At 66.1% G+C, this 54,482-nt stretch carries 63 protein-coding genes (2 of these 63 cut by a window edge); 30 read left to right on the top strand and 33 right to left on the bottom strand.

Translation table 11 applies throughout. The annotated features are described in order from the left end of the window. From EZH22_RS30765 to EZH22_RS32300, 15 genes are all read right to left on the bottom strand, one after another. A protein-coding gene (locus EZH22_RS30765) for a hypothetical protein (RefSeq protein WP_203196978.1) crosses the window boundary here: on the bottom strand, nt 1-405 show its 5' portion. Its footprint begins 348 nt before the window's first position; only the first 405 of its 753 coding nucleotides appear in the window; the start codon lies at nt 403-405; its stop codon lies off the left edge, out of view. Between the two features lie 9 nt (nt 406-414). Continuing rightward, nucleotides 415-696, bottom strand: a complete 282-nt coding sequence (locus EZH22_RS30760) for a hypothetical protein (protein WP_203196977.1) — start codon at nt 694-696, stop codon at nt 415-417. A gap of 10 nt (nt 697-706) precedes the next feature. Continuing rightward, a complete protein-coding gene (locus EZH22_RS30755; protein ID WP_203196976.1) occupies nt 707-1,396 on the bottom strand; it encodes a hypothetical protein in 690 nt (229 codons plus the stop codon). Beyond that, the gene (locus EZH22_RS30750) at nt 1,393-1,647 is read right to left on the bottom strand and encodes a hypothetical protein (protein WP_203196975.1); all 255 of its coding nucleotides are present in this window, start codon (nt 1,645-1,647) and stop codon (nt 1,393-1,395) included. Before EZH22_RS30750 ends, EZH22_RS30755 begins: the two co-directional genes overlap by 4 nt. 3 nt (nt 1,648-1,650) lie before the next feature. Beyond that, complete coding sequence (locus tag EZH22_RS30745) at nt 1,651-2,856, bottom strand: LexA family transcriptional regulator (protein ID WP_203196974.1); 1,206 nt, start codon at nt 2,854-2,856, stop codon at nt 1,651-1,653. Between the two features lie 383 nt (nt 2,857-3,239). Next, a complete protein-coding gene (locus EZH22_RS30740) occupies nt 3,240-4,664 on the bottom strand; it encodes a hypothetical protein (protein WP_203196973.1) in 1,425 nt (474 codons plus the stop codon). Next, nucleotides 4,583-9,877 (bottom strand): strawberry notch-like NTP hydrolase domain-containing protein, encoded by a 5,295-nt coding sequence (locus EZH22_RS30735; protein WP_203196972.1) that lies wholly within the window; start codon nt 9,875-9,877, stop codon nt 4,583-4,585. The genes EZH22_RS30740 and EZH22_RS30735 overlap by 82 nt, the downstream gene beginning before the upstream one ends. An 82-nt stretch (nt 9,878-9,959) precedes the next feature. Further along, on the bottom strand, nt 9,960-10,496 hold the full coding sequence (locus EZH22_RS30730; RefSeq protein ID WP_203196971.1) for a hypothetical protein: 537 nt from the start codon (nt 10,494-10,496) through the stop codon (nt 9,960-9,962). Continuing rightward, nucleotides 10,493-10,771 carry a hypothetical protein gene (locus EZH22_RS30725; RefSeq protein ID WP_203196970.1) on the bottom strand — a complete coding sequence of 93 codons (279 nt, stop codon included), beginning with the start codon at nt 10,769-10,771 and terminating at the stop codon, nt 10,493-10,495. The genes EZH22_RS30730 and EZH22_RS30725 overlap by 4 nt, the downstream gene beginning before the upstream one ends. Then, nucleotides 10,764-11,567 (bottom strand): methyltransferase, encoded by an 804-nt coding sequence (locus EZH22_RS30720; protein WP_203196969.1) that lies wholly within the window; start codon nt 11,565-11,567, stop codon nt 10,764-10,766. Before EZH22_RS30720 ends, EZH22_RS30725 begins: the two co-directional genes overlap by 8 nt. Then, nucleotides 11,564-13,408, bottom strand: a complete 1,845-nt coding sequence (locus EZH22_RS30710) for an ATPase, T2SS/T4P/T4SS family (protein ID WP_231711632.1) — start codon at nt 13,406-13,408, stop codon at nt 11,564-11,566. Before EZH22_RS30710 ends, EZH22_RS30720 begins: the two co-directional genes overlap by 4 nt. A gap of 3 nt (nt 13,409-13,411) precedes the next feature. Then, complete coding sequence (locus tag EZH22_RS30705) at nt 13,412-14,599, bottom strand: type IV secretory system conjugative DNA transfer family protein (RefSeq protein WP_203196967.1); 1,188 nt, start codon at nt 14,597-14,599, stop codon at nt 13,412-13,414. 198 nt (nt 14,600-14,797) lie between these two features. Beyond that, a complete protein-coding gene (locus EZH22_RS30700; RefSeq protein WP_203196966.1) occupies nt 14,798-15,133 on the bottom strand; it encodes a hypothetical protein in 336 nt (111 codons plus the stop codon). Nucleotides 15,134-15,343: 210 nt separating this feature from the next. Continuing rightward, a complete protein-coding gene (locus EZH22_RS30695; RefSeq protein WP_203196965.1) occupies nt 15,344-16,609 on the bottom strand; it encodes a hypothetical protein in 1,266 nt (421 codons plus the stop codon). Nucleotides 16,610-16,646: 37 nt separating this feature from the next. After that, nucleotides 16,647-17,069 carry a hypothetical protein gene (locus EZH22_RS32300; protein WP_231711631.1) on the bottom strand — a complete coding sequence of 141 codons (423 nt, stop codon included), beginning with the start codon at nt 17,067-17,069 and terminating at the stop codon, nt 16,647-16,649. 47 nt (nt 17,070-17,116) lie between these two features. Here EZH22_RS32300 and EZH22_RS30685 point away from each other — a divergent pair, with 47 nt between their 5' ends. Beyond that, nucleotides 17,117-17,362 (top strand): hypothetical protein, encoded by a 246-nt coding sequence (locus tag EZH22_RS30685; protein ID WP_203196964.1) that lies wholly within the window; start codon nt 17,117-17,119, stop codon nt 17,360-17,362. On the opposite strand, the gene EZH22_RS30680 is transcribed toward EZH22_RS30685, so the two are convergent. Together EZH22_RS30680 and EZH22_RS30675 are read right to left on the bottom strand one after the other, a co-directional pair. Then, entirely contained in the window at nt 17,359-18,057 is a 699-nt protein-coding gene (locus EZH22_RS30680) for a hypothetical protein (protein ID WP_203196963.1), read from the bottom strand. The two genes, EZH22_RS30685 and EZH22_RS30680, sit on opposite strands and share 4 nt — an antisense overlap. Further along, nucleotides 18,044-18,604 carry an ASCH domain-containing protein gene (locus EZH22_RS30675; RefSeq protein ID WP_203196962.1) on the bottom strand — a complete coding sequence of 187 codons (561 nt, stop codon included), beginning with the start codon at nt 18,602-18,604 and terminating at the stop codon, nt 18,044-18,046. The genes EZH22_RS30680 and EZH22_RS30675 overlap by 14 nt, the downstream gene beginning before the upstream one ends. Before the next feature lie 506 nt (nt 18,605-19,110). Between EZH22_RS30675 and EZH22_RS30670 the strand changes: the two genes are divergently transcribed. The 10 genes from EZH22_RS30670 to EZH22_RS30625 all read left to right on the top strand — a co-directional run bounded on the left by EZH22_RS30670 (nt 19,111) and on the right by EZH22_RS30625 (nt 26,826). Continuing rightward, complete coding sequence (locus EZH22_RS30670) at nt 19,111-20,178, top strand: hypothetical protein (RefSeq protein ID WP_210352044.1); 1,068 nt, start codon at nt 19,111-19,113, stop codon at nt 20,176-20,178. A gap of 176 nt (nt 20,179-20,354) precedes the next feature. Continuing rightward, nucleotides 20,355-21,638: a ParM/StbA family protein gene (parM, locus tag EZH22_RS30665; RefSeq protein ID WP_203196960.1), complete on the top strand. Its 1,284-nt coding sequence runs from the start codon at nt 20,355-20,357 to the stop codon at nt 21,636-21,638. Nucleotides 21,639-21,764: 126 nt separating this feature from the next. Then, entirely contained in the window at nt 21,765-22,073 is a 309-nt protein-coding gene (locus EZH22_RS30660; protein WP_203196959.1) for a hypothetical protein, read from the top strand. A gap of 32 nt (nt 22,074-22,105) precedes the next feature. After that, nucleotides 22,106-22,489, top strand: coding sequence for a hypothetical protein (locus tag EZH22_RS30655; protein WP_203196958.1), 384 nt, complete (start codon nt 22,106-22,108; stop codon nt 22,487-22,489). Then, the gene (locus tag EZH22_RS30650) at nt 22,489-22,866 is read left to right on the top strand and encodes a hypothetical protein (RefSeq protein ID WP_203196957.1); all 378 of its coding nucleotides are present in this window, start codon (nt 22,489-22,491) and stop codon (nt 22,864-22,866) included. Before EZH22_RS30655 ends, EZH22_RS30650 begins: the two co-directional genes overlap by 1 nt. A gap of 147 nt (nt 22,867-23,013) precedes the next feature. Then, nucleotides 23,014-23,268: a hypothetical protein gene (locus EZH22_RS30645; RefSeq protein WP_203196956.1), complete on the top strand. Its 255-nt coding sequence runs from the start codon at nt 23,014-23,016 to the stop codon at nt 23,266-23,268. Between the two features lies 1 nt (nt 23,269). Next, on the top strand, nt 23,270-24,691 hold the full coding sequence (locus EZH22_RS30640) for a UvrD-helicase domain-containing protein (protein WP_203196955.1): 1,422 nt from the start codon (nt 23,270-23,272) through the stop codon (nt 24,689-24,691). Beyond that, complete coding sequence (locus tag EZH22_RS30635; protein ID WP_203196954.1) at nt 24,684-25,307, top strand: DUF1643 domain-containing protein; 624 nt, start codon at nt 24,684-24,686, stop codon at nt 25,305-25,307. Before EZH22_RS30640 ends, EZH22_RS30635 begins: the two co-directional genes overlap by 8 nt. A gap of 129 nt (nt 25,308-25,436) precedes the next feature. Then, entirely contained in the window at nt 25,437-26,144 is a 708-nt protein-coding gene (locus EZH22_RS30630; protein ID WP_203196953.1) for an outer membrane protein, read from the top strand. Between the two features lie 121 nt (nt 26,145-26,265). Continuing rightward, nucleotides 26,266-26,826, top strand: coding sequence for a hypothetical protein (locus EZH22_RS30625; protein WP_203196952.1), 561 nt, complete (start codon nt 26,266-26,268; stop codon nt 26,824-26,826). A gap of 94 nt (nt 26,827-26,920) precedes the next feature. Here the strand turns inward: EZH22_RS30625 and EZH22_RS30620 are convergent, their stop codons facing one another. From EZH22_RS30620 to EZH22_RS30555, 14 genes are all read right to left on the bottom strand, one after another. After that, nucleotides 26,921-27,217: a hypothetical protein gene (locus EZH22_RS30620; protein WP_203196951.1), complete on the bottom strand. Its 297-nt coding sequence runs from the start codon at nt 27,215-27,217 to the stop codon at nt 26,921-26,923. After that, nucleotides 27,198-28,031 carry an MT-A70 family methyltransferase gene (locus EZH22_RS30615; protein WP_203196950.1) on the bottom strand — a complete coding sequence of 278 codons (834 nt, stop codon included), beginning with the start codon at nt 28,029-28,031 and terminating at the stop codon, nt 27,198-27,200. Before EZH22_RS30615 ends, EZH22_RS30620 begins: the two co-directional genes overlap by 20 nt. Beyond that, entirely contained in the window at nt 28,028-28,420 is a 393-nt protein-coding gene (locus EZH22_RS30610) for a type II toxin-antitoxin system VapC family toxin (protein ID WP_203196949.1), read from the bottom strand. The genes EZH22_RS30615 and EZH22_RS30610 overlap by 4 nt, the downstream gene beginning before the upstream one ends. Beyond that, nucleotides 28,417-28,620 carry a type II toxin-antitoxin system VapB family antitoxin gene (locus EZH22_RS30605; RefSeq protein ID WP_203196948.1) on the bottom strand — a complete coding sequence of 68 codons (204 nt, stop codon included), beginning with the start codon at nt 28,618-28,620 and terminating at the stop codon, nt 28,417-28,419. The genes EZH22_RS30610 and EZH22_RS30605 overlap by 4 nt, the downstream gene beginning before the upstream one ends. Continuing rightward, the gene (locus EZH22_RS30600) at nt 28,620-29,222 is read right to left on the bottom strand and encodes a hypothetical protein (RefSeq protein WP_203196947.1); all 603 of its coding nucleotides are present in this window, start codon (nt 29,220-29,222) and stop codon (nt 28,620-28,622) included. The genes EZH22_RS30605 and EZH22_RS30600 overlap by 1 nt, the downstream gene beginning before the upstream one ends. A 19-nt stretch (nt 29,223-29,241) precedes the next feature. Then, on the bottom strand, nt 29,242-29,676 hold the full coding sequence (locus EZH22_RS30595; protein WP_203196946.1) for a DUF4326 domain-containing protein: 435 nt from the start codon (nt 29,674-29,676) through the stop codon (nt 29,242-29,244). Next, nucleotides 29,673-30,533 (bottom strand): DUF5131 family protein, encoded by an 861-nt coding sequence (locus EZH22_RS30590; protein WP_203196945.1) that lies wholly within the window; start codon nt 30,531-30,533, stop codon nt 29,673-29,675. Before EZH22_RS30590 ends, EZH22_RS30595 begins: the two co-directional genes overlap by 4 nt. A 10-nt stretch (nt 30,534-30,543) precedes the next feature. After that, a complete protein-coding gene (locus EZH22_RS30585) occupies nt 30,544-30,870 on the bottom strand; it encodes a hypothetical protein (RefSeq protein WP_203196944.1) in 327 nt (108 codons plus the stop codon). Beyond that, nucleotides 30,867-32,984 (bottom strand): DNA cytosine methyltransferase, encoded by a 2,118-nt coding sequence (locus tag EZH22_RS30580; protein WP_203196943.1) that lies wholly within the window; start codon nt 32,982-32,984, stop codon nt 30,867-30,869. Before EZH22_RS30580 ends, EZH22_RS30585 begins: the two co-directional genes overlap by 4 nt. Beyond that, a complete protein-coding gene (locus EZH22_RS30575; RefSeq protein ID WP_203196942.1) occupies nt 32,981-34,042 on the bottom strand; it encodes a helix-turn-helix domain-containing protein in 1,062 nt (353 codons plus the stop codon). Before EZH22_RS30575 ends, EZH22_RS30580 begins: the two co-directional genes overlap by 4 nt. A gap of 29 nt (nt 34,043-34,071) precedes the next feature. Continuing rightward, complete coding sequence (locus EZH22_RS30570) at nt 34,072-34,674, bottom strand: hypothetical protein (protein ID WP_203196941.1); 603 nt, start codon at nt 34,672-34,674, stop codon at nt 34,072-34,074. Then, the gene (locus tag EZH22_RS30565; RefSeq protein ID WP_203196940.1) at nt 34,671-35,111 is read right to left on the bottom strand and encodes a hypothetical protein; all 441 of its coding nucleotides are present in this window, start codon (nt 35,109-35,111) and stop codon (nt 34,671-34,673) included. The genes EZH22_RS30570 and EZH22_RS30565 overlap by 4 nt, the downstream gene beginning before the upstream one ends. 65 nt (nt 35,112-35,176) lie before the next feature. Further along, complete coding sequence (gene topA / locus EZH22_RS30560; protein WP_203196939.1) at nt 35,177-36,946, bottom strand: type I DNA topoisomerase; 1,770 nt, start codon at nt 36,944-36,946, stop codon at nt 35,177-35,179. 790 nt (nt 36,947-37,736) lie between these two features. Further along, nucleotides 37,737-38,450: a ParA family protein gene (locus EZH22_RS30555; protein WP_203196938.1), complete on the bottom strand. Its 714-nt coding sequence runs from the start codon at nt 38,448-38,450 to the stop codon at nt 37,737-37,739. A gap of 416 nt (nt 38,451-38,866) precedes the next feature. On the opposite strand from EZH22_RS30555, the gene EZH22_RS30550 reads away from it, so the two are divergent. The 4 genes from EZH22_RS30550 to EZH22_RS30535 all read left to right on the top strand — a co-directional run bounded on the left by EZH22_RS30550 (nt 38,867) and on the right by EZH22_RS30535 (nt 41,092). Beyond that, on the top strand, nt 38,867-39,823 hold the full coding sequence (locus EZH22_RS30550) for a M23 family metallopeptidase (protein WP_203197082.1): 957 nt from the start codon (nt 38,867-38,869) through the stop codon (nt 39,821-39,823). An 85-nt stretch (nt 39,824-39,908) separates the two neighbouring features. Further along, nucleotides 39,909-40,139, top strand: a complete 231-nt coding sequence (locus EZH22_RS30545) for a DUF5320 domain-containing protein (protein WP_203197081.1) — start codon at nt 39,909-39,911, stop codon at nt 40,137-40,139. A 24-nt stretch (nt 40,140-40,163) separates the two neighbouring features. Continuing rightward, the gene (locus EZH22_RS30540) at nt 40,164-40,610 is read left to right on the top strand and encodes a MucR family transcriptional regulator (RefSeq protein ID WP_203197080.1); all 447 of its coding nucleotides are present in this window, start codon (nt 40,164-40,166) and stop codon (nt 40,608-40,610) included. An 11-nt stretch (nt 40,611-40,621) separates the two neighbouring features. Beyond that, nucleotides 40,622-41,092 (top strand): hypothetical protein, encoded by a 471-nt coding sequence (locus tag EZH22_RS30535; protein ID WP_203197079.1) that lies wholly within the window; start codon nt 40,622-40,624, stop codon nt 41,090-41,092. Nucleotides 41,093-41,200: 108 nt separating this feature from the next. On the opposite strand, the gene EZH22_RS30530 is transcribed toward EZH22_RS30535, so the two are convergent. Both EZH22_RS30530 and EZH22_RS30525 read right to left on the bottom strand, forming a co-directional pair. Next, nucleotides 41,201-41,806 carry a MucR family transcriptional regulator gene (locus EZH22_RS30530; protein WP_203197078.1) on the bottom strand — a complete coding sequence of 202 codons (606 nt, stop codon included), beginning with the start codon at nt 41,804-41,806 and terminating at the stop codon, nt 41,201-41,203. A gap of 7 nt (nt 41,807-41,813) precedes the next feature. Beyond that, nucleotides 41,814-42,347 carry a hypothetical protein gene (locus EZH22_RS30525; RefSeq protein WP_203197077.1) on the bottom strand — a complete coding sequence of 178 codons (534 nt, stop codon included), beginning with the start codon at nt 42,345-42,347 and terminating at the stop codon, nt 41,814-41,816. A gap of 133 nt (nt 42,348-42,480) precedes the next feature. Here EZH22_RS30525 and EZH22_RS30520 point away from each other — a divergent pair, with 133 nt between their 5' ends. The 15 genes from EZH22_RS30520 to EZH22_RS30455 all read left to right on the top strand — a co-directional run. After that, nucleotides 42,481-43,392, top strand: a complete 912-nt coding sequence (locus EZH22_RS30520) for a thioredoxin domain-containing protein (RefSeq protein ID WP_203197076.1) — start codon at nt 42,481-42,483, stop codon at nt 43,390-43,392. A gap of 5 nt (nt 43,393-43,397) precedes the next feature. Next, the gene (locus EZH22_RS30515; RefSeq protein ID WP_203197075.1) at nt 43,398-43,658 is read left to right on the top strand and encodes a hypothetical protein; all 261 of its coding nucleotides are present in this window, start codon (nt 43,398-43,400) and stop codon (nt 43,656-43,658) included. Beyond that, nucleotides 43,655-44,362 carry a DotI/IcmL family type IV secretion protein gene (locus EZH22_RS30510; RefSeq protein WP_203197074.1) on the top strand — a complete coding sequence of 236 codons (708 nt, stop codon included), beginning with the start codon at nt 43,655-43,657 and terminating at the stop codon, nt 44,360-44,362. The genes EZH22_RS30515 and EZH22_RS30510 overlap by 4 nt, the downstream gene beginning before the upstream one ends. A 133-nt stretch (nt 44,363-44,495) precedes the next feature. Next, complete coding sequence (locus EZH22_RS30505) at nt 44,496-45,434, top strand: DotH/IcmK family type IV secretion protein (RefSeq protein ID WP_203197073.1); 939 nt, start codon at nt 44,496-44,498, stop codon at nt 45,432-45,434. A gap of 10 nt (nt 45,435-45,444) precedes the next feature. Continuing rightward, nucleotides 45,445-46,695, top strand: a complete 1,251-nt coding sequence (locus tag EZH22_RS30500; protein ID WP_203197072.1) for a DotG/IcmE/VirB10 family protein — start codon at nt 45,445-45,447, stop codon at nt 46,693-46,695. 11 nt (nt 46,696-46,706) lie between these two features. Next, nucleotides 46,707-46,970: a hypothetical protein gene (locus tag EZH22_RS30495; RefSeq protein ID WP_203197071.1), complete on the top strand. Its 264-nt coding sequence runs from the start codon at nt 46,707-46,709 to the stop codon at nt 46,968-46,970. After that, a complete protein-coding gene (locus tag EZH22_RS30490; RefSeq protein ID WP_203197070.1) occupies nt 46,967-47,251 on the top strand; it encodes a hypothetical protein in 285 nt (94 codons plus the stop codon). The genes EZH22_RS30495 and EZH22_RS30490 overlap by 4 nt, the downstream gene beginning before the upstream one ends. After that, complete coding sequence (locus tag EZH22_RS30485; protein ID WP_231711637.1) at nt 47,251-49,812, top strand: hypothetical protein; 2,562 nt, start codon at nt 47,251-47,253, stop codon at nt 49,810-49,812. Before EZH22_RS30490 ends, EZH22_RS30485 begins: the two co-directional genes overlap by 1 nt. Then, entirely contained in the window at nt 49,809-50,297 is a 489-nt protein-coding gene (locus tag EZH22_RS32295) for a hypothetical protein (RefSeq protein WP_231711636.1), read from the top strand. The genes EZH22_RS30485 and EZH22_RS32295 overlap by 4 nt, the downstream gene beginning before the upstream one ends. 13 nt (nt 50,298-50,310) lie before the next feature. Further along, entirely contained in the window at nt 50,311-50,790 is a 480-nt protein-coding gene (locus EZH22_RS30480) for a hypothetical protein (RefSeq protein WP_203197069.1), read from the top strand. Between the two features lie 71 nt (nt 50,791-50,861). Continuing rightward, nucleotides 50,862-51,737, top strand: coding sequence for a hypothetical protein (locus EZH22_RS30475; protein WP_203197068.1), 876 nt, complete (start codon nt 50,862-50,864; stop codon nt 51,735-51,737). A gap of 6 nt (nt 51,738-51,743) precedes the next feature. Next, nucleotides 51,744-53,168, top strand: coding sequence for a secretion/conjugation apparatus DotM-related subunit (locus EZH22_RS30470; protein WP_203197067.1), 1,425 nt, complete (start codon nt 51,744-51,746; stop codon nt 53,166-53,168). Continuing rightward, the gene (locus tag EZH22_RS30465; protein ID WP_203197066.1) at nt 53,165-53,491 is read left to right on the top strand and encodes a hypothetical protein; all 327 of its coding nucleotides are present in this window, start codon (nt 53,165-53,167) and stop codon (nt 53,489-53,491) included. The genes EZH22_RS30470 and EZH22_RS30465 overlap by 4 nt, the downstream gene beginning before the upstream one ends. Next, the gene (locus EZH22_RS30460) at nt 53,488-54,093 is read left to right on the top strand and encodes a hypothetical protein (protein WP_203197065.1); all 606 of its coding nucleotides are present in this window, start codon (nt 53,488-53,490) and stop codon (nt 54,091-54,093) included. The genes EZH22_RS30465 and EZH22_RS30460 overlap by 4 nt, the downstream gene beginning before the upstream one ends. A 33-nt stretch (nt 54,094-54,126) precedes the next feature. Next, nucleotides 54,127-54,482: the 5' end (the start) of a hypothetical protein gene (locus EZH22_RS30455; RefSeq protein ID WP_203197064.1), read on the top strand. Its footprint extends 697 nt past the window's final position; only the first 356 of its 1,053 coding nucleotides appear in the window; its start codon is at nt 54,127-54,129; the stop codon falls past the right edge of the window.

Genomic DNA, 54,482 nt, shown 5'->3' with positions numbered 1-54,482 from the left:
CGACGCATCACCGCCCGAGGTGAGCCACGTCTGATCGGCGGCCGCGACGGCCTGGGCGACCTTGGCGCTGGACTTCTCGGCAATGGCGTTGGACTGCATGCCGAACTTGGAGGCGCAGACCCCGTAGCCCTGGGCCGTGCTCGCGCCATAGGCAGTCTTGGCCTGGACGGCGCGGGCGTTCACGCCATGCTGCCCCAGGACGGCGGCAAGGGCCTGCCGGCTCTGGCTCTCCATCGTCCGGTTGGTGTCCGGCGTGGCGTCCACCTGTTTCGTCGAGACCTTGACCGCTGAAACCAGCAGCTCGGTGGAGAGCTGCCAGGCGGTGAGGCCAGCCTGCGCCGAGGCCGGAGCGGCCTGCAGGAGCACGATGAACGCCGCAAAACAGAACCGAGACTGGAAGCGCATGCGTTCACCTCACAATGAAGGGCTGTCACCATCACTGATCGCAGGGGACCGGCCGCCGGAGACGAACCGGCGAATGGCGGCGTGTTCGCGCGGATTGTTGCGCCGGAGGAAGGCCAGGGCCTCTGCGTGGTAGTCGCTTCCGTCCTCCGCCTGCTGCACCACATGCAGCCAGGCGTCGCCATCCGTCTCGAAGGGCCCGTCGAGGCGCTGCATCTGCCAATGACCGTCTTCCGACCCCGGGCATTCCGCGATCACCCAGCCTTCGCCCGAGGCCTGCGTGTTATCGAACATGGCCCCTCCCCTACTTGCCGAACAGGAGAGCGCCGAAGTCGGACAAGATCTCCTGCACCGTGGTGGCGGCCGAGCCCGAAGACGTGGTCGTGGTCGTGTCTGTGGACGAGGATGATGTGGTGGTAGGCGAGGTCGTGGTCGTGGAAGACGCTGTGGTGGTGGTCGAGCTGGTGGACGAGGAACCGAAGATGCTGCCGTAGTTCGTGGTGCTCGAGCTGGTGAGGTTATACTGGCCCGCGCCGCACGTGCTTGAGACCTTGATCGTCCCGCCGTTGCCGAGGATGGACCTCAGCGACGCGGAAAGGTTGCTCGAAAAGCAGGTCGAAGACGAGTTGAGCTGCGATATCAGGCTGTTCAGCTGCTGGTTGAGCACCTGGCAGACCTGCTGTTTCGCCGCGTTGAGCACGCTCGAGATGATGCTGTCCACGCCGCCGGTCAGAAGACCCGCCGTGTCCGGAATGAACCGCGAGAGGTCGAAGGACTGCAGAAGGTTGCTCGAGATGCAGCTGTTGGCGCCCGAGAAGAAATCCCCGGGGTTGACCTTCGCCGCGTCGATCATCTGGACCTGCCGCTGCACTGCCGCATCCGCGGCCTGTGTCACGAGGCAGTTCTCGTCGCTGGTGGTATCGGCCCTCGCCGCCGGCGCAAACAGCACCGCGACCATGAGCACAAGGCTGGCAATACCGGAGATGATCTTCACAGCAGGGCCTCCGTCTGACCGTCACGAACCGCCTTCAGGACATCGCCCGTTGCGGCGAGCACGCGCGGATCGAACAGGCCGACAATGTCGAGGGCGCGCCGCGCGGCGGCCTCATCACTCTCGGCTCCGGCCCGCACCACGCGCCGGAGCGGCATGACGAGATGGTCGTAAACCGCGGAGGTCTCGACCTCCCGCGCGCCAACGCCCGATGTGTCCTCGTCCTGCGGTCCGTAGCCGGTGCTGCCATCCATCGCTCACGCGCTCCTCACACCACCGACCCTGATCTGACGCCGGCCTGCGAGCGCGCCGCCGCAAATCACCACGTCAGGGAGATCAGTCTCGATGAGTGATGATAAACCACGATCTGCGATGGATTTCCATACTGAGAGATCGTTTCGACGGGGAAACGCGAGGACCAGCCGCTCCCGCGACCCGTCGTAGCGCAGCTCGGCGTGCCCTGACGGGCCATCCGAGATAGCCGCGCGCTGGAGGTCGTCTAGATCGGGGGCAGAGCTGACAACGTCCACGAAGCGGCGCACGAGCTCGGCCGCGCGATCGCGGGCCTGCGCGTCAAGATCGAGCTGCTGCTTGGCCTCCTCGCCCTCGATCTTGCTCATCGCGGCTTTGAGGGCCTTGCGAATGCAGAACACCGAATAGTGCGGCTGGGCCCGCGTGCTGCGGATCATGGAGATCAGCAGCCCCTTCGGCTGGTTGCCCTGCAGCAGCGCATAGATGGCATGGGCCAGCAGGGCGCGGCCGAACCGTTCGATGCCGTGCCGCACAAGCGCACGGGATATGCCGGGACCGCTCTCGCTGGCGGGGAAAGCCCGCAGCATGGCAACCTCAAGATCGCCCATGGTCCATTCTGCGGACGGGTCGAGGCCCAGCAGCAGGGCTCGGATTTCCGCGGCCCGCGGCAGGAACGCCTGCACGTCGGGACGGGAGATCTCCGCGATCAGATCGCCGATCGCGGCATCCGAAATTTCGTCGTCGGAGCCCTTAGAGTCTAAGTATTTCAAATTATTTATATAATTAGGACTCTTACTAGAGGCGTCTGACCCTCCGGAAAGCTGGCGGGTGGATGCCGAAATATCGGCGGGGACAGGCTCTTCTACGAGCGCGATTTCGCCCCCCAGAACCGACGCCGGGCGCGCTTCAAAGCCGACGAGCTGCGCACAAGGGGTGATGTCGATCGTTGTGCGGGCGCCGTCGTCGCGCACCACGAGGCCCGCCGCGCGCAGAGCGCTGATCGAGGCTCGCACCGTGGAATGGCTGCGGCCGAGCAGGCGGCCGAGCTCGTCCACCGTCACATCCACGATGATCCGCTGGGCCGCCTCCATGAGGCGTGCAGCACCGGCCACCTGGAACAGCGTGAGCCGGTCCAGGCCGGTAACGCCGGGCCACGCAGCGATGCGCGCGAACAGCTCGCCGCGCTCGCTGTAGGTCAAAAAACGGGACATTGGCTCCTCCGGTGTGGAGGAGACGCAAGGAGGGGAAGGCTGTCCTAGACGCCCAGATCGGGCGCCGAAACCCACTTGCAAGCAGGCAAAAGCCGGGTATTATCTGAGAGCATTAGTTCTCAGATCGCTAGCCGTGGTGGGTCGGCGCTTCTGGATTGAAAGGCTCGGGGCGGCAACCCCGGGCCTTTCCTCGTTTTAGATCACCCGTCGCTCATCGCATCTCCGGTATGAAAAATGGCTGGTCCGCCCGAGGGCAATCCGCCCCTGCAGAGCGCGCGAATCAGCGCTCCGCACGCGGAATGATTGGGCAGCATGAGCAGATTCGCGGCGGGCGGCAAATGCCACGCCACAAGTATCGGAATTTGCTGAATAATTCGCCATTTCTACACCCCCGCCATGGCTGGGCTATGGGTATTGGGTGCAGGCGAATCGGAGATGCCGTTCTCCAGCTGGAGGGCCACGTCCTTCTTCACTTCCGAGGCGACCGCCTGGGCCTCCTCGAACAGGGCGCGCATGGGCCCGTGGAGGGTGAAGCCTTTCTCGTGCTTTTCGGCGTGCGCGACGAGCTGTTCCCAGCTGGCATCATCGTCAAGATGACCGGCGATCACGCCGGCCGGAACCTTCATGGTGCCCAACTTGACCCGCCAGTTGATGTCAGTGCCGGAGACGGGCAGATCGCCCTTGCCGTGGGTCAACACCAAAATGTCCCCCGTGTTGGAGGGCAGGAGAACCGCCCCCTGGCGGTCGGCTGCGACGCCCTTGGAGAGGCGCGACAGGCGCTTCTGGTCAAACCCGCCGACCTCAATGCCGCCGTGGGAGGCTTCCGTGAGCCGGACCACGGGTTCGCCGGGGCCATCGAAGGGGTTTGGTCCGACCGAGATGGCTGCCGGCACCTTGGCGGCGCGCGTGATGCCCTCCGCCAGCCGCTTCGCCCACGTCTCGAATGCTGGGCCGGCGGCTAGCCTCTGGAGGGCGGCGGTCAAGCGGGAGCGTTCGCGGTCGGGCTCCTCATAGAAGGCGATCCGGCCCAGAGCCTGGATCATCTCCCGGCGCGGCTCCGCCGCGCTCGCGGCGTAGCGCGCCTGAGCCGCGCGGAACGTCTGCGAATAGGCGGCCCCGTAACGCTCTTCCTGCTTCGCCGCCTGCTCGCCCTGCCGGCCGGCGTTCGCCATGGCCTCGGCGTAGTCCACCGTCGCATTGAACAGGTCCATGACGCCACGGAGCACGACCCGATCGTTCGGGGCCGCCACCGTGCGCTCTGAAATGGCCTGATCCAGCTGCTTCATCAGCTTAGGCAGCTTGTTGTTTTTCAGGAGCACGGCGTGGCGCAGCTCGCCATCCTCCGCGGTGTAGATGATCTTCTCGCCGAGGCGCTGCTGCACCGACATGGAGACGGCCGCGAAAATATTGCCCTCGAGCGTGTAGCGCTTGCGGGTGACTTCGCCGGGCAGGGTCCGATCGAAGAAGGTCTTTGCCGTGGACCGCGTGATCTCGTGCAGCTTCGTCGGGTCCTTGAGGACCATGTCCATGAGGTTGCCGAGCTGGCGGCCATGCTCCTCGTCCATGCCTTCGCGCAACGCGGCCAGCACCTCGAGGCCATTCTGGATCGCCCGCGGCGGAAGCTTGTTCTCCACCGGCTCCCCATCCTCGGCCGCCTGCTTTGCCCGCTTGGCGGCCTCTTCGGCGGCGAACCGCTCGCCGCCGAATATGGCGGCAAGGGAGATCGTCAGGGTCGATTGCTCTCCAGGTACGGCGAAATCGACTTCCCACTGCCCAAGGGCGAGCGGGTTTTCCTCCGCGAACCGCACGGTCCGGATGACGGCGGGAACGAGCGCCGCATCCGCCTCGTGGGTCTCCCCCAGCTCGAATAGAACGCGGTGTCCCGGACCGCAGACAACACGTCCGGATTGAGCCCGACCAGCGAGCCGGGCTCGAGGTTGGGGACGATGCGGGCGAGGAAATGCGCCCGATCGACCGCGTCGAAGATCCCCTTCTCCATGTTGTTGGGGCGGGGGGTGCTTTCACGGCGTCGCAGCACGTCGTGCGCCACGGCACTCGGGATGATCTCGAGGCCCAGGGAGCCCATGCCCGCGTCGCGGTTGAGCACCCTGTCGAAAAGGCCGGCACGGAAATCCACGCCGTTCTGGACGAGATCGTCCAGCTCGGAAAACCGCTCGGCGAGGCCGATGTAATGGCCGTCGTCGGTCCACCTCTCCCGCGTCGCAGCCACGGCTTCCTCGACGCGGTCCCAGCGGACCGGGCGCACCTTCTCCGTGTAGGAGATTTCATTGAGCGTGAGAGGCTTGCGGAACGTCTGCTCGGCCGACATATCGCCGGCGATGAGCATCCGGTTTTCCTTCACCCGCGCGCCCCACTCGTAACGGGACAGGCGAAGGGGGTTCTCGCCGTTGGCCTCGAGATCGGCGACGAGCAGACGGAAGGAGCTTTCCACCTCCGCGAGGATCTGCGTCTGCTGGGCAGACGGCAGGATGATGAGCCGCCCCATGAACTTGCGGGCGATGCCCTCGGGTTCCGTCTCACGAATATCGATGCCGAACCGCTCGGCGAGCGCCGGAGCGTTGGATAGAAACGCGTGAACCACCTTGTCGCCGATGGCGTTGAGCAGGTCCGGGGCGTTGTCGATGTTGGTGGCGTTCTCGCGGGTGGCCCGCGACGCCGAGCTGAGGGACCGGTTCTTGCGATTGTACATCGCCGCCAGCCGGTCGGATGCGGCGAAACCCGGCATCGGGATCGTATAGCGGCCGGGCTGGACCTGGCCGGTCCGATGGATGCGGCCGTCGATCTGCCGCTCATGGGTGATGTCACCCTGCAGCTGCAGCTTAATCATGTTGCGCTGGCGCAGGTCAGGTCCGTTGCGCGGGCTCGCCTGCATCGAGATGCCGGACGATGCCGAGCGGTTCATCACCAGCACGTCCACATCACCGTTGTTGAACGCGCGCACGATCTCCTGCATGGGCGGCTTGTCGCGGGGCGAAACCTCGTACCCGCCGTCCGCTGTGGCGCTCACCTCGTAGCGCCGCCGCGTGAGCTCGCCCACGGACAGCTCGTAGCGGGCAAGCCGCTCTCGGATGAGGTCGATACCGCTTGTGGTGAGGTCCCCCAGCCCCGCGTCGCGCACGCGTTCCCGGAAATCCTCGAACCAGGGCTCGAGCTCCCTGACGCGGATCTTCTGCACCTCGCCGAAGCCGTTGCGCGAAGAGATCCAGAGCATGCTGCCGGCGGTGCGGGCCAGCAGGTCCCCGAGGTCGGGGAGCCGAGTGACCTTGCCCTTATCGAGCGCTGCGTTTTCGGGGGCCTCGTCGTCCTCGTCCGTGTCGCCTTCATCGCCGGCGAGCAGATACTCGACCATGCTGTCGCCGACGTTCTCCACCACCAGGATGGGCTTCTGGCCGCTGGCGATGGAACCGAGCGTCAGCTCTTCCGCGAACTGCGCCTGGAAGGCGAACATCATGTACTGCGAGATCGTGTGGAAGCGGGTCGCCGGCGACATGGATGTCACCTGGACCTGCGAGGTCTCGGGCTTCTGGCCACCGTTCGCCCGCTCCTCCTCGCTCTTGAGCAGCTTCTCGAGGGCGGACGCCTTGCTCTTCACCTCGCCGCTCTTTTCCATCATCTCGCCGAGGAATTCGCTGACGATGTCCATCTTCTCGCGCAGGTGCTCGTATTTCTCCGGATTGAGATCGACGAGGTTGACGAACTCGCGCACGACGCCGGCCTGGTCCATCTCGCGACTGACCATCGTGCCGGCGCGCGCCATTTCGTAGGCCAGGGCCTCCTGGATGGCGAGCGGCGAGCTCTCCACCAGTTCGAGCAGCTGGTCCGTGGTCATGCCCACGTTCGGCAGGATCGGGGCGTAGAGCTTGATGTTCTTGAGCGACTTGAGCGGCGTTGCCGACGAGTAGATCGGGGTCGCGCCAAGCCGCGACGCCGCTTCCACGATCTCCACCATGCGATGACCGCACTTGGACACGTCGCCGGCGGCGCGGTGCGCCTCGTCGATCAGGAGGATCGGGGGACGGTCGAACTGCTCCATCCACCGGATGACGGCTTCGGCCTTCCAGACGCCGCCGAGATGCGACAGCTGGCTGTAGGTACCGAGCAGCATGTTGCACGTCGCCGGGATCGTCTTCGTTTCCTGCGCCTTGCGCGCCGTCGCGGCGTCATAGCGGAACAGCACCGTGGGGGCGCCGTTCTTGTCGCGGCCCTCATAATCGAGCACCCGCGACTCCTTGCAATTGTTGAAAATGAAGGGGCGGATGTGCTTTGGCAGCTCCGCCGCCTTCAGGCCGGTCACGTCGCAGAGGTCGCGGCCGATCAGATCCTGGAACAGATCCGGGCGCTCGGTGAAGAACACCACCGGACGCTCCTGGATCAGGCCCATGGCGGCATGGCCCGCCAGGAACCGGCCCTTGCCGACACCCATGTTGTCGGAATTCAGGAAACCGGCGCCACGCTCGGATGCGGCGAACGACAGGGCGAACGCATCGATCTGCTCCGGGCTGAACCGCTGCTCCATCTGCGGCAACGTCATGCCGAGGCGATGGGAGACCATCTCATCGATGTCGCCGAAGCGGCGGCGCACGTCGGCCAACGCCGCCATGATCGGGCTCGAGAGCGACCGCTGAATGCGGGTGGAGGCCTCCCCGAGCTTGCTCATCGGCTCGTAGGGCAAAAGGAAGGGATCGTCGTCGATGACGAACTCCGCCACGGGAAGTGGGGCGGGCATGGTCCCAACCGTGCCATCTCCGGCCGCCACGACCGACGTAAAGCCAGCCAAGGGAACCGGCGCTTCCGGTTCGGCGGGGACGGGCTTCTCCGCGGGCTTCTCTTGCGAAGCTGCCGGCGCCGCCCGCCCTGGGCGGGGACCGCGAACCGCCGGCGCTCGCGGCGCGCCAGACCGGCGGGGCGGGGCGGCGCTCTGGCCAGCCTCTTCGTCTTCCGCCTCCTCATCGCCACCGGCCGGCGTATTCCCGGCTTCGGACGCGGGCTGGGGAACCTCGTTCAGACCGCCGGCAGGCTGGGCCGCAGGGTGCGCCACGGGAGGCGCCACCGGTGGGGCGACCGGAGAGGCCCCTGTGGCCGCTGCCGCCGCGCGTGCCGCGGCCGATGTGGCGGCCTTGTCTCGCTCGGCGCTCCACATCTGGAGCGCGGCCTGCAGCGCCTGGTCGCGCGTCCATCCCGTGTTCGACGGCCCCGGACTGGCATGGCGCGCCACAGAGCCGGTGTCGTCGCGCCTGAGCACGGCCCAGCCGCGGCGCGTCTCGTCCAGACGGGCCCGCGAGCCATCCGCCAGGGCGACCACTCGCGAGGCGACGAAGGCACCGAATGCCTCCGCCGCATCGGCCGGTTCCAGGGCATCCGCCCAATTCGGGCCGGAAGAGCCTCCATCGATCCCCATGAGCCGGCGCGGATCGCTGCTCGCCTGCGCGCCGGGGGTGTAGTCGGGGCGCCGCGCCCCCACGAGGGAGCGCATATTGGCGCCGGCAATGTCAGCCCATGCGTCGAGCTCATCCGTCGTGCGCAGGACGGGGATCTCGGCCGGGGAAGCCTCCACGGCTTCTTCGGCCGACAGCGGCACCGCCCGTTGCGGTCCCACGGCATAGAGCTGGACCGGGAAGGTTGTGCCCATCTTCCGGTAGAGATTGCCGTCGAGGACCGCTGCTCCGGCGATGTCATAGACCGACCGCAGCCAGGTATCGAACTCGCGGCGGGAGCCTTCCAGCTTGCCCTCGTTCACGAAGTCGCCGGCGATGACGATGAAGGCCCGGCCGTCTGCCTTGAGGTGCTGCAAGGCCTCGAAGGCGTAGTGATGATCGGGCCGGGACAGGCGCACCTTGCGGCCGTGCAGGTCCGTCGCCATGCGCTGCTTGTAGTCCGTGCCAAAGGGCGGGTTCATAATCAGCATGTCGAACTGCTGACCCTTGCCCACGCCGGCGGCGAACTCCTCGAATGAGGCGCCAATCACCTCGGCGCCGTTCCCCAGCGCGGTGCGGGCGCGAGCCGCGCGGCCGGGATCGATCTCCACGCCGGTGATCTTCGCCCCATGCGCCGCGAGGGCACTCGCCAGGACGCCATTGCCCACCATTGGCTCTAGCGCGGTCTCCCCGGGCATGGGGGAGAGAATGGAGGCTGCGGCGGACGCCACCGTCAGGGGCGTGGAATACTGGTCGAAGCGCAGCGTCTCCAGCCCCCGCCCCTCGCGGATGGGGAGACGGGCGTTAAGCCCGCTGGCCACGAGGCGCGGATTGTTGCCCTGTTCCAGCGACCGCTGCAGGTAGTATGCGCATTGCGCCTCCACGTGCTCATGCCAGTCGTTGAACGTCAGGCCGGGGGTCTCGCGCAGCTCGGCCGCCACCGTGTGCTCGTAAAGCTTTGCGAATGATGCGCGGTAGAACCGAACGTTCTCCTCGTACATCATGCGGGCCGCGCCCCGGGCGCACCCCGACAGCTCATCGGGCGTCGTCGCCCGGAAAAAGAAGTCGCGAATGTCACCCTGCCGGCGTCCCTCCGGCGAGATCTCCCACTCGCGGTAGACCTTGTTGGTCTTCAGGTGCAGGGCGATCCGGCCCAAGGTGGTCTCCACGACCCGCGCCCCATAACGCGACAAGCCGATTGGCGTGGGGTCGAAAAAGGCCTTGTGCATGCCGAGCGTGCGCGAGAATGCGAGCCGCTGCTCGATCAGCGCCTTTTCCGACACCGTGACCTTCTGCAGGCTCTTGGGATCGAGGCCGACCGCCTTCCAGAAGGTGCGGGTGTTGAACTTGTCGTGGGGCGCGTACAGCAGCAGCGTGCCCTTGGCCTTCCGCGTATCAACCCCCAGCCGGCGCAGCTGGGCGATCCCCAGCTTCTCCGCCACCTCTGACACGGCTTCCTCTCGGAAAGCCGAGGCCTCCGGCACGAACACGCACAGCGCGGGCGCGGGCAAATGCGAATAGCGCCCCGCGAGGAAAGTCGCGGCGACGCCGTGTTCCCGGAGGTTCGGGATCAGGACGGAGGCCATATGGGTAGTCCTTCTCGATCGGTTGGCCGGGGACCAAGATGCCGCCGAGACATGATGAGTGTCAATAAGTTGTGTTTTGCCGTCATGGGCCACCATCCGCGGAGGCGATTAACAACGGCTCAACGTCGCTCATTGCGTCATAAACGAAATCGGCATCCGCCAGCGCTCGGAACGTCACCCGCACGGTGGCCTGAATGAAGCGGCACGCCCCTTCGGGATCGATGCTTTGGCCCGGTTCCAGCTCGAACCCGGAGAGCTGGACGCCGTAGACTGAGTTGGGCTCTGCGCCGATCACGGGGCGCAGCGCTACGGCCGACCCGCCGAAAACGCGGCCCACCATGGCTGCGGCTGACGCGGCGATCAGCGGCGAGACGAAGCGCGGTTCGACCCAGAGGGCTGTGATGCCCTCGGTTGTCGCGGCCTCGTTGGAGGCCAGGACCTTGCGCAGGCTCTCCACCCGGCCGGGAGCTGAATTCTGGGGCTTCACCAGCCGCAGCAGCGCCTCCCGCTGCCGCTGGCCGAATTCCGAAGGGCTCTGCGCCAGGTGCCGCGTCGCCGCGGCCTCGATCGCGAGGTCGTGCAGCGTGCGCACCATGCCGGGGGTGACGTGCAGCGTCATCGTGCTCTCCACTGGCAGCCGGCGACGTGAACGATGTAGAGCGCAACGAGCTGCTGGTAGGGACCGCGCCGCTTGCGGGCGCAGTAGAAGAGGTAGGCGGCATAGAGCGCGATCAGCACCAGGCCGATCAGCGTCTTCCCCGCGATGATGGCCCCGAGAAAGCCGAGCGGACCGACGAGCAGCAGCGAGCCGTGCAGCCCGGCGATCGTCGAGATGGGCACGGCGGTCCAGCGCCAGTCGGTCCACAAGGACCAGTCCGCGTTCGGATCAAGCATGGCGGCGCTCCGAGATCTCGCACAGGATGGTGGCGACGCCGGTTCCCACCGATCGGAAGGAGCGCTCCGGCAGCTCGCTCAGGGTGCCGCCGTGGTGCGCCACCAGCTCGCGGAAGGCATCGAGCGCCTGCCACCGCTTGGCCTCGCGGAACAGGACCGACGCGCTCATGACGGCGAGGAGCCGTCCGCCCGGCCTCAGGAGCCCAAGGGCGCGCGTGACATGATCGATATCCGCGCCGCCGGCGAACGGGGGGTTCATCACCACCAGGTCGTAGCCTGGGAACCCGCCCGGCGCTGCAGCGCCGTAGGCGAGCTCAGAGCGCACGTCGCAGGCGAGGAAGTCAGCTTGCCGGACGCTGGCGAACATCTCCGCCTCTGTGAGGGCCGCGACGTTGGCCGGGTCGATCTCGATGCAATCGACCAGGGCGCCGGCGCCAGCGGCGGGCGTGGCCAGGGCACCGCGGCCGGCGCTGGGCTCGAGCATGCGCTCGCCGGCGGTGATTGCCGCACGCTCCACCAGATGCGCGGCGAGGTCGGGCGGGGTGTAGAACTGCCCCAGCGCCTTGCGCTCGCTGAACACCCGGCCGGTGGCCAGGATCTCGTCCAGAACGGCGCCGGCATCGCCCGGGAAGACATGGCCGGATTTCATCCCACCCCATCGGGCGCCCGCCTCGCGCAGAACGCGGTCGGTCTTGAGGTAGAGATCGCGCGCCACCACTCCGGGGATGCGCAGGGCGTGCCCATCGGCAACCGCCGTGCGCAACACCCCCAGCACTTCGGGAGAGACGAGCATCATGCCCCCTTCCGGGCCTCGCCGCGCCAGAAGCGCGGGCGGGCCACATCCACATGCGTGAAGGTCGGGTAGATTCCGATCCCGCCGGCCGCGACCACGGCTGCAGCGGCCGCCACTGCGTTGGGGGCGAAGCCGGGCACCTTGATATCGGCGGCTTGCCCCATGAGGTGCATGGAGTTGCGGGCGGCACCTTCGGTGTTCGCGTTGCTTTCGAGCGTGCGGTACCCACTCTGCAGCACCAGCGGCACGGCCGAGCCGTGGATCTCCGACAAGCCCGCCTGCAGGCGGGACAGGAGCTCGATCAGCTCCGGGCTGATCTCCACTGCGGTGTCGCTGCGATAATCGCGCATGGCCCAGGACAGCGTGACCAGGCCCGCCGGCAGCCAGTCGCCGCCCGGAAGGCGGAAGTCGGCGAAGACCTCTTCGCCGGACAACCGGCGGAGCCAGAGCGCGGTGGGCCAGCCCCGCCGCGCCTCAAGCGCCCGGCGCATGTCGGCGGAAACGCCCTGCCCTTCCGCGAAGGCGAGGCCCGGCAGGGAGGCCAGGAGGGGGCCTACCAGTGCCGTTCTCACAAAGTCACGTCGTGAGAACGGCATGGTCTGGCCCCCCTGCCGGAACTGAGACCACACGGGAGTGGGGCGCCGCCAGGCGCTCCGCTTCCCTGCGGTAGCCATAGCGGTAGAGCGCGCGGATCGCGGTCTGCGCCGAGATATCTCCTTCCTCGAGCTTGCGGGCGACGGTGGCCGACATGGGGCGCCCCCCTCCCCCCGTCCGATGATCTCGCGCATCCGCTCGAATGCACCGCTGGGTCCGGCGCGCTCCACCTCAAGCCGCACGTCCTCGGTGATGAGCTGCCATTCGCGCAGGCAGATCCGGCCCCCGCCGATGCGCGGGACGAGCACCTGGGACACCAGGAGATGGGTCGAGGACACCACGTCGTAGAAGCCCGGGACCTGCTGGTCCGCCGGGAACCGCTGCGGCAGACGCCGAAACACGTGGGCAACGCTCGAAGCATGCGTCGTGGCGTAGACGGTGTGCCCGGTGTTCGCGGCCTCCGCGGCGGCCGTGATCGTCTCGGCGTCGCGGAGCTCCTGGATTTCGATCAGGCTCGGGTTGCGCCGCATCGCGTTGCGGACGCCATCCGCAAAGCTCGGGACATGCAGGGGCACCTCGTGCTGCGCGATCGTGCAGCACGCCGATGGCACATCGGTGAAAAGGAATTCGATCGGGGCCTCATAGGTGATGAGGTTGCCCGTCAGATGGGTGTTGCCGGCGAGGATGTTGCGCTTGAGCGCCGCCGTCGTGGTCGTCTTCCCCGAGCCCGTCTCACCCGCGATGATGACGGCCCCCTGTGACGGGGCCGATTCGGCGACGATCTCTGCCTCGAGCGCAATGTCCTCGGGCATGGGCGGCTCACTGCGGATGTAGCGCAGAACGATCTGCATCCCCACTGAGCCGTCGAAATTCATGGCGGTGATGTTGACCCGGAACCGGTACCGCAACAGATCGCCCTGCTCGTCGCGCTCCTCGGGGTCCGCGTACTGCACGGCTGTGTCGAAGGCCTGGCCGGCCATCAGCCGGGGCATGATGCTGTCGTTCGCCGCCAACGCGACGGCAACGCGCCGAAGATCCTCAATCTGCAGCCAGTGACCGGTCAACGAGAACAGATGCCCGTTGATGAAAGCGAGAACCGGCTGGCCGGTCTGAAAGATGATGTCGCTCGCGCCGAGCTTCGCGCATGCAACAAGTACGCGCCGGATATCCTCCTTCGACGCCACTCCGAAGCGCGCACCCGCAAAGCGCTGCCCCTTCGCGCCGAGATAGGTGCCGATCCACGACGCCATGGCCTAGCGCTCCGGTGGCGTCGCTGCGACCTGGGCGGCCTTCGTCGCCTGAGCCGCAGTGGAGCTCGCGGGAGCCGCATTGGAAGTCGGAACGCCGGCGGGACGCTGCGGCGGTGGTGGGGGCGGCGGTTCGGCCCCGGACTGGCTGCGGGGCGTCGGGCGCGGAGGCACCGTGCGGTCGCCCAGATATGCGCTCTTGGACGCCAGCTTGAACGATGGAGAGACGATCAGCTCAAGCGTCACGTTGCCGACCGCGGCACGATTGCCGTGCTCGGTCACGCTGAGGTCGTTCCCCGTCCGGGACACCTTCGGCAGGGACACCGCCCCGCTGCCGGCGAGGCTGTGATAGAGCCTCATGCCGTCGTAATCGCGGATCAGCCGCGACAGGTTGACGGCGAACAGGGCGCGGGCCTCCTCGATCCCGTCGAGCCGGGCCTGTTCTGCCAGTTGCTCGTAGCTCGCCCGCTCCTCCTCCGTGCGCGGCACGAAGTCCGGTCCCCGAAACGGCGTTGTCGGCACCGTCGAGATGTTCAGATAGTCCCGCCAGTTGGGCACCTTGAGTGCCAGGCGGGCCGGCGCGACGATGCGGTAGGTGCCGAGCGACAGGCGCACGAGCTTGTCATTCTCCAGCTCGCCGACTTCGCGGACCTCGGTGATGACGGGGGGGATCACCATCCCTTCAACCAGGAGCGGGCGAAAATCGAAACGCCCTTCCAGCGCCGGCGCGACCTGATCGACGGAGATATTGAGGCGGCCGACCTCCTCGGAGAACCCGGCCCGCAGGCCGACCCCGCGGGCGCTGCGCGCCAGAAGCTGGCCGCGAATGCCCTGGGCCATGGCACCCGGCGCATTGTAGCCCGCGACCCCGCCGGGCGGATCAACGACGGCCGCCGATGGCGCCGATTGGCCCGGGCCAGTCCCGAACTGAGCCTGCGTCTGGCCAGGAACTTGCCCGGGCGCCGCATAGAGCGCCTGGGCCTGCGGGGACAACTGCTGTTGCTGCTGCCAGCCGGTGTTCGGATAGCCATATGACGGCGTCGGATAGCCGTAGGTGGGCTGCTGATACACCGGCGGGTAAATCGTCTGCGCCGCGGCCGGAACCGGAAGAGCTGCCGAAACCGAGGCGCCCAGAAGAATGAGGCTGGCAGATGACAGCAGCCGAACGCGCAACGGCACGGATTGGAGGACCATCGCGACCGGCTCCCCTGCGATCGATCGAATGAAGGTATTCGTCGATCAGGAACATAACGACTCGATAACCCTCGTCAATCCCGGGCACAAAATGGGCTGCAAAGCAGCTTATCGAAGCACAGCGGCATTTATCACGAAAAAAGCCCTCCTGCGGACGGGCGAGGAGGGCTTCGAGTTGGCTGGATAAGGGGTCGAGGATCAGGCGCAGGCCAACGCCATGCTCACGCGGGAGCACCCGCCAAGTGCCGCGCTGGTGCGCGAAAGAGCGGAATTGGACGAAGCAGCCAGAACCACGGCTGCCTCGGCGAGCATCATCGCCTGTTCAAGGGAACACCCGGTCCCATCGTTAAGCAGGATATGTGCGGCACCATCCGGAAGCTCGGAGACGTGGAAAAGCCAAGTGTTGGCGTCCACTTGCGAGATCTGAATGAAAAACCGGCGCTCGTCCTGGACATCGTCTCGACACCAAAAACGCCCATCAAGGACGGATCTCCAGCGGCCTGGTGATGCAGGTATATAATCGCTCGTATTCATCACGGCCTCTTCCACGAAGGCCGTATTTGACCCCCTCATGCTCCGGCCCTCGCATTCGTTAGAGTAGCGACGGCATATCCGGGACAAACCCTCGATCACCGCCGATAAGACTTAACAAGCTGTGCATTGCTCGTGTCAATCCTTAAGGGATCTGTGAGAAGGGGTGTTGAAGTGCCGCGAGGCCGTCCCCAAAATGGGGGATGACTCCTGTTACTTTCTCTCGATGCGAATAAGCCGGCTTAGGAGATGGACGCTATCGCGAGAAGGGCGCGTGCTCTGGGCGAATGCACGTAGCGTAATAGCCAGCTCAGGATCGATAAAACTGGCAGGCAAACGCAGGACGAATTCTTGGCTGGCCTCCCGGAAACTCACGGGCGGTACGCGTCTACGTCGTCGCTCCAAGTAACTTGCGGCCCCTACGGCGGGGGTGGGCTCCAAGACATGCGAAAATCGCATGCCCGGCGTGTTAACGTATGCTCGGCACGCATATATCGAGAAACCGTTTACAAAGTCACGCTGTAATACTGCCTTGAAAGCTTTGTGTTTTAGGCAACTTGTATACAACGGCGCGTCAGGGCCCACGACGGTGGCCTCCGTGAACAAGGCGCGAACGGTAGTAAAGGTATCTCCTAACTCTTCAATCCACGCGGCGATGGTGTCCGTTTCAACCGATGCGATAGCCTTGGAAGCCTCAAACGGCACGATTTCCCCAGAGGAATTGCGCACAAGGGCGCGTTCACCCGAGGATGGGTATTGATACTGCAAAGCTTCCGATGGGCCCAGAACCGCGTCCGAAGCACTGCTCAGGAATTGGGCTTCCCATCGCGAATATAAACCATTGTCCGGCAGCGGAATTGGCGCGATGCCGTCCTCCGTCGTTGCCCATATCCGTGAACTCCCCCCTGCGGCATAAATGAGCGCTTGCCGGCTGTCCGCCTTCTTTTCAATCCACTTCTGCTGGACGGCGGCCAGGCGAATCCCCTCTATCGCTTCGGCGCTCAAGACGCTGACCGTCCGCGGAACCGGCAACGACTCGTCGTCGAGCGGCTGCACCTGCGTGGCTAGCCGCGAAAATGCAGCGGCTAGCCGCGCGGCGTCGTTGGCATCGGTCGTCATCACCACGAGGTCGTGCGACAGCGCCCTGCCCCCCAGGGCACCAATCGCCGCCACCGCAAGCAACGCGTCTTCGTCGTCGCGGCCGCCACCGGTTGGCAGCACTGAGCCGGTGCGCGGAACGAACGGTCCCGGCGCGACGGGTGGACCCCCCACGCGGACAATCCCCCCACCCACCGCGAAAAGAGCCGGAGCGCGATGCCCGTAGAGCATGGCCTGGGTCTCAACCTCCCCCACCGGGCCGGCCACAAGCCGGGCCGGGAAGTGGACCGCAACCGGCGCGTCGCCGTCATTATCGCCCGGGCGGGCGGCGGACACCCACCTGGTGGTCAGATCGAGGAAGATCGGATCGAAATTGGTCATGGGCCTCACGTTGTGCTTCGGGTCAGGCGGCGCAGCCTCACAGGCCGGCGGCGGCCTCGATCGCGGCGCGCTTGCAACGCAGCCACACCCTCGCGGAAATCAGCTTGTCGGTGTCCGTCCAGCCCGCGCCTGCCGAACGGCGCTTCAACCGCGAGCGAATGAGCTTCAAGCGGCGCGGCACCCGCTGCCAGTGCTCGCCGCAGATCCACTCGGTGCCGGGCCCCAATGGCGGCTCGGTTTTCCGGTCGCCGCGGGTCCGCTCGCAGAACGGAACGCAGCACCTCACCCGAATGGCAACACCAGGACCTGGGATCGTGCCGGTCCGGCAGGTCGAGCACTGCAGGGTGCCGGCCCATTGCGTCCACTCGAGCGCGCCCGAGCAACGCGAACAGCAGCCGCCCCGGAAGACAAGCCGGCCCCGCGCCGGTTCATCAATCTGCGACGAAGACTTCGCGGTCATGCCGGCCTCCCGGAACCGCCGGCGACGGCATCGCGTTGCGAATCTCCATGGAGCCCGACTGGAAAAGGCCACTGGCACGGGTTCTCCGCCTCAAGGGCGGTGAAGAGCTCCGCACGCTCCGCGACGCAGGCGAATTCGCGCAGCGCAGGTGGGGACAGGTCCGGCAATCCGCCGCCATCCAGCACACCGTGGAACTGCTGATGATGCGCGCCGCGGAGACCGGCGACGCCGGCGATATCGCCGAAGCCACGGCGCAGCTTGAGCACACACTGGTGAGCCGCCGCGAGATCTAGACCAGGCAAGGTGCGACCTCCTCAATGGGAGGATCGGCTTCAACGAAAGGGCGTGACCGAAGCTGACGGCACACGGCCCGGGTCACGTCGCGCCCCGCCATTTCCCATGACATTGCGTGGAAAAGGTCGCACCGGGTCCACCGGGACGGAACCCGCATGCCAGCCCGCGCCGCTTCGGTGCGCAGCTCAGAATTCCACAGAAGCTCGAGGAGATCAGGCGAGGCCAATGGCTTCGACCGGTCCTCACGTCCGCGGCCGGGGAGCTTCCAGCCGCCTCGCGTGTCCCCTGGGATCTCCGGATATCGCCATGTCTTCGTTGACCACGGCAGATCGGGTCCCTTCCAGACTGAGTAAGAGCCGGGGAAATAACTGCTCTGCTGCGTCTCAAACCACTTCGCTGCGGCCACCACCGCGACGAAGTGGCCATAAAGGGCGAAAGCCTTGGTCTGCGCCTCGACCCGGTCGAGGGTATCCTTTTCCGACTTGATCTCGAACAGCAGGATGCGTTCGGGTTCCACCGCCGCCACATCGACGCGGCGGCCGCCGCAGACGAGCTCGTGAATGATCCGGGCCTGCGGCAGGTGGGCACGGAGGTACAGGACGAGGGCGTCGCGGATCTCCCACTCGGCCGCGGACCCGCGGCGAACCCGGGCCGGCGTCTCCGCCGTCGCCGCGACGACATCAACCGCTGACATGACCAGCCGGCGGCCCGAGGCCCGCCCCTTCCGACAGAACACGCCCAGGCCGCCGCCACGGCCAGAACCCCTGAGCCCCGCGAGCGGGAACAGGTTCGTCGAAGCGCTCCACGTCAGACAGCGGCCAACCGAACATGCTGTGATCCTGCCGGTCGCTGTCGTTCAGCCTGGCGAGCCCCGGCGCTATCTCGTTTGCAGCGACGCCTTGCCCCAGGACGGCTGTCCCGAGGACGGCCGACAAAGGGAGGAGACCGGGCGCATCGAGCGCGCGCTTGAGAAAGTCGAGCGCGTCCGGCAACAAGCCTGTGGTCCACGCCTCCTTACCGGCAAGCCGATCAACGAGGTCACGCACCTCGGCTGACCGGACCGGCCGCGCCCCGGCGTGGATCGCAATGCGTCGCCCGACCCTCCCCGCGAGAGGACGGCGGGACCGGAACTCATAGGGCTTCACGCGGTAGACGATCAGCGAAGCCCAGGGCTGCCAGACGGTCAGCGCCCCCAGAGTGCCATCGTCTTCGATCGCTTCGAGCGCGGAAGGCGCGTTCATGAGCGTCCCCCCTCAGGCGCTGGTGCGCCCCGGCGTGTTGTCATTCAAGCCCGGCGAACCGGGCTGACGGGCGGGCCAACCACAAAGCGTGGCCCGCGGCGCCGACCCACCAGGCGGCGCCGGGCGGCGAGGAGCGAGCCATGGAGCAAGGCGGGCATAGAGGGCCGACAGAAGTCGGACCGCGAGGATGGATTGTCGGTCCCGCTGCATCACAGGCCCTTCTGCGAAAGCTGGTCCCGAACGAACTGGTCGGACGAGGCCTGGCGTTGCGACGCTGACAGCGTGGCGCACCCTGCCAACAGCAGGGCAGCGGCGACCACGGCGAACCTCCGTAATGACGACATCATGGGCACTCCGGCTTCTGCGACCCACTCGGCCGCAGACCGCATCATGTGCCCGACCTTAGCGACGATCAACGCAAATAAGCGTCGATAAACGACAACGAACGCCTTTCCGCGCTCCCTACCTGTGTTACGCTGATTGCCGGACGGTAACGTAGGTTAGGAATGAATATGGATAACCGGAGCGAAGGGCCGCCCAAGGGCGGCGCCGAGGCGAGCCGGAGGAGCGAAGCGACGGAGCGCGAGTACGAGAGGCGGGCGCGACGCTTCCTCGAGTGGCTGAAAAGCCGCTCGATGCCCGCCGATTGGCAGGGGCTCGTGCTCGCCTACGAGGCCCTGACGCGGGACCTGAAGCCGGCAAGCCGGCGGCAGTACCGCGCTGCGCTGCGGTTTTGGATCGAGCGCTACCTGTCGATGCTGGCTGCAACGCAGTTCAGCGAGCAGGTGGCCGAGATCGACCGCCGATGGCGGGCGGCGCGGAAGGGGGAGAAGGCCGGCGGGGGTGGTGGGCGCAAGGGCGGCGGGCTCTTGAGGCAGATGCCGGAAGAGGTTCGGCGGCAGATCGCGACAACTCTCTATGCGCTCGGAACGACCTACGGCCTCATCGCGGGCGACATCATTCTTGCCGGTCCTGTGCTTGGTTTGCGGCCGAAGGAGTGGGCGGAAACGACCCTCGAAGGGGACGTTCTGCGGGTGAAAAACTCGAAATATATCGAGGGGTTACGGGCCAACGGCCCGGTGCGGGAATTGGTGGTGGATCGGGCGAAGATGGCGCCCGACGAAATCGAGGCGATGAGCCGTCTCGTGCTCTCCATGCAGGGGCGGACCTGGGCCGCGTTGCGACCCAAGCTGCAGCCGGTTCTCAAGGCGGTGATCGGCGATCTCGTGAGCGGGGGGATCATCGCGAAACGCTGGAAACGCCTGCGTTTCTACGACGCCAGGCACCAGTATGCGGCCGAGCTGAAAGCGACGCTGGATGCCACGAAGGGCGAGGTGGCGGCGGCGATGGGGCACGCCAGCGCGATGACGGCGCTGCATCACTACGGGCGGCGCAAACGCGCCGAACGGCCTTCGGCGGTGCGGCCAACGGCCGAATCCGTCGCGGCGGTGAAGGCGAACACCGTGGCGCGGCTGACGGCTCAGATGGTGAAGCGGCGGAGGACCGCGCCCGAAGGGGCGGCCGGGCCTGCCGCTTCCGCAGCCGGGGCATCGGTGAAGGCGGACAAAAGCTAGTGGGTCCAATGAATTGAGCCAGAATGGCGCAATTGTCGCGTCTCATAGACGCTCATCATGGCTCATCAGCCGTTGTAAACCGTTATCAACTGTTGTAAACCGTTATCAACCGTTGATAACGGTTGATAACGCGGCGCGGTGCAGGTCGCTCCGCCGCCGCAAGTGCGAGGACTGCAATGCCGATGACGCAGGCTGAGATCAGGAATCCCGCTCGAAAGCCGGGCGAGGGGAAGGCGACGCCGCCCAAGGCGGCCAGGAAGGAGACTGCGAACGTGGACACCCCTGTCGTTGCTGGCCAGGTCGAGGCAGACCTTGGCGTAGGCCAGGCCCCCGCGGTTGCTGGCGGCGCGGCCTTTTGCATTGCCGTGGATGACGGGCATTCGGAGACCAAGATCGCTTATCTCCGCGATGGTGCGAGCGGTCCGATCGTGACCCGGTCCTTCCCCAGCCGAACTGCGCGGGGCCTCATCGAGGTTGATGCGCACGGCGGTGCGGGTGCGAATGCCTACCGCACCTATGATGAAGACGAGCGTGTCGCCAGCGACGACGGCGATATCATCATGATCGTCCCCCGCGGTCGCAATGCCGAGGAGACGGGCGACAATCGGACCCAGGAATATCCTACCAGTGACCGTAACCGGGCGTTGGTGCACCACGCGCTGCATCTCGTTGCGCCGGCCGGTGCTCAGCTGCGGATCGGGACCACCCTCCCCTACTCCGACTTCCACCAGCCGGTCACGGGTGCGCACAACGTGCGCCTGATCGAGGCGAAGAAGGCGAACATCGCCAAGCCCGTCCGGCTCATCGACCGCCAGTCCCTCAAGAGCCTGCCGCAGCCCTATGCCATCGCGGATCACGGCGTCTATTCCGAGGGCGTGGCCGCGTTCTTCGACTGCATGCTCACCCTCGAGAATGGCGCTCTCAGCCTGAACGAGCCCTTCTGTGAGCGCTTCGGCTATGTCTCGTCGTTCGCGGTCGTCGATGTGGGCGGCAAGACGACCGACATCGTCTATGGCACCTGGTCGGGCAACCCCGAAGACCAGCCGATGATTAACATCGCGCAGTCCGAGAGCCTGAAGGCCGGCGTGCTGGATGCGGCCGATGATCTCGAGAGCAAGATCAAGAACGAGTTCAGCGTGAGATCGGTGGTGGACCGGGAGCAGGCCCTCATCAATCGGAAAGTGCCCATCTACGGCGTGCTCCGGGACATCAGCCATCTCGCGGATGCGGCCCTCAAGCCCCTCGCCACCCGCATTCGCGAGGCGGTGTACCGGCATGCCGAGGACGGCAGCGGCCTCGCCTACGTCATCTTCGTGGGCGGCGGCAGCGTGCTGCTGCAGCAGCACCTCGAGGTGCTGTTCGATCCCAGCCTTGTCTACATGCCTTCGGAACCGCGCTTCTCCAACGCGCGCGGCGTTCTGAAGGTCATGCTCGCAGAGGGAGACGACGCCGGCCACTGATGGCTCGGCGTGCTCATGGCAGCTTCGTTCGCAAGGGCGGAGCACGCGGCAGAGGGGTTAGCCGTGACGAACAATGAAAAAATGCCTGGAACGGCAGGCCGGAGCCCAAGGCGGTCTCCCGGCGAGATGATTAGGCGGGATGGCTTCACCTGGGAGCTCACCCTGCCGAGCCACCAAGAGCTGTACAACCTGCTCTACTCCCAGCCACCCGGGCGCCGTCGCGCCTTCATGCAAGAGCTGATGCTGAAGGGTCTGCAGGGCCACCAGAGTGGATCGGTGGTGGCGCAAGCGCCTGTCGTGGCGCCGGCGCCGGTGTTGCCGCCGATCGCAAGACCTGCCGCCGCTGCACGTGCCCCCATCGTCCCTGCGATGGCCCAGCCGGAGACCACTCCCGGCAAGGTGAAGCTCGGGGCGGTCAAAGGGTTCAAGGCCTGAGACCTGTTCGTATCGGCCGAGGAGAAGTGTCCATGATCCGCGTCCGCACCTCGGTTGACCTCCTACGTCTCACGCGCGGGGTGTTCCTTCCCGCGGGCCTCTTCAGCATCAGCGGCCCCCTCCTCCTAGGTGAGCTGGTGCCGCAGCCCGCCGCCGGGCTGTCCATCGCGCTCGGTCTGCTCCTCGTGCTCCTCGTCTACTGCGAGCATGTGCTGGCCCCCCGGCTCCCTGCGGAGCCCACGGGTCGGGCAGATGGAAACCACGACTTCGTGCCGAAGCGGGTCCGGCACGCCTGGCACGATGCCGAAGCGATCTTCTGGCGGCACATGCCCCCTGACCTCGCCGATCACGCCCTAGCTGAACTCGAAGCGGCGCGCAGAACGATGCGCCGCGCCATCTATGGTGGAGACTTCTGATGCGAATGCCGCGTGTTTCAATCGACCTGCCCGCGGCAGGTCTCAGCCTGATCCTCATCGTCAGCGGCGGCGGCGCCCTGGTGAAGGGCGGCGAGCCTGGCTTCCTGGTGGTTTGGCTCGGCTCGGTGTCGTTCTACCTGCTGTTCGCAGATCAGTCGGCGCGAGGGCATCGCGCGCAGCTCGTGCGCGGATACCTGATGGCGGCCGTTGCGTGCAGCATCGGAATCGCCTCCGCGGCTTCGCTGCTCGCCGGCCCGACCACAGCCAGCGTCATTCTCCACCTTTGCCTGTTCGTCAACGGCGTGGCCACGGGACGCGTCGCCTACGGCCTGTGGCGCGCGTGGCGGCTGGCTGGCGTGGAGGCCGCTCATGACTAAGTGGGATCTCGGCTCAAGGCCGCGCGCTTCGCGTCGGCCTGGCGCGCGCCGGGCTTCTCGATCGACCGGGCTGTTGCTGCCCGGCGCCAGAGGCACCGCCGCCTTCGTCGCAATGCTCCGAGAGCGGGCACCTAAGGGAGAGCACGGATGATCTACGCACGGAATGAATTCAACAACGGCGTGGCGGCGCTTGCGGGGTTTTTAGCCGGCTCGATCGTTGGCGGCAGCCTGATGATGACCGCAATCCTCTTTGCGAGGACAAACGACCTGGTGGGGCCAGAGTCTCCCAGGTGGATGATCGCGCTATTGGTCCCCGCGCTCGCGAGCGCGCTGGTGGGCGGTTGGACGTGGATCTTCTACCACCTCTTCTTGCGCCTGCAGCGGCGCATCGAGCACCGCTGACATGGAGGCCGGAGATCTCCCGCCGCCCGCGGCCAGGCGCTGGACGGGCGAACAGCAACAGGTGATCCTCGCGGAGGGTGCCGTGTCTGTCGTTCACGCCAGGTCCGGAGCCGGGAAGACGACAGTTCTGCGCGGCTATGCGAAGAGGCGCCCCCAGCGGCGCATTCTCTACCTGGTCTTCAACAAGGCAAATCAGCTCGAGGCGGAAGCCTCGTTTCCCTCCAACACCAAGCCCCAGACCAGCCATGCCCTCGCCTTCCGCGTCACCGGAGCGCGCTATCGCAACAAGCTGGGGGACACCAAGCCGGTCGCGGTGAGCCGCGTTTTCGGGACCAGCAACGCCACCGCGTCCGAGGCCATTGGGCTGGTGAGGCGGTTTCTTTCGTCCGGCTGCGCCACCGTCGCCGCAGTGGCGGACCCGCGCAATCCGAAAGACCGGACCGCCCTGCCCTATGCCGAACAGCTCTGGGAGCTGATGCAGGACACCAATCGGCGCGATGTGCCCATGCCGCATGACGGCTACCTGAAGCTCTTCGACCTCGAGGGCCACGTGGTGAAGGGCTATGACATCATCTTGTTCGATGAGGCGCAGGACGCCAACCCGATCACGGTCAATATCTTGAAGCGGCAGCAGCTGCCGCTCGTGGTCGTGGGGGACGAGTATCAGGCGATCTATGGGTTCCGAGGCGCGGTCAATGCACTCGCGCAGTTTGGTGGCGAGCACTTCGCCCTCACCAACACCTTTCGGTTTGGCCCTGAGATCGCCAGGGCGGCGAATTCCGTGCTGGCGATGTTCGGGGAGCGGAACCTGATCGTCGGACGCGGCGGCCCCTCCCAGCTCTATCGCCAGGGCAAGCCCGCGGGCCCCTACACCTTCCTGTCGCGCACGAACGCGGGTGTCATCCAGCACGGAATCGCAACGGGCACCAAGAAGCTGCATTTCGTCGGTGGTGTCGAAACCTACCGGACCGATCGCATTCTCGATGCCTACTTCCTCTATGCCCGTATGCCGGATCAGGTCCAGGACCGCGAATTCCGGGTGTTCTCGCGCTTCGATCAGCTCATCGAGTACGGCGAGGAGATTGACGACATGGAGATCAAGGCCATCGTCCAGCTCGTGACCGAGTTCGGGACGACCACGCCGCAGCGCCTCGAGGATCTGCGCGCGCGATCGGCGGTCCCCGTAGACCAGGCGGAAGTGACGATGACGACGTTCCATCGCTCGAAAGGGCTGGAGTGGGACAACGTCGTCCTGGGGGATGCGTTCGACTGGTCGAAGTTCCTCGAGGAGGACCCGCGCAAGCGCCTGGCGAAGTTCCGAGAGGAGCTACATGGGCTCTATGTGGCCGGTTCTCGCGCGCGCCAGCGCCTATGGATCAATCCGACCCTCGAAGCGATCATGCGGGCCTATCCCGTTGGCTAAGCCACCCATCGGCCTGGAGCCGCCGGCGCAGGCCTCGCTTTTCGGAGATCCCGAGGACGCCCACGATGCCGGCAGCAAGGTGGCGTTTCCGCTCGAGGCCGGCGTTCGCGGCGACGCCCTCTTTACAGGCCCCAATTCCGAATATCGCCTTTGGCTGTCCCGCGTCTGGCGGCTCGACGCTGCCGGCGCCTTCGATGTGCCGTTCGCGCTCTGGATCGGCATGAATCCAAGCACAGCCGGCCCGCGCGTCGATGACCGCACGGTTCGCCGAGAGATCGAGTTCACCCGCAAGATGGGCCTCGAGAGCTATGTGAAGGTCAACGTCTGCGATTACCGGGCGACGCAGCCGAAACGGCTGCTCGCGAGCGACGTGTTGCCGCGCAGTCCTGACAATTTATCAACCATCGTCAGCCTCGCTCAGCGTGCGCGCCGAGTCGTGCTCGCTTTTGGGTTGCTGCCGAAGCAGCTTCGCTTTATGGCTGACGAAACGGTTCTGGCCCTCTCGTCGCGGGGTATTGAACTGTCCTGTGTAGGGTTCACCAAGGATGGCCTCCCTCGTCATCCTCTCTATGTGCCCGGCAGCAGCGAGATTGTCCCCTTTAAGCGGGACGAATAGTGGCAAAGCTGCAACACGGCGCGCGATCAACGTCGATAAGCAACAATAAGCCTTGATTCGTTCCGGAGATCGCCGCAGATTTGCGAAGGGTCAGGGTCAGTCTGGCCGGATCGCAAGGGAATTCCTCTTATGAAGCACCTGTTCGCCGCATCGTTCATCGCCGTGGCCGCCCTGGGCGCGCTTGCCGCCCCCGCCACCGCCGCGGACCTCGCCACCTATCCGATCAAGGCTCCGCTGGCGCCGCCCGCTCCCGTGATGAGCTGGACCGGCTTCTACATCGGCGGTGCGGTGGGTACGACCTTCGGCTCGACGCCCTTCAACGTGGAGCAGTTCGGCTACACCACCAACGTGGGCGAATACGGCTCCAGCTCGTTCTCGGCCGGCCTGTACATGGGCTACAACTGGCAGGTCGCGCAGACCTGGGTGTTCGGCCTCGAAGGCGAGGCCAACTGGCTCAACCAGTCCTTCTCCAACAACAACGGCTCGAACAGCACCTTCCTGAAATCGGACTGGCAGTTCGCGATCTCCGCCCGTGGCGGCTATCTGCTGACCCCGTCTTCGCTACTCTTCGCCAAGGTCGGCTGGGCGTTCACCGACGCCAACATCAACAACATCTACACCCTGCCCGGCGTGACCTACAACGACGGCTATCGCAACGGTGTCCTCGTCGGCCTCGGCCTCGAGACGATGATCGCCAACAACTGGCTGGTCCGCCTGGAAGGCGACTACACCATCAACACGCAGAACGCCTCCATCGGCGTGCCCGCCGCCGGCGCGAAGATCCAGTTCGCTCCCGACTTCCTGACCGCCCGCCTCGGCGTCGGCTACAAGTTCTGAGTTCTCGGCTTTCCCTCTGGCCCTCTGACCTAACCCCCTTGCTTGCCAGAGAAACTGAAAGGGCGGTCCCTCGGGACCGCCCTTTTTCTTGCCTGTCATCTGCTCCACCCGGAGATCCGAAATGACCTATCAGCCTCCCGGACTGTCCCATGATGTGCAGCGCGAACGCGCGCTGATGCTCTGCGGCGCGATCGTGCCGGTGCTTTGCGCTCTCGAGGCGGCCGGCCTGGTGGGCGACAGTCCGTCCGAGCGCATGGACCTTTTCCATGTGGATCGGATCGACAATCTGGTGTCTTTCAGCCGCCTCACCAAGGGGGACGGCACCTTTATCGACTTGCGCAGCGACGCGCCTGCGGTCCTCGCTAGCCTCGAGCTCGCCAGCATCTCGCGGCCGCTCGCCGAGGTGGTCAGCAATCTGCCCGGCCACGCGGCCTCGAGGCCTCGGCGGCCAATCCAGATGTCGCATGAGGAGGCAGCAGAATTCCGGATCACCGTCAGGGCCGACAACAAGGGCGTGGATCAATGGGCCGGCCGGCGGGCCGCTCAAGTGGCACGCCAAGAGGCGGCCGACACTCCACTGTCGCGCTTCGCGGCGGCTCGACGCACCCTCTACGTCCAGAACATCCTCATTCTGCGCCAGGTGCGCGCGTTTCGCGGTGTGGCTGCGCTTCTCGGCCTCTAGATCGGCGGACAACTCGGCCGGCGCTACGGCGCGAGGTCACAAATGAAAAGGCGCCGCGGGGGTCCCACGGCGCCTTCTTTGTTGGTGGGGTCGTTCAGTTGCAGCGGACGAACAGGGCGTTGTTGATCTCGACCGCATTCGGGCCCTTCACGAGAACGCTCACCGATCCGTCCCCGTCGCCATCGGCCTCGGCGGCCGGCTTGCACTTGAGGGGCGGAGCACGAAAGGTTGTTCCCTTCGCGGTCCACTTGGGCGCGGCGCAGACGCGGCGGCCGCCCGAATCGCCCTCGATCCAGCTCTTGTCGGAGATCTCGACCCATGCCACCGGGTTCGAGCACATGGCTTTGCGCTCGGCGTCCGTCTTGGGCTCTTCATTCGATTGGGAGACCACCCACTTGCCCGGCTCCATCGGTGCCGGCGGCGCGCCGGCGCCCTGGGCGGTTGCTGCCGCCCCCACCAGCGCCCATACGGCGGCCGCGATCAACCCTGCCCGCTTTGCCTGTTTCATCATCGTTGTCTCTGACCTTTTTCAACGATTTGAAGGGGTCATCAAATTTGCCGATCTGATCGCCCCATGCGTCATAGCCGCTTATCACCTCTGTTGCGAAGAGCTCGGCGCCAAAATGCTCCGGTCGCATCCGCTCGAGGATCTTGTGCATCTGCGGGGGCTTGCGTGAGTGCTCCCGGCGCAGATAGTCGATGTGGCTTTCGATCAGACTGTAGTCGTCGGTTTCAATCCAGTCCTCGGTTTCGATTAAATTGCGCTGATTTTTCACGTAAATCGTCGGCTTGCCGATGGTGCCTACGAGAAAGGGTTCCGTCGATGACCGGAAGATGTACCCCGTGCCGAAGCACGCCTTGCCGTATTTGGTCCTTTTGACCCATGCCCCCCCTGTCTTGTACTTGAAACCCCAAACATCCATGAGCCGCATCGCCTGGTTCAGGTGCGGCCAGGTGCTCCACATTACCAGGAGGCAGTCGTCGGTCGCGAGGTGGGAGACCGGCAGCTGCATCATTTCGGGCAGCGGCATGGTCCGATAGTGCTTCTCCGGACTCTTCTCGTAACCCTTCGCGGAGCGCATGGTGTACTGCCATGCCGGGTCGGCGAGAATTTTGCCGTACTTCATCGGTGTCAGCGTCGGGAACGGCCACGCTGGTCGCGTAGGTAGGCCGTGGGCGGCCGGGAGCGCTTCGGGGGTTGTCATCGCACGGACGCGCTCCCCTCCGCCGTCAGCAGCCGCGGGGGAAAGCGGAACTGCTGGCACATGGCCATGTCGAGAAGGGCGTTTTCGTCCGGGGGCTCGTTGGAGCCCGGCCGGCGCTGCTGCTCACGAGCGGTGAGCGCATCGAAATATACCTGGTCGGTTGTGGGCAGAACCTTGATGCCGGCGAGCCGCGCGAAGCTCTCCGCGCCGTGCATCGCCATTTTGGCGTCGAGTCCGTGGCGGTCCATCAAGATCGTCGCGGCCTGGTAGATGGCGGCCGAGCTGGTGAACACCTTCTTGGCGGCCTCGATCGCCGTCGTCAGGTCCAGCGCCTCGGGTCCGTCTGCAAGGATCTCCGCAATCGCGGTTCCGGTGACATAGGCGATCATGCGTGGCCTCCGTTGGCCTTGCCGAGGCCGATCTGCTCCTGCAGCGGCTTGATCCGGTCGCGCAGGCTCATCTCGTTGACCTGGCGCTTCAGCTCGTTCTCCACGGCGATCTTGACGGCCTCCGTCAGGCCGACACCGAGCTTGCGCGAAAGGGCGCGAACGGCCCGCTCTGTTGCGTCATTGCGAACGTGGAAAGCCATCAGCAGCGCCCCCTCGGCATGGCATAGAGAATTTCGGAGTACCGCAGCTTCTCGATGAGCGTCGCCGCGCCATAGGCGTGCTGCTCGCACACCTGCACGCGGGCGACCTGGACCCTCTCCTCGATCTCGGTGCGGACACATTGGCAGATGACGAAGCTCGCGGCGGCGCGCAGCGCCCACGGCGAAACCTCGACGGAATCGCCGGCGATCACCCGCCGGAAATGGGCATCGAGACGGCCATCGGCCGGATGCGGCTGCTCGAGCGGACAGGTCCGGTGGGACGGCAGATCGAGCACATAGCTCTGCAGCGCCTGCACCGGGGCGAGGAAGCGCGGACGCTCGGAACGCTCCAGCTCGATCCGCAGGCCCTGCCGGGTGCGTAGCACGCCGAACCACAGCAGGTTCTCCATATGGCGCAGCTCGAGATAGTCGATGGGGGACAGTTCGATGCCGCAGCGGTGCGCCTGGCGCCCCAGCGCGAGAAGGCCGCGGCCGAGGCTGTCGGCCCGCGCGGTGGCGGGCCCCGGCGTGCGCTGGAAGGCGCCGCGCTCGCTGGCATCGTGAAAGGTGGCCGCGAAGTGCTCGAATGTGACGTGCATCATGCCCCCCTGTGGTTTCCGGTTAAGCCGCCGCGCTGGCCACCAGCGCTTCGCATTTCAGGCCATTGGCGAGCTCGCCGAGCACGTCCGCATGGCAAGGCGCACACGCCGTGCAGCTCACGCCGAACGGCTTCCCGCCCTGATGCGCTGCACAGAGGCGGCACCAGCAGCCGAGATTGCGGCCCCGGAGATCCGGGAGCCGTGTCTTGATGTTGAGGAAGTAGCCCTCGCCGGCGCGGCCGCCGCGCGCGATGGCGAGGCAGGCGTGGCGCTGCCACGTGGCCGGCTGCGTCATGCAGATGGCGAAGCGCCGGACGCTTGCAGCGCGCTCTTCGGGCGTGTCGTTGACGATGACGAACGGGTTCCCGAGCCGGGTGGCGCGGTCCACCTTCACCGTGTTCGGAGGCATGCGCCATCCGGCGCGCCGTTGCAGCTGGATGCGGGCAGGGCTGGTCATGCGGCGAGCCTCGCGGCTTCGGGGCGCGCGTCGTAGATACGTCCCTCAAGGAGCCGTCCCGCCTGGCGGCGGCCGACACGGACCATGGCAGGACCCCACTTCCAGGGATGCACTGTCTCACTGCCCTTCACGCCCAGCCGTTTCGCATCCTCGGCCGGGAGCCATTCGCCATTCTGCTTGTGGTGGAAGGCGACGCCCGCCGCAGCCGCCTGGTCGCGCAGCTGGACGGCCCAGCGCGGGTTGAGGGGCGGAGCCTTGTAGGGTCCCTGATCGGTCGGCCCGCCGGTGATGATCCACTGCAGCTGATCGATATGGCGGGACGCGTCGATCTCGCTGAGGAACGGCTCGATCGAGACGAAAAGGAAGGCCGATCCCAGGGCGCCCTGGGCCTCGACGAGCTGGGGCATGCGCTGATCGAAGCGAACCTGGTCCTCGCAGCTCGTGCCCAGCGCCACGTTCGGCGGCAGGCCGCCGGCGGCCTCGGCCATGGGGATGATGTTGCCCGGGCGCTTGGTGAGCGCGAGGTAGAGGAGGTTGGGGGTCGCCCGCATCACGTCGAACACGGCGCGCCGCAGCGGCTCCGGCGCGCGATTGTCGAAGATGTCGCCCAGGGAGAGGGGGAAGACGAACGGACGCTCACCGCGTTTGGCCGCTTTCCGGTCAAGCCGATACGGCAGCCGGAAGGAGCGTTTCGCGGCCTGGCGCCGTTCTCCATGAGGTCCCCATTCGACCCGGCCGAAACGCCGTTCCATGAGGTGTTCCGCATAGCAGCCGTCGCAGCCCGGGGAGACCTTCTGGCAGCCCGTCCAGGGGTTCCAGGTGGCATCCGTCCAGCTGATGGAAGTGATCTCGCCCATAGCCGTCTCCTCAAGCCGCAGCCGCTGCCGGAGCGCTGCCGGCGGCGCGCGCGCGGCCGGCGGCCGAAAGCTTCCAGCACTTCTGGGTGAGATAGTTCGATGCCTCCTCCTCGAGGTCGCCGGCGCGCTGGAGGCGCCGGCACGCCGTGAGCACGCGGGCGGTGGTGATCCCGTGCCACTCGCTGAGGTCGGAGCCAGGCTTACGGAAGCTGCCTTTGGCCAGGATGTTGCGGATGACATAGGTCATGGCATCGGTGCGATCCGACAGGATCTTGATGATGTCGTTGTCCAGGGCGGTGGCGGACCAGCGCCGGCGGGAACGTGAAGCCGTTGTCATGACGCAAGCTCCGGAGTGTCCACGGAAAGGGCGATCGTCAGGGGCTGGACCCAGATCGGGTCGCTCGACAGCAGGAAGGTTTCCCCGCTCCAGGCGAGGAGCAGGGTCCGGCCGAAGACGCCGGCGAGGGTCTGCGCCGCCGCCGGCGGCACGGCATTGCCAATCCGCTCGCGCCAAGCGCTGTCGGACTTGCCGTCCATCTCGAAGCTCTGCCACTCCTCCGGATCGAAGAGGGACTGCAGGGCGGCGAGCTCGAGGGTAGTGAAGGGCCTGTGCCAGGTGCCATCCTGAGCGTGGATGACCGCCACCAGGCGATCATTGGGCTGAGGCAGGGCAGCGGGGCATTCGTCAGCGCCTGCGTCCTGCAGGGGCGTGCGCGGGTCCGCAACGGACCATTTGCCTCGGTCATACTTGGCGTAGCCCGGCACGGCGACGCTGGTGTCAGCCCAGCCCATGACCCCGTAATGGCCCTGGCTGTTGTAGCTGTGCGCGCTCCGGGTCTCGCTCTGCAGGCCGGTGGGCCGGGGGTCGGCCACGGCGAAAGCCCCCTGCCCCGTGGTGCTGGCACCGATGACGCTGCCGGCGGGCTCCTCGTAATGGGTCACGCGATACTTGCCGCCACCGCCGAAGCCGGCGGCGGCGCGCGGATCGGCGACACACCCCGCCCCTGATCCCGGGCCGCGGTTGGTCCCGATCACGGCGGATGCGGGCTCGTCCCAGCCACCCACCGAGAATTTGTTGGTGTGGGTCGCCTCGGTGCCGCCGGTGCGGGGATCGGCGACGGCGAGGACGCCTGCAGGGCCGCCCGGCCCGGCCACCGCCGGCGCGGTGCTGTTCCAGGGCACGATGCGGAACACGTTGTTGAAGCGCGGCGGACCGGGGATGCGCGGGTCGCAGATCGCATAGGGTCCGGTGCCCACCGACACGTCGCCCTTCACGACCGGCGCGGGATCTTCCCACCGGCGCACGCCGAGCTGAACGGACTTCGCATGCCCATTCACGCGCGGGTCGGCGATGCTGAATGCACCGGCGCCGGGCCGGCCGTTGCCGCTGATCGCGACCGAGGGATTGTCCCATTCCTTCACGCCGAGGAAACCCGCCCCTTCCCAGCTGCTGCTGGTGCGCGGGTCCGCCACCGAAAACCGGCCGGTGGTGGCCTCGGCCTGCGCCGTGACCGTGCCGCTGCTGGCGTCCCACGGGAGCACGCCGAGCGTGCCATCGCGCCAGCTCCGATCGGGGAAGATGCCGAAGTCGGCGAGGTGGCCGTTCTCGACGCGAAGCCGATTGAGCGAGCGCCAGTCGGAGCCAGCCTCGACGAAGGCAAGGCGAACCCATGTCTTCCATTGCAGGGCCGGCATGCGGTGCATGGGGCCGGCCCGCTCATCACCGGGCAGGGGCAGAAGATCCAGCACCTCGCCCACACCGCGCAGACGGCGCTTCGAGGGCTGGTAGAGATAGGGCGGGACCTTCTTGCGGTGGCGTGCCGCCAGCAGGTAGCGCTTGCGGGTCTGGGCCAGGCCCCCGAGCTCGCCGCAGTCGTAGACCGTCTCGGCGACGGCGTAGTCGTAGGCCTCGAGCAGGGCAATGATCTGGTCGATCAGGCCGCGCCCGCGCGTCGCGATGCGGGGCACGTTCTCGAACAAGAAGAATTCCGCCGGATCGTCCTTGTAGGCCTCCAGCGCCAGCCAGATGGAGCGCAGCGCCAGCCCGTTGAGGGCCTGGTACTTCGGCGACAGGGACAGGCGCTCCGAAAGGAGGCCGGAGAACCCCTTGCAGGGCGACGACGTGAACCAGATGTGGGGCCGCTCGTAGCCCATGGCGCGATGCACGTCGGCGATCGTGATCTCTTGCCAGCCCGGGGGCGGTTCGTGGCCGTGAAAATCCCGGTACTGCTCGAGGGACATGAGGTCGAGCAGCGTGCCCTTAACGCCGGCGAAGCGCTCGAAATCGCGGATCGCCGCCGGGTCATTGTCGATTCCGCCGATGTTGCGGAATTTCGCCCGCAGGTTTCCCACCCGGGCATCGCCCTTCCGGAAGCCATGGGCACCGAAGCCCGAGCCGCAGGCCATGTAGCCGACGCGGATTTCTCTCACGAGATCCATCTGCATGGTCATGCGTCCTCGCTTGCGTAGCGGGCCATGGCGTCGGCATCGGCCTGACGGCGCACCTTCTGGGCCAGAAGGGCCAGCAGCCTGCGCATCTCCGGCGAGCTGACCTCGAGGCCATCGAGCTTGCGGATTGCGTGCAGGATGGTGGTGTGGTCGCGCAAAAACATGCGACCGATCTCCGGCATGGACCGGGGCGTCATGCGCTTGCAGAGCGCCACGGCGATCTGTCGCGGCTCAACGATGGTCTTGTGCCGACGATGGGATATGAGGACGCTGGTTGTGATGCCGAAATGCTCCGCCACGACGCGCTGGATCAGACGGATCGTGATGCGCGAGTCGACAGCGTGCGGGTCGATGAGGTCGTTGCGCAGGCGCTCCACAGTGGCCGGCGTCAGCTCTTCTCCGCGCGCCGCGGCAAAGGCGAGACCCTTGAGCAGCCCAGCCAGCTTGTGGCCATCAAGGTCGGGGACATTCACCACGGTATCGAGCACCGCGGGCGGAACCTGAAGGCTGGGGGTGTGCAACTGCTGGGCGGTAATCATGTTGGTGGCGAGCGCCAGGGCGAAGTCCCGATCGAACGGGCGGAGCTCCACCACCAGGGCGTGGGTCAGCAACGTGCCCAGCTCGCCTTGCTCGAGCTGCCCCGGCGGCCTCGGTCCGGTCAGGATGAGCGGACCCCGATCGATCAATGCGCATGCAGCGATCTCGTGCCATCGATCCGCATCGTCAATGACCTTGGCCGCGGGGCAGATCGCCGCCGAGGCCTGGGCGATCGTGGTCTTGCCGAGACCGCGCCCGCCCCAGATGTACAAGGGCCCCGGGATCTTGCGCGCCGCCAGCATTTCGATCGCCGCTAGGGCTGCGTCGTTCTGCATGCCCCGCACGATCAGCTCCGGAAGGGGGCGGGCAACCGGGACCGCCGCCCTCGGGCGGACGCGAGGCGTTTGCACCGGGCGGAGGCGCTGATGCACTTCACGGGCACGCGCCCGCAATTCCTGGGCAGTCAGGCCTGCGGATGGATCATCCGGCTGCAGAGCGAGCGGTCGGTTGTGGGATGAGAGCATGGTGGGTTCTCCCGGCTACACGTAAATTTTCAGCGGCTAGACGGCTGGGCGTGCAAAAAGCGCTCGGCCGCCGGAGCAAGACGCTCCATGAGCTTGATGGCGCCAGCGCTGGTGCCCAGGCGTCGCATGGTTCCCTTGAGAGGTCCGAAGCGGTGCAGATCCGCGACGAACGGCCCGCGCGGCAGCAGCGCTGCACCGCCACACGCCATCTGCCCGGTCCGGTAGTGTCGCCGGGTGATGGACCATTCCTCGCCGCTCTCGGCGCTTGCGAGGAAATGCTCGGTGGCGTCGGGCTCCTGGACCAGGTCCTCGGGGGAGCAGTGTCCGATGCCGCATGGATCGGGCACGCTCACGCAGGCCAGCGTGAGCTGGTGCGAGTGCGCGCCGCAGGAGGGGCATCCATAGTCGGTGAAGGAGGCCTCGACGCGGCCGTGAAGCTCGGACGGCAATCCGGGGATCACGAGCCGGCCCTGCTCGACGAGGAGGATGTCTGAGCTCCAGCAGGAGGCGCAGCGGGGCGGCCGAGCCTCCGCCACCTGCTCGGTCCTCATCACCAGGGGCGACGCCTTCAGCAGGCGTTGTCCGAAGGACCGGCGCGCCGGCGCCGGCCACACGGCCTGAACCGCGTTCATTTCGAGCTTCCCTTCCTGCTTTTGAAAACCTTGTCGAGCGCGGTGCTGGCGTCCGACATGAGGACCTTGTCCGGCCAGCCGGCCGGGGCCGGGATCTTCTTGTCGCCGACAAGGGTGCGCAGCAGGTCCATCTGCTTGTCCGAGGCATATCGGGCTTCACCGGTTGATCGGGTGGACGAGGCGGCGGCTCCGCCGGCCGAGCGCCCCCCTCCCCTGCCCTTGCCTGCACTCTTGCCGGCGGCGGCGCCCTTGCGGCCGCCGCTCGAGGAGCCCTTGCGCTCGCCGCCGCCCCCGCCCGAACCCATGATTTGGTCCAGGAGCTTCGAGGCCGTGAGCTTCGTAACGGACGGCCAACCCTCGGGCGCGTCTGCTCGCCCCTCTGTGATCGCCTTCTGGATCACAGCGATCTGCTTCTCGGAGGCCGGCTCGGCGGACATGCGCTGGGCGAAGGCGGCATCCTTGACGCCGTTGTACTTCTCGATGTTGGCGTCGATGAAGGCCTTCAGCAGTGCCGCACTGGCCAGGGCGTCTTCCGAGAGGGGCAGTCCAACGGTCTCGGCGATTTTCCGAGCGAAGGAGGCCTGCTTTTCGGAGGGGGGAACGGTGCGTTGGGGTCGTAACCCATGGCGCCCATTTCCTGGTGCAGGCGTGCGTGCATGCCGGCGATCACGGGCTGGTATTGGGCCTTGCCCTGGGCGATCTGGTCGAGCTGCTCCTCCGCGTCGCGGGTGAAGGCGAGCTCGACGAATGAGAACTTGCCCTTGAGAGCGCTCACCACCATGCGCCCCAGAGGGGTTGGCACGAGGTATTTCTTCTGCTCGGCGACGTACTGCCGCTTGGTGATGATCGTGGCCAGGATCGAGGCGTAGGTGGACGGCCGGCCGATGCCTTCCTTCTCGAGCTCCTTGATGAGCGTTGCCTGGGTGTACCGGGCCGGCGGCTTGGTCGCCTTGGCGAGAACTTCGCCGCTGTCTGCTGTCTTCCTGGTGCCGGGCTGCAGGATGGGCACGGCACCCCCGCTCCCCTCCCCGCCCTTGTCGCCGTCGTCCTCTTCCTCGTCGCCATCCTTCATGGTGAGCACGAGGAAGCCCGGCGCCTTGAGCACGCGTCCGCGCGCCGTGAATCGATACGTGTCGGGTCCGTTCTCCGCATCGAGCACGTTCGTCGTCGCGAAATACTCCGCCGCTGCGAGTTGGCACGCCGCCGCGCGCTGCCAGATAAGGGCGTAGAGGCGCTGCTGGTCGGCATCGTCGCCGGCGGCTTCGTTCTCCCAATGCGTCGGCCGAATAGCCTCGTGGGCCTCCTGCGCGCCCTCGCGCGATCCCCATCTGCGCGGTGAAGCAGGCAGCGGCCAGTCGCGGTCGGCAGCGAGCGCGCGGATCTCGGCGATCGCCTCGTCGGACAGGTTCTGGCTGTCGGTCCGATGATAGGTGATGTGCCCGCCCTCGAAGAGCTTCTGGGCAAGGCCCTGGGTATATTCCGGCTTAAACCCCAGCCTGGCCGAGGCGGCCTGCAGGAGGGTCGATGTGGTGAACGGCGCCGGCGGCTGGCGCTGGACTGGCTTCTTCTCGCTGCTGATGACCTTGAAATCCCGGCAACCTGCCGCCAGGGCGGCTCGGCCCTTGTCGAGAAGATATTCCTCGCCGGCCTTCAGAAAGGGCTTGGTGTCCCATTCGGCGTTCCACGCGCCGCCGTCGAACACGACGCGGGCGCCGAAATGCTTGGTCTCGCGGAACTTCTCGATCTGCTCTTCGCGGTCCACTACCAGGCGAACGGCAGGGCTCTGGACTCGGCCAGCGCTTGCTCCGGTCCCCACGGCCCGGGTGAGGATGGGAGAGACCTCATATCCGACGAGGCGATCAAGAACCCGTCGCGCCTCCTGGGCGCGCACTAGGTCATCGTCGATGGTGCGGGGGGAGCGAACGGCCGCGGTGACGGCCTTCTCCGTGATCTCTGTGAACGTGACCCGCTTGGGCGCCTTGAGCTTCAACGCCTGCTGAATGTGCCAGGAGATGGCCTCGCCTTCGCGGTCCGGGTCGGTAGCAAGGAAGACTTCGGTCGCCCTTTCCGCCAGCTGCCGCAGGCGCTGGACGTGATCCTTGCTCTTCGGGGGGACAATGTAGCTGGGCCGATAATCGGGCGCGCTCACGCCCACCGCGTCCACAGGCAGGTCACGAATATGGCCGAAGCTCGCGGCCACCGTCCAACCGTCCCCGAGGAACTGCTGTATCTTCTTGGTTTTATTCGGACTTTCGACAATGAGCAGTCGCATTGCATCGCTCGCGCATGGGCCCGTGAAGGGCGATAAACGATGATAAACCATGCATAAGTCTGCACAAGCGTGTTGACAAGGCGCGATGAGGCCGCGATTGTTTGATTGCTGAGGTGTTGTGCGGTTTTTGACTCACCTGACCGCCCCTCGAGAATTGGAGTGACCGGACCTCTGAGCGTTTCCCCTTCTTGCGCAACCACTGGCGGAGCTTCGGCTCCGCCATTTTTTTGGCGCTGGGGTTGCGAGACCGCTACGGAGCATTGCCCCGGTGAAGGCCGGAGTGCCGGGCGGGGTTTCGTTTGCAACCGTTGTGAACCGTTATCAACGGTTGATAACGATTGGTAAAATAGGGGGCGTGGGGCCACAAAAAAGGCGCCCGGTTGGGCGCCTTTCGTTTGCTGAAGGGGTTCTTCGCAAGGCTTACTTTGACTTGCCCTCGGCCATGTCGAGAAGTTGGTCAATGGCATCGATATAGGTCAATCTGTGTTCGTCACAGTAGGTGACGAAGCGATTGACGCGATCCATGGGTCCTTTGACGTACACTTGGTGAGAGGGCATGTCGGGATCGCGTCTGGATACACGCTTTTTAGGTGTAAGCAGCGGGGCGGCGGGTGCTGCCCGCCTCTCGGGGGCGTGCTGGTCGTCTTTTCCAGGTCGTTGGCCGGCTGCCGGCTTTGGAAGCCGGCCTGGCGCGCGACTTCATCGAGCTTGGCTGCCTGTTCCGGCGTGGGTTCGGGCGGTGGGGCGACGACGGGTTTCGTCGCGAATTTGAAGCGCGGACTGTCGCTCATCATGCGACCTCTTCCATAACAGCCTCGGCGTCGAACTTTTCTCCCGTCAGCGCCGTCATGACTTCGGCGGTGAAGAGCCGTGCGTTCTTCTGAGCCGCGGCGAGATTGCTCACGTGCTCGGAATCGAGCTCATAGATCGTCAGGCCGTCCAGGAACTGCTGCTTGAAGGCCGCTCGGTCATTCAGATGTGTGTCGAGCACGGGGATGCGTGCGTCCTGCAGTTCCCGCCGGACGGTCCGTTCGATCCGGGTCGCGATCGCCGTGGATGTCCGGGTGAACGCGACGACATAGGGGATGGGACGCTCCAGGTGCTCTTCTTCTTGCACGATCAGGTTCGTCGCCCGGGCCGCCTGATCTGTGTCCAGCGGCGACGCCTGCATGGGGATGATGACCAGGTTGGCGCGAGAGATTGCACGCGAGACCAGAAGCGATGCCGTTCCCTCAAGATCCACGATGACGTGGTCGTAGCCCCCTGCTCTCGGGTCCGCGACCTCCTTGATGACTTTGAACAGGTTCTCTTCCGTCACGTCGTCCATGACGACCAGGTTCGTTTTGGTCTTGGCGAGCGCCTTCCACGCCGACAGCGGGCGGTTGGGGTCACAGTCGAGGATGCAAACCCGCAGGCCCTGTTCGGCCAGGGTTGAGGCGACGACCAGCGCGGTCGTCGATTTCCCGGCGCCGCCCTTTGAGTTGGCGAAGACGATCACGGCCATTCCATGCGCTCCGGTAACGGCCCGCTCCGCGAGCCAGCAAGATAGGCAAGCTAGGCAACCTAGCCTAGCTCGCCAATCTATACTGTCTTGCCAATCTCGGCAAGGTGGGCCGCCTTGGCGAGCTGGGCAAGGCGGCCCACCTAGGCAAGGCGGGCAAGCCCGCCAATCTAGGCAAGGTTGGCAATATGGGAATGGTGGGCAATATCGGAAAGGTGGGCTAGCTATGGATATATTTCCAGGATATCCGACGATATGCGAACATATCCGCGCCGGGCAGGTGGCAGGCACGGAGCGGCCAGGTCCTCGACTAGGCCCCCGTGGCGAAACCGCTGACTGCCAATAAAATACGATCAGCAGCGATAAGCGACACATAAGCCGTTGATCGCCGCGATGAACCCGTTAAATTCAAGCTTACCATGCGAGCAATTTCGGCCATCATAGCGCTTGCCGGCGCGGTCTCAATCATCGGCGTCGCCGAAGCTGCGACCTGTCTCGTCCACCGCACCAATTCGGGCGGTGGAGAGAAGATCGTCTCACCCTACGGGGTGGACCGTACTGGACGAGCCTCCGCCGGTTGGCATCAGGGCCTCGACATCACGAACAGTGCAGGCATGGGCGATCCCATCCTGTCGGGGACCAACGGCACGGTCTCTTTCAGCTACCAGGCCCGCGGCGCCGGCAACTATGCGACCGTCACGTCAGGCGACATGCGATTTCTCTACATGCACATGCGCCGTGTCCTGACCGAGCTGAACGGCAAGAACGTGTCGGCAGGCCAGCAGATCGGCGAGATGGGATGTTCGGGACTCGCGAACTGTCCGGTTCATCTCCACCTGGGCGCGATGATGCGAGGCGATGCGTTGCAGGCGAGCGGCGCTGCAGGGCGTGTCTGGCGCGAAGGGGCCGGTAAATCTGGCACGCCTTTGACGGCGGACCAGATCAAGAGCGCGATGCCCACCGCGTGGTACCTCGTGAACCCCGAGCCGTTCCTCGACCACCAGATCCCGTTTGACGGCTCAGGCGGCCAGCCGGCTGTCTATGGGCCCCAGATGGGCGGGTGGCGCAGCCAGACCCTCCCCCGAACCTGCTCGCCTGACCAAACGACCTTCGAGAACCCTCGTCTTGCCAGCACCACGGGCACTGGCTCATCCGACGCGGCCCTGGATAGCCAGTCCACCAACAGATCGGGAAGCGAGGGCTTCGCTGCAACCATGGCCGGCCAGGAGCGACGCGGCGTCGTCGTGGAGCTTGCGAAGCAGACCACTGCTGAGCTCGCGCAGACGGCTCAGTCCTCAGCGCTGGCCTACCAGGCCCAAATGGACAGCGCGATGGCGCATTTGCTGGTGGAGGAGGTGGATGGGGCGACACGGTAGTGACTACGGGAGGAGGGCAGGGGAGAGGGTGCCCCGAAGTCGGCGGTGTGCCGGGCTCGCTCTCGCTCTTGCCGGTGCGGTGCTGATGGGCGTGCCGCCGGCGGCCGCGGGACCCGCGTCCGAGGTCGGTTCAAAGCCCGGTCAGCCGGGCTTCTCATATCGAGCGCCGCCGCCCAGCGCCGCCTATGTGGCGCCGATGCCCGAGGCCGATCCGAGGGACACCCGGATCGACGAGCTGTTTCAGCGGGTCAAAGACCTGGAGGAACGCTTGGAGGTGATCGAGCAGAAAGCAGCGGCGCCCAAGGCGCTCAAATAACGGCATCCCACGAGAAAACCAACAATGCCAACGTCCAACTCCGAACTGACGGTCCTCACCTATGCGAAGGATATCGTCTGTGCCTTCCTGCAGAAGAACCCGCTCAATGCGAGCGATCTGCCGGGATTCGTTGAAGCCGTCCACACGGCTTTGAAGAAGGCGGACCTTCCCCAGGGGCGGCAGGGGCCAACTCCCGCCGTCCCCATCGACAAGTCGGTCTTTCCTGACCACATCGTCTGCCTCGAGACGGGCCGCAAATTCCTCACGTTGACCAAGCACCTCACGGCGATGGGCATGACCCCGGCCGACTACCGGGCAAAGTGGGGCCTGCCAGCGTCCTATCCTATGAACGCTCCGAGCTTTTCCGCCTCGCGAGCCGACAAGGCCAGGGCGGCCGCTACCAGGGCGCGCAGCCGGCAGGAGTCCAACGAGGCTGCTCCTGCTGCCGCCGCCGGCGGCGCTCCGGAATAGGGGAGGGGACTTTGGATCTCGGTCAGGTTCTCATCAACGCAAGCTCGAGCTTCACTCTTGGCGTTCAGCTGACGCTGTTGCTCGGCGCGATCTTCGGCGTCTGGGTCTCGGGCCGAGGGATGATCGACATCTACATCCTCGCGGCCGGCGACAACCGGTTCTCCAACCGGCAGCCGAGCATCTTCGGCGGCTTCATCCGCCTGATGCTGGGTGGCGCCATGATCGTGGCGCCTGCACTGCTGTGGATCGCGGCCAACACCTTCGTTGCCGGCGGGACGAACACGGAGGCCCTTTTCAACTATTCGAGCTCGTCGGGCACCAGTTACTGCGACCAGATCAGAGTGGCCGTGTCGTACCTGTTCATGCTCGTGGGCGTGATCGCGTGGTTCAAGGCTGGCGCCATCCTCCACGACAACGCATCCGGCGGGGGAATGGCCCAGCGCTCAGGTTCGCCGATGCTTTATTTCGTGGGGGAGTGCTGACGTTCTTCATCACGGACGTTTCGACGATCCTAACGAACACCCTCGGCATTTCGGTCGGGCTGTCGAATGTCTGCACCGCCCTCCAGTAAGGGCGGTGCAGAAACAGCGTCAATCGTCGCTCTTGCGGCCGCCGGCTCTGCCACGCGGCTTCTTCTCGGTCTTGATGGCCCCCGCCTCTTCCGAGCCAGCCGCGGGACGCATGCCCAGCGGCGAACCCCGCTTCTTGATGGTGTTGAACATCTGCTCCTGCCGAGCGTTATGATGATCCTCCGCCACCATGGGGTAATCGTAAGGAAGGCCCCAGCGGTTCACGTAGTCGATCGGGGACATATTGTGCGATTGGCGCAGGTGGCGCCGCAGGATCTTGAACGGCTTCCCGCACTCGAGGCAGTAAAGTCTGTCCTTGTAGACGGTTTTGCGAATCCGTTCGTCAACGGATGCTCCGGCCAAGGACCCTTCGAGAGCTTCGGGTGGCTCCGGCTGCTGCGCCGACCCGTTGGACAGGTCCGGGAACTGCGGCTGACCGGCATGGGCCGGAACCAGATCCCTGACATTGTCCTCATCGGTGCTGAACAGCTGGAATTCGACGATAGCCATCGTCTCCTCCCGTGTGAGGGAGGTTTGGCCCCGCCACCAGGCCTTCAACCTCAGCACCACGTCATTCAGGTCCGCCTGGTCCTTCCTTCTTTTCAAGGAAGTCGAGGTGTCGATCATAGAGTCCTCATTCCTTTCGACCGGCACTCCCCTGTCCAGCACCGATACATTGGGCGATCAAGCCACGTATGGCACGCGCGAGCGGCATTCCTCGGTATCCGTTATCGAGCCTCCATGCGTCAAGCCACGACTTGAGAGCGAGTGGGAGCATCAAAAACGGCAACACGAGGACGATGACCATCGTTGATCCAGATCGAGTGTGCATGGCCCACAGCGAACCGGCGATCATCACCGAACACATGGATAACACGATCCCGCTCGCTAAGGAACGGTGTTTTCGCACCACAATGGAGCGGTTAACCGACTGATTTTGTTGGAGATCGCGACGAAGCTGCGGGGATGTCCGTCCAGTTGCACCGGAAGGCCCCCATTCACACGACTGATTTGGGCAATGCGATTCTGCGCCGTCCGTGTCGAGGCGCATCAGCTCTCCGCACGCCGGGCAGACCCCGGCGCGGCCCTTCATTCGTTCGATACGAAGCTCCGTGCGGCGCACGGCGGCAAGCAGGCCGATTCGCGGTAAGGGCGGCAGCAGCTTCATTGAGGTGGCCTCAGTGACAATTTAGACGCGCGCAAAGGCGCGCATAGACATGATAAACGTTGATGAACGGTTGGACAGGTGGCGAATATCGGATAAAAACAAGGCTGAACAGCGCTAACCGCTTGGAGTGCTCATGTCGCAAGCTGATCCGCACGCCGTCGAGCCCGTCGCTCTCCCTCTGTCTCCGGGGGCGGGCAAGGGTGAATTCGTCATCAAGGTCAAGCTGAGCTGGCTGACTTCCGTCCTGCCGTCCGTGGTCGCGGTGGGGTTGGCGATCTACGCGTTCGGTCCGTGGGAGAAGGGCTCGGAAGCGCACAACCGCAATTACGAGCGCCCGGCGCCGTCCTTTCAGCCGGCCTATGGCGGTGCTCCGGGCGCCTATGTTCCGCCCGCATACGGTACTCCCGGTTCCTATGCCGCCGAACCGCGCCTTGCGCCGCCGCCGGCCGCGCCGCCGGCGCTGGTCCGCGCCCCCGAAGCGCCGCAGGCTCCTTCGGCCGCCAATGCCTTGGTCGCCACCAACGACCCGAATGCGCGGCTCCTCACCGACGCCGAGGTCTCGGGGCGCGTGCTCGAGCTGATCGCGAAGTTGCCTTCGGTCCAGGATTTCGACGGCCAGGCCGTTCCGCCGGCGAAGGCCATCCAGGTGTTCTTCGATCCACGCTGCCCGTACTGCCACAAGGCCTATGACGCATTGGCGGGGAAGCTACCGGTCAACTGGATACCGGTGGCGGCCCTCGGAGATGTGGCCGATGGCAATGCGCGCGCCCGGTCGATCCTGCAGGCGCCAGATCGCAGGTTGGCACTCAAGAAGTCCTTCGGCGGCGACGCCCTCCCTGCCGCCGGGCCGTCGCCCGAACTTGATGCGCAGCTCGGGGGCTCTTTTGAGGCCTTCGCGCAGATCACGCAGATGCTGAAATCGGCCGGGAGCCCCCAGCTGGGCGTTCCCACGTTTCTGGTGCCGCGGCCGGATGGGCAGGTCACGATCTACGTCGGCTACGACCCGGACATTCTCGCCAAGCTCACCCGCATCTATCGGGGGTGACGCACGTGGCCGTGCCCAGGTTCCCATCCTTCGGATTTCCGTCTGATCGCCTGCCGCAGCCACCATCGGCTGCGGCCGCCGGCGTCATACGGCTCGGCGGTGCCGCCTCGATCCTGCTCGGAGCCTTGGTGGCCTCCGTGTTCATCAACGTCGTTCTGGCCGGACGCATCGTTGCCGCGGCCGATGCACTGCCCTTTGTGGCGGATGGCGGCGTCGCCGGCTGCCAGGCCACTCCCTTTCGCGCGCGCAGCGGAGGTGCGCAATGAGCGCCAGAGAGACCTTGTCCGGAAACAAGTCGAAGGAGCGGATCTCGGAGGAACTCTACGTCCGCGAGACCCTCAAAAAGTACCTGTGGTCGATGATGAGCGTGCTCGGTGCGGGGCTGTTCTTCAGCATCATCCTCAACCTCCTGCTGGGCTACGCGATCATCTGGCGTTTCCCCGTCAAGCAGTTCCTGTGGACTTCCGACGCGAACGCGGTGTGCGCCGCCACGCCGCTGGACGAGCCCAGCGTGAGCCAGGCCCGGCTCAAGGATCTCGCGGCAACCGCGGCGGTGCAGATCAACACGTTCGACTATGCCAACTGGCGGGTTCTCATCAATGCAGCGCTCGACAAGTTCTTCACACCCCATGGGCGTGACGAATATCGGTCGGTGCTCTCGAGCACCGGCATCGTCCAGAAGGTCGTAGACCAGTATCAGGTGGTGTCAGCCGTAACCATGGCGCCCCCGAATATTGCCGCGGAGGGCAAGAAGGGCGGTCGGTACTTCTGGGAGGTCGAAGTCCCCACGACGATCTACTACCAGACCAACGCGGACTCGAAGCGGGAGAACCGGCTCCTGACGTTCACCATCGTCCGCGTCGAGCCTTCCCCCATCAACCCGAACGGCGTCGCCATCGACGCCGTCACCTCCACCCAGCTGCTCACAGGGCAGATGAACCAGTTGAACGTGCCGAGGATCAACCGATGACGATGAGCACCACATCGCGCGCCGCCCTGCTCGCATCGGGGTTCCTGCTCGCCGCCTCCGGGCCGGGAAGCGCCCAGCAGCAGGCGAATTCACCTCAGGGGCAGATCATGTACGCCTGTCCGCCGGGGTATGTGTGCTCGCCGAGCCCTCAGCCCGGGAACATGCCCCCAGGCAGCTTACGCAGCAGGAACTGGACACGGTGCGCGGCGCCGTGGTGCGGGACGCGGCGGGGGCCATCCTCACCCCCGGAGAAGTGCAGGATCTGCGAGACCGGGGCATCAATGCCCAATCGGCCGCCAACTGGCCTGGCCTTTCGCGTGACACGCTTCCCGAAGCCGAACCGCGCGTGATCCAGATCGCCGACGCCTCGAAGCGCGTCCCGGACAAGATCACCCTCGCCATCGGCGTCGTGACCCCCATCACCTTCCTCGACAAGCGCGGCAAGCCCTGGCCCATCGCCAGCGTCGCTTATGACCCGCGTACCTTCTCGCAGGATGGCAACGGGTGCGGGAACAACCAGCAGCAGGCCCCGGCCGCGCTGACCGGTGAGCGGCCGACGACGATCACGCTGATGCCCTGCAGGTACCAGACGTTCGGCAACATCTCGGTCTCGCTCGAGGGGCTGGGCACGCCCATCGTCCTGCTCGCCCAGAGCGGGTTCGGCACCGGCAAGATGGACCTGCCCGTGACGGTCCGACTTACCGGGGCATCCCCGGAGACCGTGGCGCAGGCTCGGATCGATGAGACCGAACGCAAGAGCCGGGCCCTGATCCGTGCCTACAACACGGTGCCGGCTGTCCCTCCTGGTGTGGACCCTGAGCTCGATTCCTTTCTGACCGGTGTGCCGCCGAAGGGCGCGCAGCCCGTGCGGACGGACCTGCGCGAGGTGTCGGCCTGGCTCTACAACGGCCGGCTTTATCTCCGGGGGCCGGTGACGGTCATCAACCCGGCTTACGACGCCATGGGCGCCGGCACGGATGGCCAGTTCATCTGGCGCTTCAATACCCCGATGGCTCGCGTCCGCGTCGTGCTCGACGGCGGCGAAGAGCGCCCTGTGACGATCGGACTGTGAGGAGAGGCCCGTGAAGCTCGGTAAGCTCAAGTTCGCCGGGGCCGCGGCTGCGGTCGTGGTTCTATTCGCCACGGTGTATGTCGCCACGGATCGCAAACGGGATGATCTCGGCGGCGTCGCGTCTTCCAAGGTGGCTGGCGGAGCGCCCGTCGCAAAGAACGACACGATGGCGCCCGTGTCACCCAGCGAGGCGACAAAGCGGGCGACCACCAACGCGCAGAGCGCGGAAGCCGCGCAAGCGAAGGAGCGCAGCTACGTCGCGCCGCCCGTCATCATGGCGTCCGAAGCCCCCCGCCGTGGTGAGGACCTGCCGCCGCCGGCTCCGCCGCCTCCGGTGACGACCTCGTCTACGGCTGCGCCGGTGCCGCCGGTCCAGCAACAGGCCACCTACTCAGGCGCTGGTGCGCAGCAGGGCCCGACCATCATCTACGCCTATCCGCAGCCGCTCGCCGACCAGGAGCTGCGCAAGCGGGTCGAAAGCCAGATCACGTCCGTCCTCAAGCCTATGGATGGCGGGTTCGTGCTTCGCAGCTTCCAGCAGCCCGCCCCGGCCGCCGGCTCGGGCGCCGCGGTTGCCGGCGGCAGCGGCTACGCTCAGGGTGGCCGCGGCGCGGTTGGGCCCGCAGTCCTTGCCGCCCGCAGCGGCGACGTGGCCTATGCCACGCTGGATCGCGGGTTCAACTCGGTCGATCCGCAGGCGCCCATCTTCGCCACCATCTTCGACTATCGCGAAGGCCAGGCGGTCGGGCCGCTCCACGGCGCCCGCGTTCTGGGGCAGATCACCTATAACCGCGAACAGGCGGCCGTCACCTTCAGCTCGCTGATTATGCCCAGCGGCTACCAGGTGCCGATCAAGGGGATTGGCATCACCGAGACGGACGGCAGGACCGGCGTCGCCCAGAACGTCGATTACCACTATCTCGAGCGCTACTCCGGGCTCCTGGTCGCCGGCCTGATCCAGGGCGCCGGCCAGGTGGGCCAGCAGCTGGTCCAGAATAATCAGGGCTACGTCGTCACGAGCGGCGGGACCTACGTGTCGAATTCGACACCGACTACGCTCCTGCAGGCGGGCCTGGCCGCTCTGCAGCCGGTTGGCAATGCTCTGTCGAACGCCGCGGCCCAGCAGTTCAACAAGCCGAACACGATCTCTTCGCCGCCGGCGATGGGCCTCGGCATCGTGTTCATCGAGCCGCTGCAGATCCCCATCGACCAGATCCAGCGATCGGCCGCCATCACGCGCGCCGCTGAAACCAAGCAGTAGGGGAGGGGGCTTTGGGAACATCGGCAACGCTCCCGTCGATCCTGCAGGGGTTGATCGACGACATGCCCAACCTGCTCACCATGCTGGTGGTGATGCTGGCCGCAGTGGGGCTCGCCATGGCGGCCTTCGCCCTCTTCAAGATCTACCAGGCTATCCAGAACGGCGACGGCGCCCCGGGCGGGTGGCTGGTGGCCTTTGCCTGCGGTGCCGGCCTGACCATCGTCGCAGTGATCGCCGGCCAGGCCTCCCTCCTGATCGTGGGAGCGGGATCATGACCCTTCCTTCATCCGGGGAGGCCGGACGTGACCCCCGGCCGGGCGCCTACTTGCCTGGCCTGACCCCCGTCGTGCGACGGCGGCTCGAGCTCACCATCGCGGCGCTCTCCGCCCAGGATGGGGCTCGAGAGAGCAAGCTCTATGTCATCCGGGATCTGGAGCTGCGCGCGCACATCCTCACGGACTTCATCACCAAGACGGTCGGGATTACGTCGCCGCGGTTCGACGCAAGCGAAGAGGCGCGGACGCAGTTCATCGTGCTGATCGAGGAGGAGGGCTGATGGCAGGGCTGTTCGGCAGTCTTTTCGGCAGCAAGGCCTCCCGCCGCGGTGCGGGCTTCGCTGCGGTCGATCGGTATTGCGATGTCGCTGGCTTCTCCGAGACGGAGCCGGTCTTCTACGGCCACGACGCGTCCGACTGCACCCTGATCGAAATCGAGGGCGTTCGGACCATCATGTCCGGGGAAGAGTTCGAGACCGCGATCCAGATCCACTTCGTTGGCGGTGTCTCCCAGCTCCTCAAGCGGGCCGGCCACTCCCTCACGATCTCCTATGAAAGCTCCGCCAATATCGAGGACGATCTGGAGCGCTTCGTAGGCGCCCAGCGCCGCAATTCCGACCTGAAGCAGCTCGGCGTCGAGGCCGTGACCGACGAAGGCGAAGCGATCATCCGGCGCGCCGCGCGCCGGGAGCGCATCCTGATGGCGGTCTGGACCTCGCCCAAGGCGGCCCTGGCTGAAGAGGTCAAGCGGGAAAGAGCCGAGAACGCGGAGCGCTGGCGCACGATGCCGCCGGCGCGCAATGCCACGCCTTCCCAGCTGGCCCTGGCGGCCCTCAGCGGCCCACATGCCGCCGCCGTGCGGAAAGTGGTGGACGCCCTCGAGTCCTCCGGTCTGAGGGTCAGTGTTCTCGGCCCGGACGAGGACGGCCGCCGGCGCGATCTCACCGAGATCCGCAAGGCGGTGCTTTACCACGAAACGCCGGACGGCTGGTCGCCCTTCGGCCCGACCGAGCGGACGTATCCGGGCGCGAAGGCGACCATGGATGATGACACCAGCGAGCTTTTCTCGCCGCCGGTGGCGCAGCAGATCCTCTCGAGCGGCGCCATCGCATCGGCGAACCTGCGCAACATCGCCATGGGTGGCCGCAACTATGCCGTGGTCGCCGTCTCGGTCTTTCCGAAGATCCTCCAGCACTTCAACCAGCTCATCGCCTCGATCGTGAACCATCGGGCGGCCGGCATGCCGTTCCGCATCGCGTTCCACTTCGAGGATATCGAGGGCGCCAGCGGCTTTGGGCTGCGCAAGGTGCTCGCCGGCCTGGCGAGCTGGACGAGCCCGACTACCAAGAACCTCTTCCAGGCGCTGCGCACCCTGCAGGAGATCCACGAGCGCGATATGGACACCGTGTGCAAGGCCCGGATCATCGCCACGACGTGGGTCGAGCCGGGCGAGCCGCCGGAAATCCTTGAACAGCGCCGGAGCTACCTGGTGCGCGCCCTCATGAGCTGGGGCGACGCCCTGGTCATGGAGGCGCCCCACAATCCGATGCGGGCCCTCGCCGAGACGGTGCCCGGAATGACGATGCGCGCCGTGGTGCCGCCGGCAACGCTTGCGCCCCTGTCTCACGCCGCCGCGATGCTGCCTTTCCACCGGACGGCACCGATTTTCAGCCGAGGGGAGTCGGTCTTCCTTTCGACAGACGGGAAGTTGATGCCCCACGAGGCCTTCTCGGCCGACCAGAATTTCTGGCTGTCGCTGATCTATGCGACCCCGGGTTCCGGCAAGTCGGTGCTGCTCAACCGCCTCAACTATGATTTCACCGCGTACAGCGGAGGGCGAAGGCTCCCCTTCATCTCCATCATCGACGTGGGGGTGTCGTCGAGCGGCTACATCCAAGTGGTGAAGAATGCCCTGCCCGAGGGGCGTCAGCACGAGGCGATCTATGTGCGTCTCGAAAACGCCACGCATCACGCCATCAACCCGTTGGATCTGGGGCTCGGTCGCCGGTATCCGCTCCCGCGTGAATCGGCCTTCGTGGAGAACTTCCTTTCGACCCTGTTTGGCCTGCGCGGCCCCGGCACCGAGCTCTCGGAACAGCTCATCACGCGTGTCATCAGTCGCCTCTACAAGTCGAAATCGGACCTCGAGTTCACGAACGCCGCAAACGCCTGGCAGGCCGGCATAGAGCCTGAGCTTGATCGCCATGCCGAGGAGCTGGACCTACCCCTGCGGGACAGGACGAAGTGGTGGCAACTTGTCGATGGCTTCATGCTGGCCGGCAAGCCGATGCTGGCCATGCGGGCGCAGCGCTATGCGATGCCGCGTCTTGAGGATGTGTCGGCCATTCTCAGCGAAAGCATGATCCGGGAGGACTTCCCCCCCTCCTCGTGCAGATGGCGCAGCGGTCGATCGAACGCGCCGTCGAGAAGTACCCGATCTTTTCCAACGTCTCGCGCCTCGATCTTGGCGAGGCACGGATCATGTCGATCGACCTGCAGGACGTGGTCCAGCGCTACAAGAGCGAGGAGGCCGACCGCAACAACAGCCTGTTCTTCATGGCGGCCCGACAGGCCTTCCTGTCCAAGATCGGCGGGTATGCCGAGGAAATCCGGTCCATGGCGCTTCCGTCCGGAGACCTCCGCGGGGTCTATGAGGCGTACTGGCAGGCGCATTACGACGACATTGCCGAGACGCCCAAGCGTCTTGCCATGGACGAATACCACCTCACCGGCGGGACCGAAGGCATCGCCCGGCTGGTGCGCTCCGACGCTCGCGAGGGCCGAAAGTGGGGCCTCGAGATCATCCTGGTCTCCCAGCTCCTCGAGGACTTCAAGGGCATGAAGGACATGGCATCCACCGTCATGATCCTCAATGCCGACAGCCAGCAACTGCGCGAGGAGGCGCGGAGCGTGTTCGGCTTCAGTGATGCGGTGAAGAAGGATCTCGAACGCCACGTGCATGGCCCGCGGAAGGGTCGCGGGGCGAGCTTCCTGGTCCGGTACATGCTCCGGGAGGAAGAGCGCTGGGCGGTCATGACCAATCTGATGGGACCGCGCCTGCTGTGGGCCCTGACCACCAAGAAGGAAGACCGCCTGGTGCGCGACGAGCTGTATCGGCGCGTCTCGGTCAATGAAGCCTTGCGCATTCTTGCCCAGCGATACCCCGATGCGTCGGCGATCGAGCATTGGGAGCGGGTACAGGCCTCTACAACTGATACGGACACACGAATTCCCAAGATCATCGTCGATCAGATCATGGGAGAACTACTTGCCGGAAGCGGCGAGCGCCCAAGTGGCAGACCCACCACCCTACTTGCAGCCCAATAGAAGGAGCATCCACATGCTGCTCGGCCTGAAGTCCGAGATGTTCAGTGCGGCCGGCGATCCGCCCGCCATCCGGAGCACGGCGGGCTCGCTCGCCGCTGCGCGCGCCCGCGTGGCGCACGCCTATTACGGGTGCCTCGCGTCGGCCAGCGTCGTCTGCCTCTCCGCCCTGCCGGCGGCGGCGCAGACCTCGACCACCGATCCGGCCGCACCGCTCGATTTCCTGAAGACGGCCCGTTCGACGGCCTCGAGCTCCAATCTCAACACCACGTCGGTGACGACGTTCGGCGGCAACATCGCGACGATCGTCGCCATCGCCGCTGGCGTGGTCGGTCTCATCCTGGCGGCGGTCAGCGGCAAGAAGCTCTACGACGCGGTGCAGAACGAGAACAGCCGCGAGAACGTCGGCGCCTCCGTCGCCGGTCTCGCCATCGGCGCCTTGCTCACCATCATCGGCATCATCGTCGGCGCCACGACCAACTTCGCGACCGGCTGATCCTGGGCCGGCGGCCGGCTCGGGCCGGCCGCCGCCACCCTGCATTTGCGATCTGATGATGGAGAGGTGTGATGGACCGGGACCGTGCGACGATCGACAAGCTGGCGCAGGACTGCGGCCTCGCGCCGTACACCTACTCGCCAGAGGGCGGGGAGGAGCGCTCGGAGATCTGGGGGGCGTGGGCCGATCGCGTGGAGGGGATCTCGACCAACCCCGACATTTGGACCGACCAGGAGGCTCACGAGGAGGCGGTGCGGAGCGCCGACGCCTATGCGGGGCATCCGCGCGCGAAGCCGCACCGGCTGCCGAACGAACCGCTGGCGAGCGCTCGGATGGCGGACTACTGGCCTTTCGTGCGGGCTTTTGACCGCTTCGAGCGGGAGAACCGGGCGCTGGACGGCGTCCAGCCCCTCGTGAAGGCCGAGGCTCACGTGGAGCGGCCCCTGGTCGTCATCGTTCATCCCGGCGATCTGGTGGAGGGCCTGAAGGACCATGGGCCGGATTACGACATCACCGCCGATGCCATGCACGACCAGGCGCACGACATCCAGCTGGAACTCGGCGCCGGCGCGGAAGTGGTGGTGCTCCACAACGGCGACAGCCTCCGCCTGTTGGAGGAATCCGACTGTATCGGTCAGCGGCACCTGGCGCGCGCCGTCCAGACCGCGATGGACACGGGTTTCGTCGCCTGGGGCCGGGACATGGAAGCGGCGGGCCGCTGGCTCGTGGAAGGGCTCGGCGCGGCGGAGCGCCCCTACGTCCTGCTGGCCGGCACCTATGCCGGCGTCGAACATGGTGCGACGGCGATGCTCGGAGCCCTGCTCGAGGAGCACGGCGCCGAGGTGCGGATCAGCGACAACGTGATGGCCAGTCAAGGGTCCTACGACAATCGCTGGGAGCCCGGGTCCAATGCGGTCCCCGTGGCGTCCGCCGGCATGGGGATGTGACGCATCATGGCGAACGGTGGCTCCCCCCGCGACTTCAATGAATGGCTGCTCGCCGGCCTCCTTGTGGCCCTCGTAACCTTCGTGGGTTCGATCCTGTGGCTCGTGCTGAGTCCTGTCCTGGGGCCGGTCTACCGGATCAGCCGCCTGGTCGAGACGGTGGGACTGTGGAGCTTCACCGGGTGGGGGCGCTATTTCGCGATGGTGCCAAGGAAGGGTGGCTACGAATTCTGGTCTCTCTTTCTCTCGAGCATCCCCTTCGGGGTGTTCTTCTCGATCCTGATCGGCGTGATGGGCTATTCTGCCTGGCAGAAGGTGCGGGCCGCCCATATCGGCAATTTCACCGCCCACGATGAGCCGCCCAGCTATCGAGACATCATGGGCAAGGTGGCGCCGCTCTATCCCCACAATGCGTTCTTCCTGCGGTTCGACATGAGCGCCTACCCGCAGGACCGCGGTGCCGCAGGCATGCCGATGACGGCCCAGGAATTTCTGCGCTCGGCGGGCGCCATCTCGGTGGTGGGCGGCCTCCCCCGGTTCGACCTGGAGAAGGCCCGGGCCGGCCTCATCGCCAACTTCGGCCCCAAAAACCCGTTCCTGCGCTGCTACGACACCTCGGGACCGCGGCCCCGCCTGACGGCGTCCCGCGATGACGTGAGCGCGATCGTCGCCGACCTGCCCTGGCACCACGCCGTCGTGCTCTATGCGACGCTGGCGCGGATCAACGCCATGACCGGCAAGGACGAGAAGGCCTTCCTCTCCACCATCAAGCGCGTGGATGAGTACATGCGCGACGTGTGGCGCGAGATCATGAAGGCGGTCGAGGCCGAGAAGACCCGCGAAGTGGTGCTGGATATCCACGACGGCCTCGCTACGGAGAACCCGCCGGTGGCGCTCGCCGCCTTCCTGCAGGAGCGGGCGCCGGAATTCACAGTCGTGAAGAACGCCCGCCTGGCCCTTCCCCTGCTCATCACAGGCAGTGCGACGGCCGACGAGATCGCCGACCTGAACAAGCGCATCCCGATCACGGGCGTGGATGAACCGAAGGCGCGCCTCGCGATCGACCCGGTTCTGGCGCGGCGCGGCTTCATCGCCGGCGTCCTCGCGCACGCCCTCGAGGAGACGCGCAAGTCCGGCATCTTCCCGCCGAACGGCTTCCTGTGGATGCGGTTTATCGACCAGCCGCTGTGGCGCTCCCTGATCTATGTCGGGATGGCGACGCCGTGCGCCGAGGCCTCCGGCCTGTTTGAGCACTACCGGGCCGAGACCCGCCTCGGGGCGGCCATCCCGGAGCCGTTCGTCGAGGATGCGCCGGCGGCCCTGGTGCGTGAGGCGCGCCGCTACGTCCTCAATGTTGATGGCCTCCCCCATTTCGACGCCAGCGTGAAGAACAGCCTGCTGCTCTCGCGCGAGGAGCAGGAGACGGCGGCATGAACGCAATGCACGTGGAGGGCTTCACCAACCCCTCGCATATCGTCGTGAACGAGGGGCGTTGGGATGCCGAGATCGTGGCGCGGCACAAGCAGGGCCGCCTCTCCTTCAAGACAGGGCCTCGCGGCCGCGCCGCGTTCATCGACGCCGCGCCGGTCGCCCTCATTCGCCCGAGCCGGGGGCTCGCCTTCCTGTCGGTCGTGGGGTTCGAGTGGGTGAAGAACCGTCAGGCCGGCACCTACATGCGCGAGAAGGCCTTCCCTGAAGACTGGCTCGCACAACAACACCTCTTGCGACTGCTGGATGAGAAGGAGCGCCTGCTGTGACCCAATTCTCCCACCCCCTTCCCAGGAACGCCCGGTTCGTCAGTCGGATCGCGGTGCAGGACAGCGGCGACTACAACGAGCGCGGCGCGCCGGCGGGCCAGATCGGCATCATCGACAGCGTCATCGGGCGCGCCGATACGGTCCAGTATTCGGTAGTGTTCTGGCCCTCCGGCATCGCCAACTATTGGGAGCCGCACGAGCTCGATGAGGCCGCCGAGCCGCTGCTGCCCGGCGATCCTCGCGCGCCCAACCCGGTCCTGTTCGATGCGGTGAACCAGATCAACAACTGGTTCGTGTCCGATTTCGTGGACGAAGGCGACGACCTCTTGTGCGTGCCGGTGGAGGAAGCCGCCGCCGCCGCGGTGGCCCTGCGTGGCGTACTCGATGCAGGACAAGTCTGCCCCGTGCTGGATCGGGACGAGCTGGCCGCGGCCGTGGAGATCCTGACACGGGCGATCGCCGCAGCCGGCAGCGGGCGCGAAATCGAGCTTTCTTTCGAGGCGGCCGATCAACTGGCCGCCGGCGTGGGCCTCGCCGACCGGCTCGGCGGCACCGACACGGTTCCGGAGCGTGAGCCCTTGCTCTCAAGCCCCTCGCTCTGACGCCAACCGCCGCAGCCCATCCGGAGCGCAAGCATGCCCGCCATGTCCGTCACCCTGGAAGAGAAGTCCCGCTACACCGTGGTGGTCGAAGCGGAGGATCGGGATGCGGCCGTTGAGGCCGCCACAGAGATGTTCTGCCAGTCGGAGAACCCCTTCTCCGACTTTGAGGGTGAGCGCGATGAGCTGAGAGCGTTCGGGGTTTTCGATGCGCGGCCTTGGGAAGAGCTCACGGAGATCCGCCTCGAGCGGGAGGCGGCGGCCAAGTCCGAGAGCCCCGGAGCTCAGCCGGTCGATGAACGCACAGCGTTGCTCAACAGAGCGCTCGAATATCTGGAGCGCTATGCCGATCAGAATGACGAACCGGCCGGCGGGGATTGCCGCCGGCTGAT

Source organism: Xanthobacter dioxanivorans (assembly GCF_016807805.1).
GTDB lineage: Bacteria > Pseudomonadota > Alphaproteobacteria > Rhizobiales > Xanthobacteraceae > Xanthobacter > Xanthobacter dioxanivorans.
This window is presented reverse-complemented; position numbering and strand designations above follow the sequence as displayed.

Coding starts and splice junctions, on each gene's coding strand:
- EZH22_RS30760 (WP_203196977.1), bottom strand. CDS start 696: ATGTTCGATAACACGCAGGCCTCGGGCGAAGGCTGGGTGATCGCGGAA.
- EZH22_RS30750 (WP_203196975.1), bottom strand. CDS start 1,647: ATGGATGGCAGCACCGGCTACGGACCGCAGGACGAGGACACATCGGGC.
- EZH22_RS30745 (WP_203196974.1), bottom strand. CDS start 2,856: ATGTCCCGTTTTTTGACCTACAGCGAGCGCGGCGAGCTGTTCGCGCGC.
- EZH22_RS30735 (WP_203196972.1), bottom strand. CDS start 9,877: ATGGCCTCCGTCCTGATCCCGAACCTCCGGGAACACGGCGTCGCCGCG.
- EZH22_RS30730 (WP_203196971.1), bottom strand. CDS start 10,496: ATGACGCTGCACGTCACCCCCGGCATGGTGCGCACGCTGCACGACCTC.
- EZH22_RS30725 (WP_203196970.1), bottom strand. CDS start 10,771: ATGCTTGATCCGAACGCGGACTGGTCCTTGTGGACCGACTGGCGCTGG.
- EZH22_RS30720 (WP_203196969.1), bottom strand. CDS start 11,567: ATGATGCTCGTCTCTCCCGAAGTGCTGGGGGTGTTGCGCACGGCGGTT.
- EZH22_RS30710 (WP_231711632.1), bottom strand. CDS start 13,408: ATGGCGTCGTGGATCGGCACCTATCTCGGCGCGAAGGGGCAGCGCTTT.
- EZH22_RS30705 (WP_203196967.1), bottom strand. CDS start 14,599: ATGGTCCTCCAATCCGTGCCGTTGCGCGTTCGGCTGCTGTCATCTGCC.
- EZH22_RS30700 (WP_203196966.1), bottom strand. CDS start 15,133: ATGAATACGAGCGATTATATACCTGCATCACCAGGCCGCTGGAGATCC.
- EZH22_RS30695 (WP_203196965.1), bottom strand. CDS start 16,609: ATGACCAATTTCGATCCGATCTTCCTCGATCTGACCACCAGGTGGGTG.
- EZH22_RS32300 (WP_231711631.1), bottom strand. CDS start 17,069: ATGACCGCGAAGTCTTCGTCGCAGATTGATGAACCGGCGCGGGGCCGG.
- EZH22_RS30685 (WP_203196964.1), top strand. CDS start 17,117: ATGGAGCCCGACTGGAAAAGGCCACTGGCACGGGTTCTCCGCCTCAAG.
- EZH22_RS30680 (WP_203196963.1), bottom strand. CDS start 18,057: ATGTCAGCGGTTGATGTCGTCGCGGCGACGGCGGAGACGCCGGCCCGG.
- EZH22_RS30675 (WP_203196962.1), bottom strand. CDS start 18,604: ATGAACGCGCCTTCCGCGCTCGAAGCGATCGAAGACGATGGCACTCTG.
- EZH22_RS30670 (WP_210352044.1), top strand. CDS start 19,111: ATGAATATGGATAACCGGAGCGAAGGGCCGCCCAAGGGCGGCGCCGAG.
- parM (WP_203196960.1), top strand. CDS start 20,355: ATGCCGATGACGCAGGCTGAGATCAGGAATCCCGCTCGAAAGCCGGGC.
- EZH22_RS30660 (WP_203196959.1), top strand. CDS start 21,765: ATGATTAGGCGGGATGGCTTCACCTGGGAGCTCACCCTGCCGAGCCAC.
- EZH22_RS30655 (WP_203196958.1), top strand. CDS start 22,106: ATGATCCGCGTCCGCACCTCGGTTGACCTCCTACGTCTCACGCGCGGG.
- EZH22_RS30650 (WP_203196957.1), top strand. CDS start 22,489: ATGCGAATGCCGCGTGTTTCAATCGACCTGCCCGCGGCAGGTCTCAGC.
- EZH22_RS30645 (WP_203196956.1), top strand. CDS start 23,014: ATGATCTACGCACGGAATGAATTCAACAACGGCGTGGCGGCGCTTGCG.
- EZH22_RS30640 (WP_203196955.1), top strand. CDS start 23,270: ATGGAGGCCGGAGATCTCCCGCCGCCCGCGGCCAGGCGCTGGACGGGC.
- EZH22_RS30630 (WP_203196953.1), top strand. CDS start 25,437: ATGAAGCACCTGTTCGCCGCATCGTTCATCGCCGTGGCCGCCCTGGGC.
- EZH22_RS30625 (WP_203196952.1), top strand. CDS start 26,266: ATGACCTATCAGCCTCCCGGACTGTCCCATGATGTGCAGCGCGAACGC.
- EZH22_RS30615 (WP_203196950.1), bottom strand. CDS start 28,031: ATGACAACCCCCGAAGCGCTCCCGGCCGCCCACGGCCTACCTACGCGA.
- EZH22_RS30610 (WP_203196949.1), bottom strand. CDS start 28,420: ATGATCGCCTATGTCACCGGAACCGCGATTGCGGAGATCCTTGCAGAC.
- EZH22_RS30605 (WP_203196948.1), bottom strand. CDS start 28,620: ATGGCTTTCCACGTTCGCAATGACGCAACAGAGCGGGCCGTTCGCGCC.
- EZH22_RS30600 (WP_203196947.1), bottom strand. CDS start 29,222: ATGATGCACGTCACATTCGAGCACTTCGCGGCCACCTTTCACGATGCC.
- EZH22_RS30595 (WP_203196946.1), bottom strand. CDS start 29,676: ATGACCAGCCCTGCCCGCATCCAGCTGCAACGGCGCGCCGGATGGCGC.
- EZH22_RS30590 (WP_203196945.1), bottom strand. CDS start 30,533: ATGGGCGAGATCACTTCCATCAGCTGGACGGATGCCACCTGGAACCCC.
- EZH22_RS30585 (WP_203196944.1), bottom strand. CDS start 30,870: ATGACAACGGCTTCACGTTCCCGCCGGCGCTGGTCCGCCACCGCCCTG.
- EZH22_RS30580 (WP_203196943.1), bottom strand. CDS start 32,984: ATGACCATGCAGATGGATCTCGTGAGAGAAATCCGCGTCGGCTACATG.
- EZH22_RS30575 (WP_203196942.1), bottom strand. CDS start 34,042: ATGCTCTCATCCCACAACCGACCGCTCGCTCTGCAGCCGGATGATCCA.
- EZH22_RS30570 (WP_203196941.1), bottom strand. CDS start 34,674: ATGAACGCGGTTCAGGCCGTGTGGCCGGCGCCGGCGCGCCGGTCCTTC.
- EZH22_RS30565 (WP_203196940.1), bottom strand. CDS start 35,111: ATGTCCGCCGAGCCGGCCTCCGAGAAGCAGATCGCTGTGATCCAGAAG.
- topA (WP_203196939.1), bottom strand. CDS start 36,946: ATGCGACTGCTCATTGTCGAAAGTCCGAATAAAACCAAGAAGATACAG.
- EZH22_RS30555 (WP_203196938.1), bottom strand. CDS start 38,450: ATGGCCGTGATCGTCTTCGCCAACTCAAAGGGCGGCGCCGGGAAATCG.
- EZH22_RS30550 (WP_203197082.1), top strand. CDS start 38,867: ATGCGAGCAATTTCGGCCATCATAGCGCTTGCCGGCGCGGTCTCAATC.
- EZH22_RS30545 (WP_203197081.1), top strand. CDS start 39,909: ATGGGCGTGCCGCCGGCGGCCGCGGGACCCGCGTCCGAGGTCGGTTCA.
- EZH22_RS30540 (WP_203197080.1), top strand. CDS start 40,164: ATGCCAACGTCCAACTCCGAACTGACGGTCCTCACCTATGCGAAGGAT.
- EZH22_RS30530 (WP_203197078.1), bottom strand. CDS start 41,806: ATGATCGACACCTCGACTTCCTTGAAAAGAAGGAAGGACCAGGCGGAC.
- EZH22_RS30525 (WP_203197077.1), bottom strand. CDS start 42,347: ATGAAGCTGCTGCCGCCCTTACCGCGAATCGGCCTGCTTGCCGCCGTG.
- EZH22_RS30520 (WP_203197076.1), top strand. CDS start 42,481: ATGTCGCAAGCTGATCCGCACGCCGTCGAGCCCGTCGCTCTCCCTCTG.
- EZH22_RS30510 (WP_203197074.1), top strand. CDS start 43,655: ATGAGCGCCAGAGAGACCTTGTCCGGAAACAAGTCGAAGGAGCGGATC.
- EZH22_RS30490 (WP_203197070.1), top strand. CDS start 46,967: ATGACCCTTCCTTCATCCGGGGAGGCCGGACGTGACCCCCGGCCGGGC.
- EZH22_RS30485 (WP_231711637.1), top strand. CDS start 47,251: ATGGCAGGGCTGTTCGGCAGTCTTTTCGGCAGCAAGGCCTCCCGCCGC.
- EZH22_RS32295 (WP_231711636.1), top strand. CDS start 49,809: ATGAAGGACATGGCATCCACCGTCATGATCCTCAATGCCGACAGCCAG.
- EZH22_RS30480 (WP_203197069.1), top strand. CDS start 50,311: ATGCTGCTCGGCCTGAAGTCCGAGATGTTCAGTGCGGCCGGCGATCCG.
- EZH22_RS30475 (WP_203197068.1), top strand. CDS start 50,862: ATGGACCGGGACCGTGCGACGATCGACAAGCTGGCGCAGGACTGCGGC.
- EZH22_RS30470 (WP_203197067.1), top strand. CDS start 51,744: ATGGCGAACGGTGGCTCCCCCCGCGACTTCAATGAATGGCTGCTCGCC.
- EZH22_RS30465 (WP_203197066.1), top strand. CDS start 53,165: ATGAACGCAATGCACGTGGAGGGCTTCACCAACCCCTCGCATATCGTC.